The sequence below is a fragment of the Cupriavidus sp. P-10 genome (genome assembly GCF_003402535.2).
Classification (GTDB): Bacteria; Pseudomonadota; Gammaproteobacteria; order Burkholderiales; family Burkholderiaceae; genus Cupriavidus.
The window spans coordinates 1495775-1552317 of record NZ_AP025172.1 but is presented as its reverse complement, the minus strand read 5'-3'; the positions used below and the strand labels follow the sequence as shown (position 1 = coordinate 1552317).

53 protein-coding genes and 1 pseudogene (2 of these 54 running past the window's edge) are annotated in these 56543 nt (G+C 62.8%); 38 read left to right on the top strand and 16 right to left on the bottom strand.

Annotation, left to right across the window (positions count from 1 at the left end):
* Both CTP10_RS37155 and CTP10_RS37150 read right to left on the bottom strand, forming a co-directional pair.
* Positions 1–423: the 5' portion of an FAD binding domain-containing protein gene (locus CTP10_RS37155; protein ID WP_116318304.1), read on the bottom strand. The gene continues 393 nt to the left of window position 1, outside the view; the window shows 423 of its 816 coding nt (coding positions 1–423); the start codon lies at positions 421–423; its stop codon lies beyond the left edge, outside the window.
* The gene (locus tag CTP10_RS37150) at positions 420–3455 is read right to left on the bottom strand and encodes a xanthine dehydrogenase family protein molybdopterin-binding subunit (protein ID WP_116318303.1); all 3036 of its coding nucleotides are present in this window, start codon (positions 3453–3455) and stop codon (positions 420–422) included. The genes CTP10_RS37155 and CTP10_RS37150 overlap by 4 nt, the downstream gene beginning before the upstream one ends.
* A gap of 270 nt (positions 3456–3725) precedes the next feature.
* Here CTP10_RS37150 and CTP10_RS37145 point away from each other — a divergent pair, with 270 nt between their 5' ends.
* Positions 3726–4658, top strand: coding sequence for a LysR family transcriptional regulator (locus tag CTP10_RS37145; protein WP_116318302.1), 933 nt, complete (start codon positions 3726–3728; stop codon positions 4656–4658).
* A gap of 80 nt (positions 4659–4738) precedes the next feature.
* Here the strand turns inward: CTP10_RS37145 and CTP10_RS37140 are convergent, their stop codons facing one another.
* On the bottom strand, positions 4739–6040 hold the full coding sequence (locus tag CTP10_RS37140; protein ID WP_442875253.1) for a hypothetical protein: 1302 nt from the start codon (positions 6038–6040) through the stop codon (positions 4739–4741).
* Between the two features lie 157 nt (positions 6041–6197).
* On the opposite strand from CTP10_RS37140, the gene CTP10_RS37135 reads away from it, so the two are divergent.
* From CTP10_RS37135 to CTP10_RS37115, 5 genes are all read left to right on the top strand, one after another.
* A complete protein-coding gene (locus tag CTP10_RS37135; protein ID WP_334223331.1) occupies positions 6198–7043 on the top strand; it encodes an RNA polymerase sigma factor in 846 nt (281 codons plus the stop codon).
* 365 nt (positions 7044–7408) lie between these two features.
* A complete protein-coding gene (rraA, locus tag CTP10_RS37130) occupies positions 7409–7909 on the top strand; it encodes a ribonuclease E activity regulator RraA (RefSeq protein ID WP_116318299.1) in 501 nt (166 codons plus the stop codon).
* A 370-nt stretch (positions 7910–8279) separates the two neighbouring features.
* The gene (locus CTP10_RS37125; protein ID WP_116318298.1) at positions 8280–9257 is read left to right on the top strand and encodes a Bug family tripartite tricarboxylate transporter substrate binding protein; all 978 of its coding nucleotides are present in this window, start codon (positions 8280–8282) and stop codon (positions 9255–9257) included.
* 18 nt (positions 9258–9275) lie between these two features.
* Positions 9276–10076: an enoyl-CoA hydratase/isomerase family protein gene (locus CTP10_RS37120; protein WP_116318297.1), complete on the top strand. Its 801-nt coding sequence runs from the start codon at positions 9276–9278 to the stop codon at positions 10074–10076.
* A gap of 92 nt (positions 10077–10168) precedes the next feature.
* The gene (locus CTP10_RS37115; protein WP_233527994.1) at positions 10169–11362 is read left to right on the top strand and encodes a CaiB/BaiF CoA transferase family protein; all 1194 of its coding nucleotides are present in this window, start codon (positions 10169–10171) and stop codon (positions 11360–11362) included.
* Here the strand turns inward: CTP10_RS37115 and CTP10_RS37110 are convergent.
* Positions 11343–12263, bottom strand: coding sequence for a LysR substrate-binding domain-containing protein (locus tag CTP10_RS37110; protein ID WP_116318295.1), 921 nt, complete (start codon positions 12261–12263; stop codon positions 11343–11345). The genes CTP10_RS37115 and CTP10_RS37110 overlap by 20 nt on opposite strands.
* Positions 12264–12369: 106 nt before the next feature.
* Positions 12370–13101 (bottom strand): GntR family transcriptional regulator, encoded by a 732-nt coding sequence (locus tag CTP10_RS37105; protein WP_116318294.1) that lies wholly within the window; start codon positions 13099–13101, stop codon positions 12370–12372.
* A 351-nt stretch (positions 13102–13452) separates the two neighbouring features.
* Here CTP10_RS37105 and CTP10_RS37100 point away from each other — a divergent pair, with 351 nt between their 5' ends.
* The 11 genes from CTP10_RS37100 to CTP10_RS37050 all read left to right on the top strand — a co-directional run bounded on the left by CTP10_RS37100 (position 13453) and on the right by CTP10_RS37050 (position 26132).
* Entirely contained in the window at positions 13453–14769 is a 1317-nt protein-coding gene (locus tag CTP10_RS37100; RefSeq protein WP_116318293.1) for an NAD(P)/FAD-dependent oxidoreductase, read from the top strand.
* A gap of 137 nt (positions 14770–14906) precedes the next feature.
* A complete protein-coding gene (locus CTP10_RS37095; RefSeq protein ID WP_116318292.1) occupies positions 14907–16235 on the top strand; it encodes an MFS transporter in 1329 nt (442 codons plus the stop codon).
* A gap of 43 nt (positions 16236–16278) precedes the next feature.
* Positions 16279–17187 carry a dihydrodipicolinate synthase family protein gene (locus CTP10_RS37090; RefSeq protein ID WP_116318291.1) on the top strand — a complete coding sequence of 303 codons (909 nt, stop codon included), beginning with the start codon at positions 16279–16281 and terminating at the stop codon, positions 17185–17187.
* Complete coding sequence (locus tag CTP10_RS37085) at positions 17187–18680, top strand: aldehyde dehydrogenase (protein WP_116318290.1); 1494 nt, start codon at positions 17187–17189, stop codon at positions 18678–18680. Before CTP10_RS37090 ends, CTP10_RS37085 begins: the two co-directional genes overlap by 1 nt.
* Before the next feature lie 175 nt (positions 18681–18855).
* Positions 18856–19800 (top strand): aromatic amino acid DMT transporter YddG, encoded by a 945-nt coding sequence (yddG, locus tag CTP10_RS37080; RefSeq protein ID WP_116318289.1) that lies wholly within the window; start codon positions 18856–18858, stop codon positions 19798–19800.
* 136 nt (positions 19801–19936) lie between these two features.
* The gene (locus CTP10_RS37075; protein WP_116318288.1) at positions 19937–21082 is read left to right on the top strand and encodes a porin; all 1146 of its coding nucleotides are present in this window, start codon (positions 19937–19939) and stop codon (positions 21080–21082) included.
* 366 nt (positions 21083–21448) lie between these two features.
* The gene (locus CTP10_RS37070; protein ID WP_116318287.1) at positions 21449–22207 is read left to right on the top strand and encodes an SDR family NAD(P)-dependent oxidoreductase; all 759 of its coding nucleotides are present in this window, start codon (positions 21449–21451) and stop codon (positions 22205–22207) included.
* A gap of 69 nt (positions 22208–22276) precedes the next feature.
* Positions 22277–23413, top strand: coding sequence for an aromatic ring-hydroxylating dioxygenase subunit alpha (locus tag CTP10_RS37065; protein ID WP_116318286.1), 1137 nt, complete (start codon positions 22277–22279; stop codon positions 23411–23413).
* A gap of 47 nt (positions 23414–23460) precedes the next feature.
* On the top strand, positions 23461–24423 hold the full coding sequence (locus CTP10_RS37060; RefSeq protein WP_116318285.1) for a PDR/VanB family oxidoreductase: 963 nt from the start codon (positions 23461–23463) through the stop codon (positions 24421–24423).
* An 18-nt stretch (positions 24424–24441) separates the two neighbouring features.
* The gene (locus CTP10_RS37055) at positions 24442–25284 is read left to right on the top strand and encodes an alpha/beta fold hydrolase (protein ID WP_116318284.1); all 843 of its coding nucleotides are present in this window, start codon (positions 24442–24444) and stop codon (positions 25282–25284) included.
* 305 nt (positions 25285–25589) lie between these two features.
* The gene (locus CTP10_RS37050) at positions 25590–26132 is read left to right on the top strand and encodes a MarR family winged helix-turn-helix transcriptional regulator (RefSeq protein ID WP_116318283.1); all 543 of its coding nucleotides are present in this window, start codon (positions 25590–25592) and stop codon (positions 26130–26132) included.
* Positions 26133–26378: 246 nt separating this feature from the next.
* Here CTP10_RS37050 and CTP10_RS37045 read toward each other — a convergent pair whose 3' ends face one another.
* The 5 genes from CTP10_RS37045 to CTP10_RS37025 all read right to left on the bottom strand — a co-directional run bounded on the left by CTP10_RS37045 (position 26379) and on the right by CTP10_RS37025 (position 30963).
* On the bottom strand, positions 26379–27068 hold the full coding sequence (locus CTP10_RS37045) for a DUF2848 domain-containing protein (protein WP_116318282.1): 690 nt from the start codon (positions 27066–27068) through the stop codon (positions 26379–26381).
* A gap of 72 nt (positions 27069–27140) precedes the next feature.
* Positions 27141–28484 carry an amidase gene (locus CTP10_RS37040; RefSeq protein WP_116318281.1) on the bottom strand — a complete coding sequence of 448 codons (1344 nt, stop codon included), beginning with the start codon at positions 28482–28484 and terminating at the stop codon, positions 27141–27143.
* A gap of 2 nt (positions 28485–28486) precedes the next feature.
* Positions 28487–28867, bottom strand: a complete 381-nt coding sequence (locus tag CTP10_RS37035; RefSeq protein ID WP_271816018.1) for a cupin — start codon at positions 28865–28867, stop codon at positions 28487–28489.
* Between the two features lie 44 nt (positions 28868–28911).
* The gene (locus CTP10_RS37030; protein ID WP_271816017.1) at positions 28912–30396 is read right to left on the bottom strand and encodes a 4-hydroxyphenylacetate 3-hydroxylase family protein; all 1485 of its coding nucleotides are present in this window, start codon (positions 30394–30396) and stop codon (positions 28912–28914) included.
* A 36-nt stretch (positions 30397–30432) separates the two neighbouring features.
* Positions 30433–30963 (bottom strand): flavin reductase family protein, encoded by a 531-nt coding sequence (locus tag CTP10_RS37025; RefSeq protein WP_116321622.1) that lies wholly within the window; start codon positions 30961–30963, stop codon positions 30433–30435.
* A gap of 466 nt (positions 30964–31429) precedes the next feature.
* Here CTP10_RS37025 and CTP10_RS37020 point away from each other — a divergent pair, with 466 nt between their 5' ends.
* Positions 31430–32812, top strand: a complete 1383-nt coding sequence (locus CTP10_RS37020; RefSeq protein ID WP_116321621.1) for an MFS transporter — start codon at positions 31430–31432, stop codon at positions 32810–32812.
* A 138-nt stretch (positions 32813–32950) separates the two neighbouring features.
* Here the strand turns inward: CTP10_RS37020 and CTP10_RS37015 are convergent, their stop codons facing one another.
* Positions 32951–33493 (bottom strand): MarR family winged helix-turn-helix transcriptional regulator, encoded by a 543-nt coding sequence (locus CTP10_RS37015; protein WP_116321620.1) that lies wholly within the window; start codon positions 33491–33493, stop codon positions 32951–32953.
* 243 nt (positions 33494–33736) lie between these two features.
* Between CTP10_RS37015 and CTP10_RS37010 the strand changes: the two genes are divergently transcribed.
* Positions 33737–35131 carry a PhoPQ-activated protein PqaA family protein gene (locus CTP10_RS37010; RefSeq protein WP_233528248.1) on the top strand — a complete coding sequence of 465 codons (1395 nt, stop codon included), beginning with the start codon at positions 33737–33739 and terminating at the stop codon, positions 35129–35131.
* A gap of 67 nt (positions 35132–35198) precedes the next feature.
* Here CTP10_RS37010 and CTP10_RS37005 read toward each other — a convergent pair whose 3' ends face one another.
* On the bottom strand, positions 35199–35969 hold the full coding sequence (locus tag CTP10_RS37005; protein ID WP_116321618.1) for an IclR family transcriptional regulator: 771 nt from the start codon (positions 35967–35969) through the stop codon (positions 35199–35201).
* A 96-nt stretch (positions 35970–36065) separates the two neighbouring features.
* Here CTP10_RS37005 and CTP10_RS37000 point away from each other — a divergent pair, with 96 nt between their 5' ends.
* The 9 genes from CTP10_RS37000 to CTP10_RS36960 all read left to right on the top strand — a co-directional run bounded on the left by CTP10_RS37000 (position 36066) and on the right by CTP10_RS36960 (position 44746).
* Positions 36066–37043, top strand: coding sequence for a Bug family tripartite tricarboxylate transporter substrate binding protein (locus CTP10_RS37000; RefSeq protein WP_116321617.1), 978 nt, complete (start codon positions 36066–36068; stop codon positions 37041–37043).
* 50 nt (positions 37044–37093) lie between these two features.
* Positions 37094–37777, top strand: a complete 684-nt coding sequence (locus CTP10_RS36995) for an RraA family protein (RefSeq protein ID WP_116321616.1) — start codon at positions 37094–37096, stop codon at positions 37775–37777.
* The gene (locus CTP10_RS36990) at positions 37774–38709 is read left to right on the top strand and encodes a hydroxyacid dehydrogenase (RefSeq protein WP_116321615.1); all 936 of its coding nucleotides are present in this window, start codon (positions 37774–37776) and stop codon (positions 38707–38709) included. Before CTP10_RS36995 ends, CTP10_RS36990 begins: the two co-directional genes overlap by 4 nt.
* 92 nt (positions 38710–38801) lie before the next feature.
* Positions 38802–39773 carry a Bug family tripartite tricarboxylate transporter substrate binding protein gene (locus CTP10_RS36985; RefSeq protein ID WP_116321614.1) on the top strand — a complete coding sequence of 324 codons (972 nt, stop codon included), beginning with the start codon at positions 38802–38804 and terminating at the stop codon, positions 39771–39773.
* Between the two features lie 14 nt (positions 39774–39787).
* The gene (locus tag CTP10_RS36980; protein WP_116321633.1) at positions 39788–40711 is read left to right on the top strand and encodes an SMP-30/gluconolactonase/LRE family protein; all 924 of its coding nucleotides are present in this window, start codon (positions 39788–39790) and stop codon (positions 40709–40711) included.
* 48 nt (positions 40712–40759) lie between these two features.
* On the top strand, positions 40760–40999 hold the full coding sequence (locus tag CTP10_RS41480; protein ID WP_116321613.1) for an amidohydrolase family protein: 240 nt from the start codon (positions 40760–40762) through the stop codon (positions 40997–40999).
* A 389-nt stretch (positions 41000–41388) separates the two neighbouring features.
* On the top strand, positions 41389–42537 hold the full coding sequence (locus CTP10_RS36970; protein WP_116321612.1) for a CaiB/BaiF CoA transferase family protein: 1149 nt from the start codon (positions 41389–41391) through the stop codon (positions 42535–42537).
* A 94-nt stretch (positions 42538–42631) separates the two neighbouring features.
* Positions 42632–43885 carry a CaiB/BaiF CoA transferase family protein gene (locus CTP10_RS36965; RefSeq protein ID WP_116321611.1) on the top strand — a complete coding sequence of 418 codons (1254 nt, stop codon included), beginning with the start codon at positions 42632–42634 and terminating at the stop codon, positions 43883–43885.
* A 60-nt stretch (positions 43886–43945) separates the two neighbouring features.
* Complete coding sequence (locus CTP10_RS36960; RefSeq protein ID WP_116321610.1) at positions 43946–44746, top strand: SDR family NAD(P)-dependent oxidoreductase; 801 nt, start codon at positions 43946–43948, stop codon at positions 44744–44746.
* Positions 44747–44812: 66 nt separating this feature from the next.
* On the opposite strand, the gene CTP10_RS36955 is transcribed toward CTP10_RS36960, so the two are convergent.
* On the bottom strand, positions 44813–45292 hold the full coding sequence (locus CTP10_RS36955; protein WP_271816014.1) for a YybH family protein: 480 nt from the start codon (positions 45290–45292) through the stop codon (positions 44813–44815).
* 682 nt (positions 45293–45974) lie between these two features.
* Here CTP10_RS36955 and CTP10_RS36950 point away from each other — a divergent pair.
* The 9 genes from CTP10_RS36950 to CTP10_RS36910 all read left to right on the top strand — a co-directional run bounded on the left by CTP10_RS36950 (position 45975) and on the right by CTP10_RS36910 (position 54396).
* Positions 45975–46769 (top strand): IclR family transcriptional regulator, encoded by a 795-nt coding sequence (locus CTP10_RS36950; protein WP_233528246.1) that lies wholly within the window; start codon positions 45975–45977, stop codon positions 46767–46769.
* The gene (locus tag CTP10_RS36945; RefSeq protein WP_116321608.1) at positions 46766–47707 is read left to right on the top strand and encodes a LysR family transcriptional regulator; all 942 of its coding nucleotides are present in this window, start codon (positions 46766–46768) and stop codon (positions 47705–47707) included. The genes CTP10_RS36950 and CTP10_RS36945 overlap by 4 nt, the downstream gene beginning before the upstream one ends.
* A 282-nt stretch (positions 47708–47989) precedes the next feature.
* Positions 47990–49078 carry an acyl-CoA dehydrogenase family protein gene (locus CTP10_RS36940; RefSeq protein ID WP_271816246.1) on the top strand — a complete coding sequence of 363 codons (1089 nt, stop codon included), beginning with the start codon at positions 47990–47992 and terminating at the stop codon, positions 49076–49078.
* 29 nt (positions 49079–49107) lie between these two features.
* Positions 49108–49623 (top strand): MaoC family dehydratase, encoded by a 516-nt coding sequence (locus tag CTP10_RS36935; RefSeq protein WP_116321606.1) that lies wholly within the window; start codon positions 49108–49110, stop codon positions 49621–49623.
* A gap of 13 nt (positions 49624–49636) precedes the next feature.
* Positions 49637–50848 (top strand): thiolase family protein, encoded by a 1212-nt coding sequence (locus tag CTP10_RS36930; protein ID WP_199414646.1) that lies wholly within the window; start codon positions 49637–49639, stop codon positions 50846–50848.
* 18 nt (positions 50849–50866) lie between these two features.
* The gene (locus CTP10_RS36925) at positions 50867–51274 is read left to right on the top strand and encodes a Zn-ribbon domain-containing OB-fold protein (protein ID WP_116321604.1); all 408 of its coding nucleotides are present in this window, start codon (positions 50867–50869) and stop codon (positions 51272–51274) included.
* 37 nt (positions 51275–51311) lie between these two features.
* Complete coding sequence (locus tag CTP10_RS36920; RefSeq protein ID WP_116321603.1) at positions 51312–52328, top strand: Bug family tripartite tricarboxylate transporter substrate binding protein; 1017 nt, start codon at positions 51312–51314, stop codon at positions 52326–52328.
* Between the two features lie 93 nt (positions 52329–52421).
* Entirely contained in the window at positions 52422–53579 is a 1158-nt protein-coding gene (locus CTP10_RS36915) for a CaiB/BaiF CoA transferase family protein (protein WP_116321602.1), read from the top strand.
* Between the two features lie 37 nt (positions 53580–53616).
* Complete coding sequence (locus tag CTP10_RS36910; RefSeq protein ID WP_116321601.1) at positions 53617–54396, top strand: IclR family transcriptional regulator; 780 nt, start codon at positions 53617–53619, stop codon at positions 54394–54396.
* Between the two features lie 28 nt (positions 54397–54424).
* On the opposite strand, the gene CTP10_RS36905 is transcribed toward CTP10_RS36910, so the two are convergent.
* Positions 54425–54628 carry an MFS transporter gene (locus CTP10_RS36905; RefSeq protein ID WP_233528249.1) on the bottom strand — a complete coding sequence of 68 codons (204 nt, stop codon included), beginning with the start codon at positions 54626–54628 and terminating at the stop codon, positions 54425–54427.
* Positions 54629–54914: 286 nt separating this feature from the next.
* Here CTP10_RS36905 and CTP10_RS36900 point away from each other — a divergent pair, with 286 nt between their 5' ends.
* Positions 54915–56084 carry a hypothetical protein gene (locus tag CTP10_RS36900; RefSeq protein WP_116321599.1) on the top strand — a complete coding sequence of 390 codons (1170 nt, stop codon included), beginning with the start codon at positions 54915–54917 and terminating at the stop codon, positions 56082–56084.
* A gap of 125 nt (positions 56085–56209) precedes the next feature.
* Here CTP10_RS36900 and CTP10_RS36895 read toward each other — a convergent pair.
* Both CTP10_RS36895 and CTP10_RS36890 read right to left on the bottom strand, forming a co-directional pair.
* Positions 56210–56530 (bottom strand): annotated as a pseudogene (locus CTP10_RS36895) (aminotransferase class V-fold PLP-dependent enzyme); the annotation flags it as partial.
* 11 nt (positions 56531–56541) lie between these two features.
* On the bottom strand, positions 56542–56543 hold a 2-nt sliver of the coding sequence (locus tag CTP10_RS36890; RefSeq protein WP_116321598.1) for an SDR family oxidoreductase. 799 nt of this gene lie beyond the right edge of the window; only 2 of the gene's 801 nt are visible here; its start codon lies off the right edge, out of view — the gene reads right to left on this strand; only part of the stop codon is in view: it crosses the right edge, with 2 bases visible at positions 56542–56543.

The window sequence follows — 56543 nt, the reverse complement described above, 5'->3', positions numbered from 1 at the left end:
CAGCGAGCGCAGCACCACCTCGCCGCTGAGCGCGGTCAGCACCAGCGGCAGTTCGGCGCTGGGGTCGGCGTGGGCGATGGAGCCGCACACGGTGCCGCGGTTGCGGATCTGGAAATGCGAGATGTGCGGGAAGGCGAGCGCGAGCAGCGGTACCTCGTGGGCCAATGACGGGCGCCATTCCACACTGCCCTGGGTGGCAGCGGCGGCCACCACCAGATGGCCGTCCTCGATGCGCACGGTATCCAGGTCACGGGTGCGCGAGATGTCGACCAGCAATTGCGGCTGTGCGAGCCGCATGTTCAGCACGGCCATCAGCGACTGGCCGCCGGCCAGCACGCGGGCACCCTCGCCGGCACGGGCCAGCGCTTCCAGCGCATGCTGCGCGGATTCGGCGCGCAGGTAGTCAAAGGCGGCGGGTTTCATCGACGGACTCCCAGCAACGCCAGCAGGCGCGCGATCCAGCCCGGCTTGCGCACGGGCTTGCCCCCGGCCTGCCGGCCGAGCGATTCAAACAACTGGCGCAACACCACCTTGGCCGCGCCTTCGAGCATGCGGCCGCCGACCGCGGCGACCTTGCCGGACACCTCGGCCTCGTAGTCGTACGTGAGACGGGTGCCGGCGCCGTGCGGGGCCAGCTCGACCAGGCCCGCGCCCCGCGCGCTGCCAAGCGACGACAGGCCGGCGCCCGCCAGCCGCAGCCGGTGCGGCGGCTCCAGGTCGGACAGCGCAATCTCGGCTTCGTAGCGGGCCTTGATCATGCCCACGCCCACGGTCACGTCGGCGCGGTAGCGGTTGTCGCCGATGGGCACGAGCGCGTGGCAGCCCGGCACGACATTGGCCAGCGCCTGCGGGTCGAGCAGGACGGCGAAGACGGCCTCGGGCGTGGCGTCCAGGTCGACCGTGCCACGCGCGCTCAGGGCCTTGCCGCTCTTGCCGCCACCCCTGCCGCTCGCCGAGGCTGCACTTGCTGCCTCGGCCAGTTCGGGACGCGACGGCGGCGGGTCGTCGAAGCCGATCATCGCCATTACCCTGGCGGGCGTGAGCGGCAGGCGGATGTCACGCACGCCGAGCGCATCGGCCACCGCGTTGGCGACGCATGGCGGCGTGCTCATGTTGTTGCCCTCGCCCAGCCCCTTGGCGCCGAGCGGCGTGAACGGGCTCGGCGTCTCCAGATGGACGATGAGCGGGTCGGGCACCTCGCACGTCGTCGGGATCAGGTAGTCCGCCAGCGTGCCGGACTGGAAGCTGCCGTCCGGGCCGTAGCGGAATTCCTCCATCAGCGCCGCGCCCAGTCCCTGCGCGAAGGCGCCGCGGATCTGGCCGTCGGCAAGCGCCGGGTTGAGCAGCTTGCCGGCATCGTGCGCGGTCACGTAGCGGTCGATGCGCACGCGGCCGGTAGCGCGGTCGATCTCAACGCCGCACAGGTCGAAGGCAAAGCCGTAGCAGGCGGAGGTGTTGACGCGGTCCTGTTCGTCCGGGGCGTCGAGGTTGGGGGGCGACCAGAACACGGTTTCGCGCAGGCCGGGTTCCTCGCCGGCCGGCAGCAGCTGCGGCGACCAGTGCGGCGCATTGCTGGCCGCGCGTGCAAAGGGCACGGCGGTATCGGGCGCGCCCCGGCGCTGGATGCGGCCATCCGCGAAGGCCAGTTCGGCGGGGTCGCAGCCCACGTGCGAGGCCACGATGCGCGCCAGCTTGTCGCGTACGCGGGTGGCCGCCAGGTGCACGGTGCCGGCCACGGCCCCCGCGAAGCGGCTGGAATAGTTGCCGGCGGCCACGGACCACGCATCCTTGTGCGTGTCGAATTCGACGTTGACCACGACGTCGGCCGGATCGATGCCGAGCACGTCGGCTACGACCTGCGCCGACACGGTCATGTGTCCCTGTCCCGCCGGCGTGGAAGCGATGGTCACCACCACGCCACCGAGCAGGTCCACGCTGACCGTGGCGCTGGCGATGGCGCCGTTCTTCGGACCCGCCTTGCGGCGCGCGTCGGCCGGCGTGGCGGTAGTGATATAGCCCATGTTTGACACCGAGGGCTCGACGATGGCCGCAAAGCCGATGCCGTACAGCCTGCCCTCGGCACGCGCGGCGTCGCGGCGGCGCTTCAGCTCGCCGTAGCCACCCGCGTCCAGCGCACGCGACATTGCCAGCTGGTAGTTGCCGGAGTCGAGTAGCGCGCCCGCCGCGGCGCGATAAGGAAAGGCATCGGCGGGAACGAAGTTGCGCCGGTAGACGTCGAGGGGATCCAGGCCCAGCTCCGCCGCGATCCGTTGCACCAGCCGCTCCAGCGCGAAGTACACCTGCGGACCGCCGAAACCGCGCACGAGCCCGGTAGGCGTCTTGTTGGTCAGCACCACGCGGTTGCGCACCAGCAGGTTGGGAATCGCGTAGGCACCGGTCAGCAGGCCATGCATGCGGTAGAAGGTGGCGGGCTCCGGGGCGCGAAGATAGCCGCCGCAGTCCTCAAGCTGGTCGTACGAGAGCGCGACGATCCGACCGTCCGCCTCGACCGCGGCTTCCAGGGTGGAAAGCCGCGCGGTAGCAGAAGTGGCGGCGCTCAGGTGCTCGAGCCGGTCTTCCACCCACTTCACCGGCGCGCCCGCCTTGCGCGAGGCGAGGCACATCAGCACCACGTAGGGGAACACCGCCTGCTTGACGCCGAAGCTGCCGCCCGAGTCGCGCGGCGCGACATGGCGCAGGCGGTTGGCCGGGACCTGCAGCGCCATTGCCATGACGGCGTGCAGCGAAAACGGCCCCATGAAGTTGGAAGTGACCTGGTAGCCCTCATTGGCCGGCAAGTGTTCGGCAATCACCACGCCGCACTCGATCGGCGTGCAAGTGTTGCGCGGGTAATGGGCGGTCAGCGCCACGCGGTGCGGCGCGGTGGCAAAGGCGGCCTCGGGGTCGCCGTAGCGGAAATGGCGGTCGCTGGCCACGTTGCTGCCGAGGCCGGGATGCAGCACGCTCGCGTCGTTGGCGACGGCGGCCTCGATCGATACCACCGGCGGCAACACGCGGTACTCCACCCGCACGAGGTCGAGCGCATCCTCCGCCAGCGCGCGGCTCTCGGCTATCAGCACGGCCACCGGCTCGCCCACATAGCGCACGCGCTCCATGGCCAGTGCCCACTGCTCCATCGGCGCCTTCACGCCCACCACGAAGGGCCTCGACCAGCCGGGCAGGTCGGCCCCGGTCAGCACGGCATGCACGCCCGGCGCCTTCAACGCGGCGGCGCAGTCGATGGCGCCAAGTTCGGCGTGCGCGTGCGGCGAGCGCAGGATGGCGGCGTGCAGGGTACCGGGCCTCACGCCCAGGTCGTCGGCATAGCGTCCACGGCCGGTCAGGATGGCGGCGTCCTCGACGCGCTGCATCGGGCGCCCAACGTGCGGCGCACGCCGGATCTCCTGTGTCTCCTGAACCGTGCCGGTCGTTTCGCCAGCATCGAATCTCTTCATTTGCGACTCCGTGTTGCGAGACGGTCTCGGGCCGGGCGGCCAGCGGAACCGTTCAACGTCAAACGGAGATTAGGGAGATTCCGATATAACGACTAATATTGTTTTTTGATCCGCGCAATCAAATATTATGATGTGGCGATAGCCAGGCTTGCGCTGCCTTGGTGACACCGGCTGCAAGAAAACAAGTTGTTTTGTAGGGGCGCCAGCATTTGCGGGCGCCATCATGGAAATTGATGCCGATGCTGTACTTCTATTGATATCTGCCCGCACATGGACCTCAAGCAAATCCAATACTTCATCGCGCTGTTCGAGGACGGCTCCGTCACGCGTGCGGCCAAGCGGCTGAACATCGTGCAGCCGGCGCTCAGCATGCAGATCGCACGGCTGGAAGAGGAATTCGGTCAGAAGCTGTTCGAGCGCATTCCGCACGGCATGGTGCCGACGGCTGCGGGTCGCATGATGTACCGTCTGTTCCTGCCCATCGTGCGTGACATCTCCGGCGCCCGGCAGCAGATGATGCAGCGAGAAGAGCAGATGGCCGGCCGCATCACGCTTGGCATGGTGGCGTCCGAGACGGAGAGCGTGCTGGTGGATTCGCTGGCGCGTTTCAACGCGCGCTATCCGAACGTAGAGGTATCGGTCGCGGACGGCTTCAGTACCGCTCTGATCGATCTGGTTTCCGCCGGCCAGCTCGACGCGGCGGTGGTCCATCGCCAGCGCGGCCGCCTGGCGCTGCAGGTGCAGCCGATGCACGACGAGGAAATGGTGCTGGTGACCAGCGCAGAGCACGGGCCGGACCTGCCGGAATCCGTGGAGATGGCAAAGCTACCGGCACTGGAGTTGGTGCTGCCGACCAAGCGCCATGGCCTGCGCGTCGTGCTGGACACGGCCACGCAGGCGCAGGACGTCACGCTTGCGCCGAAGTTCGAGATCGACATCCTCGGCACCATCGTGCGGTTCGTGCAAGCCACGCGCTTTGTCACGGTGCTGCCGCGCATCGTGGTGCAGCGCGCAGTGGAAGATGGCCGGCTGCGCATGCATACCATCGTCGCGCCGCGTATCGTCCGGCATCTGGTCTGCGTGAGCCATCCGCAACGGCCGTTAAGCACAGCCACTGAGGCGTTTATCGCCATCGTGACCGAGGAAATCAGGCGGGTTTCCGGGATGGAGCAGGCTCCGATCGAAGGCGGTAGCCTGACCTAGCGCCCCGTTCCCAAGCCGATCCGGTGCCGCTCCACTGGCGGCACCCTGCGCGGAAAACGCGTCATTCACAGCAGCCGCGCCTACAACGACTTCAGATACTCCGCCAGATCCGCAATCTGCTCAGCGGTCAACCCCAGCCCTTGCCTGGTGTTATAGGTCTGAGCAACGTCCTCCAGCGTTGCAGCCGACCCGTCATGGAAGTAGGGCGGATGCTGCCACACACCCCTGAGCGGACTGGTTCGATACTGCTTGCTTGCCGAACGTGAGGCATAGCTGGGCGATTCCGGTTCGACCATCGAGTCGCCTGGCGGGTGCAGGCGCGCATTGGCGTCGGTAAACAGTGCGCCGCTATGGCAGGTGGCGCAGCGGCCGGCGCCTTCGAATACCAGCCTGCCTCGCTGGGCCGCCACGGCGTCGAAGCTGCCGGCGGGCGGCGCCGGTGCTTTCAGGGACAGCTGGTAGGCTTGCAGGGCCGGCAGCTTGCTGGTGACCAGATCTTCCGTGCCATGCGTGATCGACAGGTTCAGCCGGGGCTCGGTGAAGGTGCCGAGGCCGCCCATTTCGACCACGGCGACATAGCGGTTCCAGTAGGCGATCTCTTCGCCGTCGCCGGTGACGGTAATGCGATGGATGCCGTCCAGGCCGTAGGCGGGCGGAATCACCACGGGCTTGCTGAGTCCGTCGACATTGTTCCTCGGATCGAACTTGCCTGCGCCCCAGGCATTGAGCACGGCTTTGTTGGCAGCATCGACGGCAGGCGACAACGCGATGATGGCGCCCGGATTGAGGTCGCGATTGGGCCATCCGTCCAGGCGCTTGCCGATGCCCGGTGCGAACGAATTGTCGACGGTGGAATGACACAGCGCGCAGGTAATGCCGACGCGAACCAGCTTGTCGACTCCATTCACCGTTTGCACCGTGCCCTGGACGCCGACGACCGCGTTCAGCTTCAGCAGCGCCACCGTGGTGGCCGGGCTGTTCAGGTCGACCGTGCCGTTGGCGATGCCGTCTGCGACCGCTGCCGGCAAGGCTTCGGCATCCACCTTCAACCCGACGGACAGCGCGGTCACGGGGTCGACCATGGTGCTGATGACCTCATGCATCTTCAGCGTATCGGTCCAATGCGCTTCATCGCCGAACGTATCGAAGCGGAAAATCTGCTTGCCCTGCTCGACGAGTGCCGCCTGCCTCGCCGCGTCATTGCTGGCCGGGGCGGAATCGCCGGAGGAGCCGCCGCACCCAGTGATTGCAGTGATCGCGGCGCCTGTTGCCAGGACGGTCAGCAGTTGCCAGTATCGGGATGCCCCGCGCATCCGTTGAATAGGGCGCCCGGTCGCCGTTGCCGCCGCGCGAGGCGCGGGGCTGGACGGATGCGGCTTCATTTTCATGACTCCTCCCGGTGGTTGGGTCTCGCAGCGCCGGACAGCCGGGCAGCGGCTCACTGTCATTAGACGCAGGAGCCAGCGCGAAGGTGACAAGCCGCACCGGGCGAGCGTGTCGAAAGGCAGGCAGCGGACTATTGTCAAAGACAGGGTGGCCTTGCCTGTCACCTTTGCGCGGCTCCATGCGTCTAATGGACGCGGAACGTATGCGAAGCGGACAGGGAAGCGGCGCAATAGCCACGACAAGAAGGAACGGGAAGGGAGGAGGAACCCCACGATGCCAAATGACCGGATCGACCTGCGTCCCCCGCCGCTAATGGCCGATCCCCGGCCCGATGCCGACCTGGTGGCAAGTGCGCGGGCGGGAAGCGCCGACGCGTTCGCGGTCATCATGCGCCTCAACAATCGCCTTCTGTTCCGTGCGGCGCGCGGCGTGGTGGCGGACGACGCCGAAGCCCAGGACATCGTCCAGGAGACCTACCTGCGGGCATTCACCAGCCTGGACACGTTTCGGGGCGACGCCGCTTTGAGCACCTGGCTGGTGCGCATCGCCATCAACACGGCGTTGAGCGCTCAGCGCACCAGGGGGCGTTTCGTGCCGATGAAACAGAGTGAAGAAGAAGGCGCGGATTCCTGGCAGGAGACACTGATGGCAATGGGCAGCGCAGACAGCGAACGACCCGACGCGATGGCAGAACGCGGCCAGATGCGCGACATCCTGCAAGCCGCGATCGAGCGGCTGCCAGCGATGTACCGCAGTGTATTCATGCTGCGCGCGGTCGAGGACATGAGCGTCGACGAAGCGGCATTCTGCCTTGGCGTGAGCGGCGACGTGGTGAAGACCCGCTTCCTGCGCGCGCGCATGATGCTGCGCGCCATCCTTGCCGAGCAGGCGGCGCCCTACCTGCACGGGACCTTCCAGTTCGCAGGGTCTCGCTGCGATGCCGTGGTCAGCCACGTGCTTGGGCAACTCGACGTGCGCGGACTGCTCACGCCGCATTGACGACGGACCTCGGTCGTCGAATGGCTCGACGCGGGCAAACTAACGCTGTCAGTCTTCAAAACGCAGAGGCGAGCCTCGCAGTATAGATATCGGAGCGCACACTATTCCGAATGCGCACGTCGCGCGCATACTGAAGCTGCATTTGCGTCTGCTCGTTCTGAAGTCGGTCATGATCCGGCACTTTTCTTGTGCCCCATAAAGCGGCCGCGGCTGGGTGTGATTTCCACGGTTATCGAGGCGCTTCGCACACCACCTGGGGACGATATGCCAGAGTGAGATAGCCGATCCGTCGATTTAGCACTCTTCGATCGACCAGAGGGGGCACTACACTCCGTCGCATAGCCTTCGACAAGCCCTACCCAACCATGAAGCAAGTCAGCTCATCATTCACAAGCGACATGGCGGACCAGTATCCGGACCTCGTATGCGGCTTCGAGAGTCCCTTCTCAAGCTATGGAGGGAGGGCCGGATTCTACGGAAGAATCGAAACCCTCCAGTGCTTCGAGGATGCCAAGCTGCTTCGGTCTCGCCTCGCGGAGCCGGGCCACGGCAAGGTGCTCGTGGTTGACGCGGGCGGCTCTCGCAGGGTTGCGGTCCTGGGCGACAAGATGGCCCAACTGGGACTGAACAATGGATGGACCGGCGTCATAGTCAATGGCGCGATCCGGGATTGTGAAGCACTCGCGGGTATGGATTTCGGTGTCCTGGCAATGGGCGCCGTCCCGATCCGGGGGGGCTTTCAGGGCGGCGGACAGTGCAACATCGCCCTCACTATTGCCGGAATCGTTTTCACGCCGGGCTTCTACGCCTATTGCGACGCCGACGGCATTCTCCTGTCGAAGACTGAAATCGACCCAGGCTTCTAGTTCCAGGACGTAACCGGTCTGAACCGATCGCCTTCAGACCGAGGTCTGGCACGCGTTCCAGCCACGCGCACCAAGCGGCGCCCCGCTCAGCTGCTCATTCCCCCCCGAAGGCCCGACCTTTCCCGGCATTTGCTACCTGCATACGGGCGTGCGTTCGCCTCGGGTGGGCGAGGCTGTGATCGGGACGCTGAATCAATCCCTGGACGCTCGTCTGCTGAATTCGACGAAGCGTGGCGGGCCAGGACCGCCCTGATCTGAAGCCATGAGTTTTCGAGATACCGGCAGCTTGAATCGCTAATTGTGGAAAACGTGCGGCATTCATAGAGTAGTCACTCATCGGGCCGTTAGAGCCAGATAGTCAGGAGACAACATGCACCGTACTCGATTCTGCCGGAGCCTCGCCTCCACGATCACCAGCATCCTGCTGGCGACAACTATGCATGGGGCACGTGCGGATGCGCATGACACGCCAATGAAGCTGGTGGTGATCGTTGCACCGGGGGGTAGTGGGGATGCCGTTGCCAGGTTGGTGGCGGCAAAGCTGACCGGACAATTGGGACGGCCAGTGATCGTAGAGAACAAGCCTGGAGCGGGAGGGAATCTCGCAACGCAAACCATTGCGCGCTCTGCTCCTGACGGTGCGTCGCTGCTGGTTTCGTCGAACAATCATACGATAAACCCGACCCTCTATGCGGATGCCGGCTACAAGATCGATGATCTGAAGCCGGTGGCCATCCTCATGCGCGGGCCCTCCGTGATCGTAGTCCCAGCGAACTCTCCCTACACTTCGCTGCAAGCGCTCATTGACGCCGCAAAGGCTCGCCCGGACACGATAGCGTACGGCAGCGCAGGCATTGGAACGCCAAGCCATATCGCAGGCGAGCTGTTTGCGCGTGCGGCGGGAATCAGGCTCGTTCACGCGCCTTACCGAGGATCCGGGCCTTCATTGAGCGATGTCGCCGGAGGCCAGATTCCGGTCGCGGTCGCCACGCTGGTTGCAGCCAGACCCCTCATCAAGGCGGGCAAGGTCAGAGCGCTCGCGGTGACATCAAAGCACCGTTGGCCAGGCGCGGAAAGCATTCCGGCTGCATCGGAGACAGGGATGCCGGAGTACGAGCATCTGACCTGGCTGGCACTGTTTGCCCCCAAGGGCACGTCACCCGAGGTGGTCAACCGTCTCAACAAGGCAACCAGTGAGGCCCTCGCCGACAGGGAAGTCAAGCGCAAGATTACGGAGCTCGGCGGGGAGGTTGATCCCATCGAAACGACAGCCGTGAAAGCCTTCATCGATGCGGACTACGCCGTATCGACTCAACTTGTTCGCAGTGCAGGACTGCGGGCAAACTAAACCAGGAAGGGGATAGTGATGTCGAATGCTAGTGCCATGGCCGTTGAGGCGAACGTTGAGTCGACTGGTAGCCTGCCGTCGTTGGAGATTCTCGGGCCCAGGGCGGAGATTTGCTTTCGCCGCCCGGACGTCCACAACCGAGTCCAGCCGGAAGACATTGTCGAGTTGAATCGACACTTTGACCGCATCGAAGCGGATCCGGCGGTACGAGTTGTGGTGTTCTCCGGCTCCGAAAAGGCCTTCAGCTCAGGGTTTCATCTCGGCGTGCTGCGTGGCTCCGGCGATGGAGCGCGACAGTTCGAGGCACTCACGGATCGACTGGAGAGCCTTCGCCCGATCACTATCGCAAAGGTGAATGGGCCCGTCTACGGCGGAGCTACAGACCTCGTTATGTCCTGCGATTTCCGCTATGGCAGGATTGGCGTCCAGATGTTCATGCCAGCAGCCAAGCTGGGACTTCACTACTATCCGCATGGCCTTCGTCGTTGGGTAAGCCGACTCGGGCTCGGCGCTGCCAAGAAGCTATTTCTGACCTCGAGCACCATCAGCCATGCCGAAATGCTGGCAATCGGCTACCTCGACGAGGTACATGAAAGTGCCCGGCTGGATCACGCGGTGAACACACTCGTCGACAAGATTCTCGCCCAGGCTCCTACGGTATCTGCGCGTATGAAGCAGGTACTCAATGCAGTGGCGCGCCAGGAGTATGACGACGAGTTTGCCCGCGGAGGCTTTGAGCTAAGCCTCGGGAGCCAGGATCTGCGCGAGGGGCTTGCTTCCTGGGCCGAGAAGCGCATTCCCAACTTCAAGGGTGCATGATGGATCAACTTCACTTGACAGCGCAGCGTCCACTCGAGGGCGTTCGGGTTCTCGAGTTATCCCAGATTATGGCTGGCCCAATCTGCGGCCTGATGCTGGCCGATCTGGGTGCGGAAGTCATCAAGATCGAAAAGATCTCGGGTGGCGATGACGCTCGGGCCTTCAATAACTCCGGCACGCCCAACGAAATGCCGGCGTCCTTTCAGATGATCAACCGCGGCAAGAAATCCGTCGCGATCGACATCCGTACCGAAGAGGGGCGGATGCTCTTGCTCAGGCTGGTGAAGGACGCCGACATCCTGACGGAAAATTTCCGCCCTGGCACGCTTCAACGTCTTGGTTTGGGGCCGGATGTCTTGCGCAAGGAAAATCCACGGCTTATCTGTGTATCGGTGAGCGGGTACGGGCCCAAAGGACCCATGGCGGATCATGGAGGGTTCGACCTCGTGCTGCAGGCGTTTTCTGGCCTGATCAGTGTCACGGGGGAGGCGGATCGGCCGCCAGTTAAGCCAGGCGTGCCCATCGCGGACATCAATGCCGGCGTCATGGCGGCCCTCGGCGCGCTCGCTGCGTATGTTCACCGACTAAGGACAGGGGAGGGTCAATGGGTTCAGACGTCGCTCCTGCAGGTATCCGTGCAACAACTGTATTGGTACGCTGCCCTGTTTTTCTCGGCGGGGAAACTACCGGAGCGATTGGGCACGGCGCATCCGATCATTGCTCCCTACCAAACCTATCGGTGCGCCGATGGCGACCTGGCCATAGGCGGAGGCAACGACACGAACTGGAGGAAGATTTGCAAGGTTCTGGAGAGGCCGGAATGGGAAAATGACGTCCGCTTTGCGACGCCGAAGTCCCGCCTGGAGAATCGGGCCGCATTGGAGAGCGCGCTCAACAGCGTCCTTGCCATGCGTACCCGTGCGGCGTGGGAGCATGCATTCATAGTCGCTGGTGTTCCGGTTGGCCCCGTGCAGACGGTCGACGAAGCTTTGAACCATGCACAAACACGAGCGGTTGGCATGGTGATTGACGTCGATAACGCCAATGGCGGTACCGCACAGGCGATTGGCCTGCCGCTGCATTTCAATGGGGAGAATAAACCTGCGCGCACCGCCGCGCCGTTCCTTGGCGAACACACCAGGGAGTTGCTGAGCACAATCGGAGTAGGGCCAGAAGACTATACATCCCTATGCTCCGCAGGCGTGTGCCTGGGCTATGAGGGCTCTTCGGCGCTGCCAGATCAGGCGAGCGGCGGCGCTGAGGCATTTACGGTGCAAATCGCCTGACCCCGGGCCAGTCGCCACGCGCAACGAGGTTATCTATTACCTCGACTACCAGGTCGCGGATGGCAAGTTGCAGCGGTTCCTGAGGTACGTCCACTGCTCTGCAGAGGGCGAGCTTTCGGCACAGGGGAGGATCGATATGAATTGCCGGTGTGCATTCGATGTCGGTTGGCAACAGGGCCGACAGCGGGAGCACCGTGCCTCCCACTCCGGCCCTCACCAGTCTCAGCAATGTCTGTGGATTGGAACCCTCGGCGACAATATTCGGGCGGATGCCTGCGGCACGGCAAGCGTCCTCCACGATTGTCCTGACATTATTCGGTAGCGCTGGCATGACCATCGGGTGATCCTGGATGAGTGTGAGGGCCTGTGCCTCGCTCGGATCCTCCACTGGGATACCAACCAGGTAGAAGTCCTCGATCAAAAGCGGAATCGCCTCAATGCCTCGAGCCAGGTCCTCCATGAAGAGGAGTGCCTGGTCCAGGCGATGGTTAACCAAAAGCTCAGCCAGGTACGAGCTTGGGTATTCAAATATGCAGGGGGTGACAGCCGGGTATAGCGCCTTGACGCGCTTGATGAACTCGACCGAAATCGCTTGCGCGACACTTGCGGGCAGGCCAATGGTCACGGTGCCTCGCAGTCCGGTGGCGCTTTGCGGCGCCTTCTCTTTCATTTGACTGATCTGCTGCAGCACTGCGCGCGCGCGCCGGCAGAATTCTATTCCGGCTTCGGTGGGGAGCACCCCGCGAGAACTACGGCTCAAGAGTTGTGTGTCAAGTTCGTCCTCCAGTCTTGCGATCTGGAGACTCAATGCCGACTGCGAGATATGAACTGCGTCTGCGGCTTTGGACAAGCTTCCCAACTCTACGACGGCGACGAAATAGCGCAATTGCCTGAGTTCCATTCTCGCTCACGATTGTGTTTCGCCGAATATAGCTTGTGTTCGTGAAGGGGCGCCACTTTCATGTGCCAGTTGGAACCATCGGAATTTGCCGCGCACTACTTCTGAGCTAGGCCGTCAACGGTACGTCCATGGCGGGCGGTGCGACATATTCAGTCATTCGTCGGCGCGACAAATCCATATGAGCCCGCACGATTTCCCCCGCAGCGCCGGCATCATGTCGCTCGATGGCGCTGATGATTTCGTCATGCTGGTCCGCCGCCTTGTTCATCTCCGGGTGCAGGTCTGCCGAAGTTGGATGCCGGTAGAAGAGCTTTCCCAGCCGGGCGTGGTCTATCAGAACGCGGCGCAGGCTGGGCATCAGATAGGGGTTGTGCGCCATTTTCCCGATCTGCAGGTGAAACTGGTCGTTGAATAAGACGCGATTGTCGACATCGTTGTTCTCGATCGCTTCACGGAACTTGGCCTGGATAGCTTTCAGCTCATCGATTTCCTTGGCCGTGGCATTTGAGGCCGCAAGCTGCGTTGTCGCAACGTATATCAGCGGTGCAGCGAGAAAGAAATTCCGCAGCGACTGATGGTTCATCGAGGACACGCGAGCAGCCCGATTGGCTTCTAGTTCGATGTATCCCTCGGCCGCCATCTGCCTCATGAGTTCGCGTACCGGCGGCCTGGATAGCCCGAATTCTTCGCTTAGTGCCAGTTCGTCCACAACGGCGCCGGGAGCCAGCTCCATGCTGACAATGCGTCGCCGCAGCGTTTCGCTCAGAAGCGTCTTACGGTCAACAGAGCCATCCGCCGTTTGCGGGTCGGCTTCTGCGCGTTCTCGGGTCTTGGGCATTCGCGGTCCAATGTCTATCAATCGTAGACAGTATATTAAAAATTCAGGGATCGTTCCGTGGGGGCCCAACTCCTGGCTCACGTTCGAAGCGACTACTCATACGCCGCTTTTGCCTCCCAAGCCGCGGCGACGGCTGCGCTTGCGCCCGTTCCTGTCCATCTGCCTCCCCACGTATTCCCCAGCAATCCGTCTATTTAGTAGCTAATGCAGCACTATTTGACGCGAGATAACGCGCGTAAACCCGGATAGGAGCTAGCCTATCGTTGAACTATTCTCTGTCTACAAATGATAGACACATCGCCGACAGGATGTCTTACGAGCATCGAGGCGATCCGAGCGAGACGATAGACCATGCGAGTTACAGCCCTTCCAGCCGACGATTCGACCTGCGGCTGGTTTCATTTGAGCCCTCCGCGCAAGCCCATGCCGTCCCATACCGGGACGACCAAGGCACGATGGGTGGTGGTCGGCGCAGGGTTCACGGGACTCGCGTCGGCCCGGCAACTGGCCCTCAACTTCCCGCACGACGAAATCGTGCTGGTGGAAGCGCAAGAAGTCGGGTATGGCGCGTCCGGACGAAACGCAGGATTTGCGATTGACCTGCCCCACGACATCGGGGCTGATGACTACATCGGCGATATCGCAACTGCGCAGAAGTGCCTGAGCCTCAATCTGACTGGGCAGAAGATCCTGAAGTCGCTGGTTGAGGAATTCCAGATCGATTGCCATCTCCGGCCGTCCGGCAAGTACCAGGCAGCGGTCGAAGACAGGGGTATCGCGGTATTGGACGCGTATCGCCGGGGCCTGGACAAGCTGGGTCAGCCCTACGAAATGATCGAGGGCGCAGGCTTGCCCGACCACATCGGGATCTCGTTCTACAAGAAAGCCTTGTTCACGCCGGGAACGGCGCTCGTCCAGCCGTCAGCGCTGGTTAAAGGACTGGCGAACTGCCTGCCTCCGAATGTCAGCCTGTACGAACACACGCCCATCACGGACGTGGAGTACGGCGACAAGATCGTTCTGTCCCATGCGAATGGCCGCATCATCGCTGACACCCTGGTGCTCGCAAACAATGCTTTTGGCCAGCGCTTCGGCTTCCTGCAGGGCACGATGCTGCCCATCTTTACCTACGCCAGCCTCACCCGTCCGCTGACGACGGCCGAGCAGGAGCGCCTGGGGGGGAAGGAATTCTGGGGGCTGATTCCTGCCGATCCGTTCGGCACGACGCTGCGCCGCACCCACGACAACCGCATCCTGGTCCGCAACAGCTTCAGCTTCAATCGCGACGGGCGCAGCAAACAGGAGTATCTGGACCGGTTTGTCCAATGCCATCGGACTTCATTTGAACGGCGCTTTCCGATGCTGCCGGATGTCGCATTCGAGTACACGTGGGGCGGTTCGCTGGCGATGTCGCGCAATCACATGGGCCACTTTGGCCAGCTAGCCCCGAATGTCTATGGCGCGCTCTGCTGCAACGGTCTGGGGGTCACCCGCGGAACCGTAACGGGCAAGCTGCTGGCTGACCATCTGGCCGGGAAGCGAGACCCGCTGATCGACTTCCTGCTTGCCTCACCGAAACCTAACAAGAACCCTCCCGAGCCGCTCCTGTCCCTGGGGGTGAACGCCAATCTTTGGCTCGGCCAGCATCGAGCGGGGAGGGAGGTCTAGCACCAGGCTTGCCAGGACCAGGCCTGAAATCAAGCCGCATAGCAGTCGGTTCACGGAAACCGGATAACCAGTTATTTCATTGACGAGACTCGGAATCGCGCGCAACGCGATTTCCGGGCACTAGCAGGAGACAAAGCGTGGCGAATCATCAGTCGGTCGAGGACGTTCCTCTCAATGCTTTTCATCAGTTGCTCTGCGTGCGCTCAGGCGGTGGCTGGGTCCTGGATGGCTACGTGCTGAGCATCATTGGTGTCGCCATGGTGCCGCTGGCTGCCGCCCTGGAGCTGACAAGCTTCTGGCAGGGCATGATTGCGGCGTCGGCGCTCATCGGCATCTTCTTCGGTGGCTTTCTCGGCGGGCTTCTGACCGGTCGCCTTGGACGCCAGAAGCTGTATTTCTTCGGGCCGGCAATTTTCGTCCTGTGCTCGCTGGCGCAGTTCTGGGCGAGTTCCGGCATCGAGCTTTTCGCGCTCCGGTTCCTGATTGGGATTGGCGTCGGATTCGAATATCCCGTCGCCGGCTCCCTGCTGGTGGAGTTCATGCCGAAGAAGTATCGGGGTCCTCGGCTGGCCATGCTGACTATCCTGTGGTTCGCAGGGGCGGCATTGGCTTACGTTGTCGGTAATGCGCTTCTCGATACCGGTCGCACCGACGCCTGGCGTCTGGTGCTCGCCAGTCCGGCGGTCATTGGGGTAGTGCTGCTCCTGCTGCGTCTCGGTACACCCGAGTCGCCGCGCTGGCTCATCAGCAAGGGCCGGACCGCGGAGGCCGAACGGGTCATCAAGAAGGTCTATGGGCCGGCGTTCTCGCTGAAGAACCTTCCCGAGCAGCCCGCCGAGACGAAAGTATCTCTTCTCAGTCTGCTGCATTCCGGATACGGCAAACGCATGCTCTTCGTTTCAGTTTTCTGGAGCTGCTCCGTGATTCCGGTGTTTGCGGTGTATGCATTCGCACCGACGGTGCTGGCAGCACTGAATCTCAAAGGTGCATGGGCTTCCTACGGATCTGTCGCCATCACCATGCTCTTCGTTGTCGGCTGCTATATCGCTACGAAGCTAATCAACGTCATCGGCCGGCGCAGCATGCTGATCCACAGCTTCCTGTGGTCGGGTCTGGCACTGCTGGGGCTCGGCGCTTTCTCCGATGGCACGGAAATGCTCGTGCTGGTCCTGTTCGGTGCCTACGCCGTCATCATTGGTGGAGCGCAGGTGCTGCAACTGGTCTATCCCAACGAACTCTTCCCCACTGAAATCCGTTCTGCCGCCGTAGGTTTGGGGGCATCGCTGTCCCGGATCGGCGCCGCCATCGGGACCTGGTTGGTACCCATCGCGCTGCAGAGCTACGGCATCGGCTTCACGATGTACGCCGCTGCAGGCGTCACGCTGGTTGGCTTGCTCGTGTCCGTGGCACTTGCTCCCGAGACCCGCTCGCTGAGTCTTCAGGAAGCGGCATCTCTGAGCCGCTAGTCCGAACATCCCATCACACTATTTCCCGTTTTACGGAGCAACCATGAAATTTCAAGGCATTTACACCCCGGCTATCGCGCCGCTGACTTCGGAAGGCAATATCGACCATACAGCCTACGCGGAAGTGCTGGAATCGCTGATCGAGGCAGGCGTGCACGGCATCATCGTCGCCGGCTCGACTGGCGAGTACTATGCGCACACGACGGAAGAGCGCCTGGCACTCGCCGCGCACGCCAAAGAGGTCATCGGTTCGCGGGCCCAACTTATCGTCGGGACCGGTGCTGTGCGTACGGAAGAGTCGATTCAATACGCCACCGCAGCCAGGGCCATCAAGGCCGACGCCATTCTCGTTGGCTCGCCGCCCTATGCGCTGCCTACCGAAGCGGAGAATGCCGCCCACGCACTCGCTATCGACAAAGCCGCGGGTTTGCCCATCATGCTCTACAACTACCCCGGGAGAATGGGCGTGTCGATGGGGCGCGAGTACTTCCGTACCGTTACGTCGGCGTCGAAGAACTTTGTGGCCATCAAGGAAAGCTCCGGCCAGGCGTCGCAACTGCACATGCTCGCCACCGAGTTCCATGACATCGGCATTTCGTGCGGCTGGGACGACCAGGCTCTGGAGTTCTTTGCCTGGGGCGCGCAAAGCTGGGTTTGCGCAGGGTCGAACTTCATCCCTCGCGAACATATCGCGCTGTACGAAGCATGCGTGATTGAAAAGAACTTCGACAAGGGGCGCCGCATCATGTCTGCCCTGATGCCGTTGATGGACTTCCTGGAAGGTGGAAAGTTTGTGCAGTCTATCAAGCATGGCTGCGCGCTGGCAGGCCTGCGCCCGGGCGGGGTGAGGGCGCCGCTGCAGGACCTCGATGACGCCGAGAAGCGCCGGCTGCAGGCAATCGTCGTCGAACTCAAGCGGCAAGTCGCCGCGATCGTCGGGGAGAAGGTCTGATGGCACAACTTCTCACTGCTGCCGAATACGCCGCGCTGGCCGGAAAGTTGAAACTGCCGACGCAGGCATTTGTCGACGGAGCCTTTGTCCGTTCGGTGTCTGGCAAAACGTTCCAGACCACCAATCCGGCAACCGGAGAAGTCCTCACGGAAATCTCCGCCTGCGATGCGCGCGACGTCGATATCGCCGTGGCGAAGGCCAAGGCCGCGTTCGAGGATGGCCGCTGGCATCGTCGCTCGCCAGGCGAGCGCAAGAGCGTGCTGCTCCGGTTCGCCGACCTGCTCGAGGCGCACGCGCACGAACTGGCGGTCATGGAAAGCCTGGACAGCGGCAAGCCGATCCGGGAGTGCCAGAACACCGACGTCCCGGAGACCATCCATACCATCCGGTGGCATGCCGAACTCATCGACAAGATCTATGACAGCACCGCGCCTGTCGGCTCGAATGCGCTATCACTGGTCGTGCGCGAACCTATTGGCGTGGTCGGTCTCGTTCTGCCGTGGAATTTTCCGCTGCTGATGCTCGCCTGGAAGATTGGTCCGTCCCTGGCGGCCGGATGCTCCGTTGTTGTCAAACCGGCCAAGGAAACCACGTTGACGGCCCTTCGGGTGGCAGAGCTTGCCCATGAAGCCGGCGTCCCGGCCGGGGTCTTTAACGTCCTGCCAGGCGGTGGCAAGGAAGTAGGCGAGCCGCTGGGCATGCACATGGACGTCTCCATGGTCAGCTTTACGGGTTCGACGGCCACCGGGCGGCTCTTCCTCAAGTACGCCGCGGAATCGAACCTGAAGCGCATTGTCCTCGAATGCGGGGGGAAGAATCCCGCGGTCGTGATGAAGGACATCGAGGACATCGATGCCGTGGCACAGCATGTCGTCAACGGTGCGTTCTGGAACATGGGCGAAAACTGCTCGGCTTCCTCGCGTCTGATCGTTCATGCCGATATCAAGGACGAACTGTTGACCCGAATTGGCGTTCATATGCGCGAATGGAAGATGGGCAACCCGATCGATCCGGAATTCCGCGTTGGTTCGCTGGTAAGTGAAGCGCACTTCGAGAAGGTTCGCTCCTACATCGAACAGGCTGCAGACGAAAAACTGTCCGTAGCATTTGGCGGAAGTACGCAAGCAGGTAACTTCGTCGAGCCGACGGTGGTGGACGGCGTGGGCAAGGATAGTCGCCTGTTCAGGGAGGAAATCTTCGGGCCGATCCTGTCCGTGACGACGTTTGACAGCACTGAAGAAGCCATTGCGCTGGCGAATGATTCGGTCTATGGCCTGGCTGCCTCGGTCTACACGAGCAACCTGAACAGTGCCATTCGACTGTCGCGGGAAATCCGCGCCGGCGTTGTAACGGTAAACTGTTTTGGGGAAGGCGATATCACCACGCCTTTTGGCGGCTACAAGGAGTCGGGATTCGGCGGGCGGGACAAGTCGATTTGGGCTCATGACCAGTACACCGAGATGAAAACCATCTGGATCGACGTGCCGGCATAGCAGGTAGCGGCCGTCGGGGGAGGGCGCCATGGACGAATGCCATGGCGCTGCCCTCGACGCCACGCTGGGCAACCAGGGCGCAATACTGGTCGAAACTCGTTAATCAGTCGTCAACTATCCTCGTCGATCAAGCAGCTGCTCCGCTCTCGTTCGATGACCAACCGTAAGTGCTGTCATGCAAGGCAAGAGAAAAGCAACGCTGATTGGGCTGATCGCAGTTCTGCTATGGAGCTCGATTGTCGGCTTGATTCGTGGCGTGAGTGAAAGCTTCGGCGCTACCGGCGGTGCCGCTCTCATTTATACGGTCGGCGCCATATTGCTGTCTTTCACGGTCGGACTCACAAAGGTCCGGCAATTCACCGGGCGCTATCTGTTCTGGGGCAGCATCCTTTTCGTTGCGTACGAGCTTTGCCTGTCGCTGTCTATCGGCTATGCAAACAGCGGCCGGCAAGCCATCGAGGTCGGAATGGTCAACTATCTCTGGCCGAGCTTCACGATGCTGGCTGCCATTGCGTTCAATAAACAGAAGTCCAACTGGCTGATCGTGCCAGGCTTCGCTGTAGCGATTATCGGCATCTGCCTGGTACTGGGCGGAGACCAGGGCCTGGACGTTGCTGGCATGGTCGAGAACATCAAGACCAATCCCCTCAGCTATGGGCTGGCATTTTCAGGTGCGCTGATCTGGGCGGCCTATTGCACCGTGACCACCAGGATGGCTAATGGCAAGAATGGCATCACGCTGTTCTTCGCGCTGACGGCGCTGGCGTTGTGGCTGAAGTACTTCACGACAGAAAGCGGCGGGATAGAAGTTACCTATCACGGGATCGTCTACCTCGCGTTGGCGGCGGCAGCCATGGGATTTGGCTACGCCGCCTGGAATGTCGGCATTCTGCACGGGAACGTGACGATCCTTGCGGGCGCCTCGTACTTCATTCCCGTGTTGTCCGCAGCCTTGGCGGCTGCGCTTCTCCAGGCACCGCTCTCGTTTGCCTTCTGGAAGGGGGCTGCCATGGTTTGCGCAGGCTCCATTCTTTGCTGGTTTGCTACACGAGGGCAGGGCACGAGACCATCGCCATCGTCGAAACAGTCCCATCCGGACGAGCGCTTGCAAAGTCAGTAGGCATCACCGGCGCTGCCCGCGGCAGCGCCCCAATTTCAATACTAAAAAAAGTCACCCTGGCCAGATTCGACTGGCCAGCTGGCACGCGCTCGCCTTCTTGCCACGGTCGAGCGTGACAAGGATTCAGGAGAGAGACATGAAAGTTCGCTTATCGCTGGTGGCTGCCCTCGTGGCGATGTCCGGTACCGCGTCCGCACAGGGCACGGTGACGCTGTATGGCGTGCTTGATGAGGGTATCAACTACACCAGCAACGTTGGCGGGCACCGGCAAGTCGAGATGGCGAGTGGCTTTCCACACGGTAGCCGTTGGGGGCTGAAGGGTACGGAGGACCTCGGCGGCGGTGTCAAGGCCTTGTTCCAGTTGGAGAACGGCTTCGACGTGGATACGGGCCGAGCGTTTCAAGGCGGGCTGCTGTTCGGACGTCAGGCGTATATTGGCCTCTCGGACCAGGCATTGGGCTCGATTACGCTGGGCCGCCAGTATGACGCGGTGGTTGATTTCCTGGCGCAGACGTCGGTCGGGGGGACATGGGGTGGCTATGCGTTTGCTCACCCGTACGACAATGACAACCTGATCAACACTTTCCGCGTCAACAACACCGTGAAATACACGAGTCCCGCGCTGGGCGGCTTCAAAGTCGGCGGGACGTACAGCTTCAGCGACGATACGAACTTTGCGAAGAATCGGCAGTTCAGCTTCGGCGCGCAGTACAAGGCCGGTAGCATCCTCGTTTCGACGGGCTACCTGCAGGCCGACAATCCATCGTCGACGTCGTATGGCGCCATCAACAACAGTGGTGACCAGAACCTCCTGGGCAGCAAGCTGCGAATCTTTGGCGCGGGGGTCATTTACGAAGCGGGTGTGGTGGATGTGGGATTTACTTACTCGAACACCAACGTCAATGATCCGCAGAGTTCAGGCTACGTAGGGCCGATTGTGCCGCCGACCGGTACGCTATCGTCTCTCCGGTTCCAGAACTTCGAGGTCAACGGAAAGTACAAGTTCACCTCGGCATTCTGGCTTGGTGCCATGTACACCTACACGCGCGGTCGCTTCGACTCAACGGCAGGCAAGCAGCATCCTGTGTACCACTCGTTCGGGATGATGGCTGATTATGCCTTTTCCAAGAGGACTGATATCTACATTCAGACCATCTACCAACGCGTCGGCGGGGATTCCACCGGTTCGGTGCTTGACGTTGCATATGTCCCCGGGGCGGCCAATGTCTCGTCGAATGGGAACCAACTCCTTATCCGGGCAGCGATTCGCCACTTCTTCTGATTGCACCTGCGCGAAGGCACCCCCGAGAGGGCGGCCAACTGAGAGGTGAGCATCGCTTCCGCCTGGCGAAGAGCCGTTCCGTGTTGGTACCCATGCCTCGGTACGAGGCACGCCTGCACAGCACTAGTGCTGTACTCGTGCACACAAGCTGCCTGGCAGCCAACCACAGATAGTTAGGGTTTCTCCCATGGACAGTGGCCGAGGCACTAGCTATATTTTTACGTAAGTTACCAAGCTATTTTTATTAAGTATATCTTGGTGATACGTAAGAAGCACTACGACCGTCACTGTTCAAAGCCGTCAGGAACATGGTGTCACTTCAGCGACGGCACGGAAGAAATCAGACTTCGACTAAGGAGGTTGGACATGAGCAATGCGAATCTTTTGGACGGTCGTACCGTCATTGTCACCGGCGCGGCGACGGGTATCGGGCAGGCCTTTGCCTATGGCCTCGCTTCGCAAGGGGCAAATGTTGTGGTTGCAGACATGGGCGCCGCGGATGAAACCATGGAGGGCCTCAAAGGCATGAATTGCGACGCGCTCTACGTTCGGACAGACGTAAGCGACGAGCAGTCAGTGCGGGATATGGCCAAAGCGGCACTGGAGAAGTTCGGCGCCATCGATGGACTGGTCAACAACGCCGCCTACTTCCGCGAAGTCAAACTCACCAGCTTCGAAGAGATTGATCCTGCTCAGTGGGACCGCATCTTTGCCGTGAACGTGAAAGGCGTCTGGCAATGCTGCAAGGCTGTGCTGCCCGCTATGCGCGAGCAGCGCCGGGGCGCCATTGTGAACATCGCCTCCGTGGTCGCCATCGCCGGTCAGCCGGGTTATCTGCAGTACGTGTCGAGCAAGGGCGCCGTATTGGCGATGACCAAGGGGCTGGCCAAGGAAGTCGGGCAGCATGGTGTGCGGGTGAACTGTATTGCACCGGGCTTCGTGCTGACCGACGCTACCAAGGATCGACCGGCAGAGTGGCAGCAATCTTTCCTCAAGGCTCGTGCGCTGTCGCGTGAGCAGCGTCCTGACGATCTGGTCGGGACGGCAATCTATCTGGTTTCGGATCTCTCGGGATTCGTGTCGGGGCAGACCATCGTCGTTGACGGCGGACACATCATGTACTGAGGCAGGCGCTCGCCGGGACATCGGTTCTGGCGTTCCCCAATCCACTGAAGATTGATTCGGAGCTTTGAGATGACCGCAGTGATTACGCAAGTGAAGGGCCCCGCCGCGATGAAGCAAGGTGCGGATCGGTTTCCGCGCAACGCATGGTACGTAGGTCTTTGGGCCCACGAACTGCCGGAGGGCAAGCTTGTACCGCAGACTATTCTGTGCGAGCCCGTGGTTTTCTTCCGCAAAGAGGATGGCACGGCTGCAGCGATCCTTGACCGTTGTTCGCACCGTTTCGCGCCGCTGTCCATGGGCAAGCTCTTGCCAGGCGACCGTGTCCAGTGTCCCTACCATGGGCTCGAATTTGGCGCGACTGGCGCATGTGTCAAAAATCCGCATGGCAACTGCACCATCCCGAATGCGGCGCATCTACGGTCATTTCCCGTCGTCGAGAAGCATGGCTTCATCTGGATCTGGATGGGTGACCGTGTCGCAGATCCCGCCGCGATTCCGGACTATGGCTGCCTCGACACGAGTCCCGAAGAGCACGTCACGAATCCGGGTTACCTGAAGATCGCAGCGCATTTCGAGCTCATCGTCGACAACCTTTTGGATCTTTCGCATACCACTTACGTGCACGAAGGCATCCTGGGCACCGCCGGAACGGTCGTCGCCAACATCGCCGTCGAGCAGAGCGGCGATGTGGTGGTCGTGAGCCGCCCGTCCAAGGATGCGGAGACGCCGGGCATGCTGAAAATGCTGAGCGGCTTCGAGCGCGGCGACCAGTGGAGCACGATCTCCTGGTATGCCCCGTCCAACCTCATTCTGGAATACGGGGTCAGCAAGGTGGGCGAGCCGAAGGAGAAAGGAACGGGCTATTTCGCCCTGCATCTGCTGACTCCGGAAACGGAGCGTTCGACGCACTATCGCTACAGCGCTGTGCGGTGGAACGTGATCACGGAAGGGAAGGAGTCGAACGAGGAAATCCGGGAAAAAATCGGCAAACTCCGGACCTTCGCATTCGCCGAGCAGGATGCCCCCATCATCGAAGCGCAGCAGCGCCGCATGGATGAATCGCCAACCCCTCTGAACCCGACCCTGCTCGCGATCGACGCAGGTCCGATGCGGTATCGCCGCGTCCTGGATCGCTTGTTGCAGCAAGAGCGTGAAGCCAATGAGGCAAGTCAGGAACTGGTCGGGGATACGAGGAAGGCGTCGTGAAGAGAGTGGTTCGTTTTGGCTAAGGGTAGAGAGCGCGAGGAGATACGATGACTACCAACAGTTTGCAGGTGTCCGTCATCGCCAGGGAGCGGGCAGCGAGCGATATCGTTCGTATTACGCTGGCGTCGCCGGACGGCGCACAGCTTCCCGAGTTTGTCGCTGGTTCCCACATCGACGTCCATGTCGACTCGGGCCTTGTCAGACAATATTCGTTGGTAAACCATCCTGGCGAGCGCGGTCACTATGTGATCGGCGTGTTGCTGGATGCAAAGTCCCGGGGCGGATCGAAAGCGATCCATGCAGACTTTCAGGTAGGGCGCTCGGTCCGCATTGGAGCCCCGCGCTGCAACTTCCCGCTGCTGACTTCGGCGAAGAGGTCGATCCTCTTCGCCGGAGGAATCGGCATCACCCCAATCTTGTCCATGGCGCGCGAACTGGCCGCCCTGGGGCAAGCGTTTTCGCTTCATTATTGCTGCAGAGGATTGGACAAGGCAGCTTTCCTGGACGAGATCAATGCGCTGAATCTTGGCAATGATTTCCATCTCCATTTGGATGACGGCACCCCAGACCAGCGATTCGTATTAGCGGATTGCCTGCCGGACGTGGATGCTGACACGCATCTCTATATTTGCGGGCCGGAGGGCTTTATCAATCACGTCGTGGACGGCGCGGAGGCTGCAGGGTGGGCGACGCCACAAGTGCATGTCGAGCGCTTTAGTGCCAACGTAGATGTCACGGGTGAGTCGTTTGTTGTGGTTGCGGCTCGGAGCCAGGCGGAGGTCGTCGTTTCTAAAGAGGAAACGATCGTCCAGGCCCTGGCGCGTGTTGGCGTTGTTGTTCCGATCTCCTGCGAGCAGGGCGTATGTGGCACTTGTCTGACCCGTGTCATTGAAGGGTCGCCCGACCATCGAGACATGTTTCAGACTGATGAAGAGAAGGGCGCAGCGAGCCAGTGCATCACGCCGTGCTGCTCGCGGTCTTTGAGCGGTCGACTGGTCCTTGATCTCTGAGTCCGAGACGGCAAAGCCATGAATTCACATACGCTGTTGGACGCGAACGCCGAGAGACCGTGGAACGTGACGGAAGCCTTGCGCGGTCGGTCCCGTTCGAGAACCGTTGTCGCCCGGGATCTGTCCTGGTCGGTGCTTGAAGCTGGCCAGGGCAGTGAGACGCTTGTCTTCTTGCCGGGAACTTTGGGGACCGTTGAGATCTTCTACAAGCAGTTGCTGAAGTTCTCGGAGCACTGTCGCGTCGTGATCCTTGGCTACCCAGGGGAGTGCGACCCGGAAGCAATGACTGCAAGCTTCCACGCGCTTCTCGGAGAGCTGGGTATCGATACCGCTCACTTTGTCGGATCCTCGCTCGGAGGATACTGGCTCCAGGTGCTTCTGCGCAACGACACGGCACGAGTGAAAAGCCTCATGCTTGGCAATACATTCATTGATCCATCGCGATTGCGCTTTCTGAGAATGTTCAGTCCTTCTTTCCTTGCCTCGCATGAACCTGATGGCGTCAAGGCGGAATGGCTTGATTTCGTGCAGGCGTTGCCTGACCTGGAGTTGAGAGATTTTCTGCTCGAAGCGGTTGGTAAGCGGCAATCCGCGGCGGAACTTGATGGTCGTTCGCGGACAATTTCGCTCGCCGAGCCCACGCGCGCACTGAACCTGCCGGCAGACCGAGTCACTATCCTATGGTGCGAAGACGACAAGGTCATCAGCGCGGAGACATGGCGGGAACTGGTTAGCGCCTATCCCGACGCGCGCCAGGTCCGGCTGCCCGCCGGCGGCCACTATCCGCACCTGCTGATGTCGGACGCCTACAACAACGAGATTGCGTACCGCGTGGGCTTGCGACACGCCCAGGCGATCTGATCGAGGCGAGCAATCCCGGGTTGCGGTCCTGCATCAATAGCGCATCCAGTCCGAACAAGCCCGTCTGCCCGGTAGCTTCCAGATGACGCGACGCGGGTTGGTCACCTTTAAGCCGCGCCGGTACCCGCCCGTCGCGGCTTTTTTTGCCCGCTAATCTGGCAACCCGGACGTGTCCGAGGCTGGATGGATGTTCCTGTGGGCGTGAGCAGCTCGATCCAGCTCAGAGCCGTCACTGGCCCGAATGCCTGCACGATTTCCCTACTTTGACCATGGTCTGCTAACGCGGCAAACTGAGGTGCCCCCCAATGGAAACAAAGACTGCAATCACACCTTGGACAGTAACGCATCCCGTCTGCCTGGTGGATGGCTCAGATCGAGAGTTCCGTCATCTGGTAAATGGTCTGCTGCCGTTTGCAGCCCGGCTGCTTTCGGTGCGGGATGGCTTTGGCAGCCTGATCAGCCTGACTGGCGCCCAGTATTCGATGATCCGCTCTATCTCGACGCTATCCGAACTGGGTGAGGTGACCGTGAACCAACTCGCCGACCATCTGCATCTCAGCGGGGCGTTTATCACCATCGAGACGGGAAAGCTGAAGAAGCTCGGACTCATCGACAAGACAGCTCACGCGGAAGATAGGCGCAAGATGTGCCTGACCGTTACGATTGCGGGAGATAGGCTCTTGAACGAGTTGTTGCCGGTTCAGCAACGGATCAATGATGTGCTGTTTTACGGCGTTTCCCTTTCTGAATTCAAGGTACTGTGTTCCGTCATAGACCGGCTCGTCGCCAATGGCGATCGCGCCGCGATCGACCTGGAGCATCTGCAGGCACGAAGGAACCATAACTAGCGGCGAGAATGGTTCTTCCTGACTTCGACGGCCGGCCTTGATGGTTTCCAGGAAGCAGTGGACGTGTGGCTCCGCTTATGCGCTGGTTGCAGTGCCTCAATACGGCAGCTTGCCAGGTGGGCAAGCTGACCTCGTATCAAACGGTGGTTCCGGATGGATTTGCCCGTGGGTTTGATCTCGAGGCCAGCTGGTGAAGCATGGTGTCGTTCGGTCGCAGCTATCGAAGGAATCGACCTCGCGGCGCGCTTACCCGGCAATGGGCAACGTTGCAACAGCGTACGTATGGCGCAGTGTGCGCTGCAGAACCGGGTCGTCCAGTTCGATGTCGAAGCGCTCGGCAGGACGAATTCCACCAATCGCGGGCAATGTGCCGCACAGCATGGCGGTGCCTTCGCCAAATGCACCGCCATGGCTGGCGAACCGCTCTAGCAGGTCAGCCGGCGAGCGCATGGCTGTCACGGGACCCTCTTGGTACAGCACCCGCTCGCCGTCGATGGTGGCATAGGATCGCAGGACCAACTGGTCCCAATGGTCCTCGACTTCAGATAAGCGCCACAGGGTCGACGCGCAGGGCTTCTCACACATTTGCTTGGAAACCGTGATGCCATAGGTTTCGGCTTCGCGGTCGGTATGGTCTGAGGCAATGCCGACGAGGATCTCGTGGCCGTCGCTCACCAGCAAGAACTCAGCTTCGCCACTGCTGGCCTCGCCGCTCACCTGGATTTCAGAGGCCGGGCCAAGTCGTTGTGCCGCGACGCGATAGAAGACTGGGGTGTAAGGGGGGCGCTTCACGCCCAGTTCTTCCAGCTCCTTGATGTGCGCTTCCATCGCGTTCACGTCGCGGCCAGTCCAGCCCGCCACGACAAGCTGGCTGATGGCCAGGGCGCGCTGCTGCTTTCCGTGGTTGCTTTCGATGTCAAAGATGAGTGTCTTCATGATTGTTCCTCTTGGTTGGTGATCGCGCCGGCTACGGGCGCCTGGTATCCAATGTCGGGCCTTGCTCGGTCCCTACCGACGTTCGCGCCGCAATACCGCCTCGATGCCCATCCCGATAGCCAACAGCCTCCGGTCGGACAGGTGTCGCCCAAACAGCATCAGGCCCACCGGTGCGTCGGCGAGGCGATGGCAGGGGAGCGACAGTGCACAGAGGTCCAGCATGTTGGCGATAGACGGGTTGCGCAGTAGCAATCGGTTTGTGGAAAAGAAAGATTCGTCGTCACCCAACGCTTCGATGCAAGGCGCCACGATTGGCACCGTAGGCAAAGCTACGGCATCGAAGGCTGCCAGCTCGACGTCGGCCTGCCGGCACAGCTCACGACGGCGTTGTTGCATGCGCAGGTAGTCAGCGGCACGTTGTTCGTCGGCCAGCCGGATGCGCGACAGCACGCGCGGGTCGTATCGATTCGCATGCTCGGCAAGCAGTTGTTGGTGCCAGGCGCTGGCCTCGGCAGCCACAAGCCCCCCGTTGGCGCCAAGTTCGGCCAACTGGTTCCAGCTCTCGAAGCTCACATCCTGCAGCAGCGCGCCTGCCGCCGACAGCCGGCGCAGCGTGCGGCTGAAGACCTCGGCCACTTCGTCCGACATGCCCTCCAGCACCAGGCCGGTGGGTACCGCCAGGCGGAGCCCGGCAAGCGGCAGGGGAGCCGTGGGCGGTGCCTCGCCGGCCATCACCGCATCCACTGCCGCACAGCATTCCACGGTGTTGGCCAGGCAGCCAATCGAGTCATAGCTGGGCGACAGCGGAACCGTGCCTTGCAGCGGCACCCGGCTGGCAGTGGGCTTGAAGCCGACGATGCCGCACAGCGCCGCCGGGATGCGGCAGGAGCCGCCGGTGTCCGAGCCGATCGCGGCCAGCGCCATGCCGTCGGTCACCGACACCGCAGCGCCGGACGACGAGCCGCCCGGAATGCGGCCGCCCTGCCGGTCGAACGGGTTGCGCGGCGTGCCATAGTGGGGGTTGATGCCAACCCCCGAGTAGGCAAACTCGGTCATGTTGGTGCGCCCCACAAAGACGGCGCCCGCGGCGCGCAGCCGCGCAATCGCCGGGGCATCGGCGCTGGCGGGGCGCTCGGGCAGCACCTTCGCGCCGGCGCGGGTCACGTCGCCCTGCACGTCGAACAGGTCCTTGACCGACACCGGTATCCCGGCCAGGACGCCGGCCACGCCCTGCTCACGTAGCATGTCGCTGGCCTGGGCCTGCATGTGGGCGGCCATGCTGACACCGTGAGGGAAGGCGCGCGCGCCTTCGCCGTCGGGATTGCGGATACGTTCGACACACGAGGCCAGCAGGGACAGCGCGTTGGCGCTGCCGTCGGCGAGCTGGCGCCTGGCGGCCGCAATAGTGGCTTCCATGGTCAGGCCGGGTCGTAGTAGTGAATTTCCAGCAGCATGCAGCCGCCGTTGGACCGGAACGGGCCGTGGAACGCGCCGGGCGGGCGGCAGGCGTAGGTGTTGGGCTCGAAGGCTTCGCCACCGTTGCCGTTGGCATCGTTGCCGACGGTCAGGTCGCCGCTGAGCAGGTACACCTCCTCCCAGTACTCGTGGACGAACGGGGCCTTGGTGAAGATGCCCGGGTCGAAGCGCAGCAGGCGGGTACGGCTGCCGCTTCGGCCGCCTTCGTCCAGCGCGCCGGACAGGATCTTCTGCTGGATGCCGGCGGGGTAGCCTTCGGGCACTTCCCAGCCGGAGGCCAGGTCCAGGGTATGGAACTCGTCGTGAAGCTTGTTGATTGCCATTGCTGATCTCCGTCTTCGAGGCAAGGGTGGGGACAATTGGAGCGTCAGGCCGCCTGCGGCAGGCGGGCCAGTTCGTCCTGCAGGGAATAGCTGCCGAGCATGTTGTCGACCAGGCCCGACGCGCGCTTCCAGTCATAGGTGCGGTAGGCGTGGCCCTTGGTGACGAAGGTGGCACCGGCGTAGAACATCTCGTACTGGTTGTGGCGCGAGGCAAACTCGGAACCCACGGCATCCCAGGCGAGCTTGAAGAACTTGACGCGCTCCTCCGGGCTGCAGACCGGCGACTTCTGCGTCTTGGCGATGATCTCGGCCAGCGTGGGATTGGCGAAATCCTCGATGCTGGAGGGCAGCATGATCATGCCGCCGCCGGCCAGCTCGCGCAGCGTGTTCAGGACCTTGGCGTAGAGCTGCTGCGTCACCACCTGCGAGCCGTACAGCATGCCGCGGTCGGGGATGAAATAGCCGTTGTGGTTGACCTGACCTTTGGCTTCCATGCCATAGACCCACGCCTCGACCATGCCCGCCTCGGCGGCGAGCTGGCCTAGCAGTTCCTTGACCTGCGGGAAGCCGGCAGTGCCGTTGATCTCGGTGATGCGGTGCGCCAGGCCGACCAGGAAGCGCAGCTTGACCATCAGCCGCACCTGGCACTGGTAGTTCTGGTACACATGCGCCGGCGTGGCATGGAACTGCTTTGCGCACATGCCGACGTCGCCCGCGACGAAGATCCGCTCCCACGGCACCTTGACGTCGTCGAAGTAGAGCACCGCATCGTTCTCGTCGAAGCGGCTGGCCAGCGGGTTGTCGAAGACCGAGGTGGCGCTGGCCTCGTAGGACTTGCGCGACATTACCTTCAGGCCCTTGGTGTTCATCGGCACCGCGAAGGACAGCGCGTACATCTCGTCGCCCTCGCGCAGCGGCTGGATGCAGCTGCAGAAGACCTCGTTGGCCATGATGCCGCTGGTGGCGAGCATCTTGGCGCCGCGCACGGTAATGCCTTCCGCGTCCTGGTCGACGATGCCCACCGCCAGGTACTTGTCTTCCTGCTCGTGCGCGGCCTTGGCCTGGTTGGCCTGCGGGTTGACGATCACATAGGTGAGGAACAGGTCGTTGTCGCGGGCATAGCGGTAGTAGTCGCGCAAGGCGCCGGCGCGTGCCGGGTCGGCCTGCTCGAACACTTCTATCCCCATGTACATGCCGGAGATGCAGGACGCGACATGATCAGGCGAGCGGCCCATGAAGCCGTAGTGCAGGGCGGTCCAGGCTTCCAGCATCTCGCGGCGCCCGACCAGTTCGTTGTAGCTGGTGGGAAGCTCCCAGATGCGGCTGACGCGCCGGTCGCCGCCTGCCGGCTGGAAGGTCATCTTGTCGACGTTCTCGGGCCGCGCCTGGAAGTCATAGAGATTGGCGTAGCTGCGGATCGAGTTGCGGAAGGCGGGGTGCGCCGTGACGTCGGTGACGCGCTTGCCATCGAGGTACACTTCGCGCCCATCGCGCAGCATGGCGATGTGCTGGTTGCCGTTCTTGATCATGTTTTGCTCCTGTCCTGTTTGCCAGTTGTTGTGGATCTAGGCCGCTACCCGGCTGTCTTCCAAAGCCCGGTACTTGCCGCCGAAGAAGATGAGAGGCCTGCCGTCATGGCGGGCTTGGTGACGCACCACCCGGCCGATGAAGATGACGTGGTCGCCCCCATCGTGCTGCGCATAGGGCTCGCACTCGAAGGTAGCCAGCGCATCCGGCAGCAGTACGTGGTCGCCGCCGTCGGAGGCGAAGTCGATTCCGTCCCACTTGCCGGTGTTGGCCTTGGCGAAGCGGTTCGAGATATCCCGCTGCGCCTCGGCGAGCACGTTGACGGCGTAGCGCCGCGCGCCGTGCAGGTCAGGAAGGCTCAGGCAACGCCGGTCCACCGAGAAGAGAACCAAGGGCGGATCCAGCGATACCGAATTAAACGACGCCACCGTGATGCCGACGGGCGCGCCTTCCGCCCGGGGCGCCGTAATCACTGCCACGCCCGTCGCGAACATTGCCAGCGCATTTCTGAAGCGGCGCTGCGCCTCGGCGTCTGATTCGACGCCGCGATCGACAGATGACTCAGCCATCACAACTCCTAAGTTTGTTCCACCCATGTGCTACTTTGAAGAATAGCTTTGTAAATTAGTTTTGATTGAACGTTAGATTTGCGCGGCGTTCAAGTTGGTGGAAACCCTGAAGAGAGCTTGCGCGGATGCGCTGCAGCGGCGTTGAACGGCCGCAAACAACGATTGGGAAGGCGGTCGGAGCGGCTACGCCGGCGCGGCGGCGTTCGGGGAATGGAGGGGGCGGTTGCCGCGTGCTGAATGCTCGGCAGAGTCCGTACACGCCCAACGGATGGACCCGGGGGGCTCTTAGGGTTTCTCCCCTATGTATCCATCTCAGTCGTGACCTATATTTTACGGAAGTTTAAAAGCTTTGAAAGTTACGTATTAAAACTAGTAAAAGCGCCCTGTGGTCATCATCAAAAGTACCTGCCGCAAGAAGCTAGGTAGGCATTCTTTATCTGTGCGGAACGCACCAAGGAGAGAAGCAATGCGTCACATTGACGTTCATAAGTTGGCCGACGAGGCCCGCTTCAACAGGTTTCATGGGCTAGTGCTGTTCTGGTGTGCGCTTATCATTATTTTCGATGGCTACGATCTAGCCGTCGCCGGCATTGCGCTGCCGTCCATCATGAAAGACATGGGTGTCGATTCAACAAGTGCCGGATTCATGGTCAGCTCGGCACTCTTCGGAATGATGATTGGTGCCATCTTCCTCGGCACGGTCGCGGATCGAATCAGCCGCCGCCGCGCCATCGCGATTTGCATCGCACTGTTTAGCATCTTCACCGCCGCGGCTGGTTTTACCAGCGATCCGGTACTCTTCAGCATTACCCGCTTCCTTGCCGGTTTGGGCATCGGTGGGGTCATGCCCAACGTGGTAGCGCAGATGACGGAGTATTCACCAAAGCGCATCCGCAGCACGATGGTCACCCTGATGTTCAGCGGCTACGCGGTCGGAGGCGTCCTGGCAGCGATCCTTGGCAAAGGCCTGATCGAAACCTACGGGTGGCAATCTGTCTTCGTCGCCGCTGGCCTGCCGGTGCTCTTGATCCCGTTTGTCCTCAAGTCGTTGCCTGAATCAATGCCGTTCCTGATCAAAGCAGGCCGGTTTGACGAACTGCGCAGCACGGTCGCGAGGATCGAACCCAGCTACCGGCCACAGGCAGATGATCGATTCGTGCTGCCGGCGCAAGACAAGGCAGACGAGGCACCGATTCGTCACCTGTTCCAGGAAGGGCGGGGCTTTAGTACCGCCATGTTCTGGACATCGTTTTTCATGTGCATGTTCATGGTCTATGCCCTCAGCTCCTGGCTTGCCAAGCTGATGGCCACCGCTGGGTACAGCCTGGGTTCTGCCCTGACCTTTGTCTTGGTGCTCAACTTCGGCGCAATCTTTGGAGCCATCGGTGGTGGTTGGTTGGCCGACCGCTTTCACATCAAGTATGTATTGATGGCCTTCTTTGCACTGGCTGCGGTGTCGATTTCGATGCTGGGCTACAAGGCGCCCATCGAGGTGGTCTATTTCCTGGTTGGTATGGCCGGCGCCACCACCATCGGCACGCAGATCCTGGCATATGCCTACGTCGGGCAGTTCTACCCGATGGCCGTACGCTCCACAGGGATCGGCTGGGCGTCGGGAGTCGGTCGCAGCGGTGCAATTCTTGCACCGATTGCGATTGGCACCCTGGTCGGGATGCATCTGCCGTTGCAGCAGAATTTCTTGGCAATCGCTCTGCCCGCCCTCGTAGCCATGATCAGCATCGCCTTGGTAGATCACGGGCGCTGCGCTTCGGGCAGTCCTGGAAGCAGGAAGGGCGAGGCTTTCCAAGGCGGCGTCGCCGGCAAGCAGACGACAATCTTGAGCCAGTAACCCCGTCGAACTCCCAGCGCCAGTGCCTTGCCGCGTCTTGGATTCGGCAGGGTACTGAACTGGCTCTGAGCAGAAATCCCTGCGCGTCCCGCACCCAATGACTTGCGGGCGGGCGTGCGGGATTGGTGAGTCGAGGGACTAGCTTTTTTGTCTACGGGCTTTCAAATGTTCCAGATCAAGCGCGGCGCGGTCGCCATTTTCGACGAGCCGGTCAACAACGGAGCAGAGCACCTTGAACTCGGACCGGGTGATGCCATCGAACAGCACGTCATTGATCTGCTGCTGCACGGGCAGCAATTCACCAAGTAGTTTTGATCCTGGCCCGGTCATGGTGAGCCGCATCTTGCGCTTGTCTTCCGGGTGTGCCTTCTTCTCGATCAGGCCAAGCTCCTTCAGCTTGTTGGTCTCGATAGTAACAAAGGGGCCGCTTAAATGAAGATGGTCGCCCAATTGGTTTACCGTCACCTCGCCTGCTTGAGACAGGTGGGATATCGACCGAAGGAGCGAGTACTGAACCCCCGTCAGGCCGATCAGACTGCCAAATCCGTCGCGCACCGACAGTAGACGCGCAGCAAACGGCAGCAGGCCATTCACAAGGTGCCGAAACGCGCGGTCTGAGCCATCGATCAGGCAGGCCGGTTTCGTGATCGTCAGTGTCTTGTTTCCGGATGTCGTCGCCATGAGCGGAGTTCTCACTTAGCTTTCACTGCAAGCTTCCAAGAAAAATTCTATCAAACTCCTTCCTTTGTTACCCATCTTGGTCGCCCGATCGCGGCCAGACCGAACGCCGGCACCGTGCCAGGGCGAATCGGGCGGTGCCGCTGTGGGTCATATCGATTCGTGATGGCCCCATGCAAACTGGCGAATTGCCGGTGATGGCGACGCTAACGACAATGCCTCTTCCCATCACAGGAAGGAGACATCGTGAGAACACGGATCATGGGCATTGCGCGGCAAGCGGCCTGGCTGCTTGCGTCGCTGCTGCTGCCCGGAATCGCCGGGGCGCAAGCGCAACCGGTCGGACCGTCGGCGTTCTTCGACATGCAGGCCGTACGTGACGAAAGCACGCTGGCACCGGTGATTTCCCGCGATGCCCTGGTGCCCAGCCGCGCGCGCCCCGGCAAGCGCGTGCGCGTGATCGAACTGCGCTTCACCAGCCAGGACTGGAAGGGCTTGCCATGGACGCACCCAGCGCGCATCTATGTGCCCGACGGCTACCAGGGCGGCGGCAATGCCGGCATCATCGGCACGGAGCGACAGTTCTTCGACGAGCCCGCCTGGCCGCGCCACACCATTCCCGGCACCGGCCTGGACACCGAAGCCGAATACGCCGAAGGCACCGCCATCGACCTGGGCATGCCCGTCATGCTGTTCTCCAACCCGGCCGAAGACTACTGGGGCATGAATGAATCCGACCTGACCGGCTATGCGCTGAAGAAGGTGATGGAGACCGGCGACCTGACCTGGAACGGCTATTACCCGATCGCAATGGCCTACCTGCGCGCGATCACCCTGATGCACAACCTGCCCGGCGTGCGCACCGAGCGCGCGGTGCTGATGGGCTGCTCCAAGCGCGGCTTCGCCGTCAGCATCGCCACCGGTGCCGATCCCGACCGCGTCGCGGGGGTGATGGCCACCTGCTACTACGGCGGCAACAGCCTGTACTTCCTCGCGCGCAAGTACGCCGAGTTCGGCCCTGGCGTCGGCGGCCCCGCGCAGCAGCGCACCGGGCCCGGCTTCCAGCCCGCCGACGCCGTGCTGCGCACGATCAACAACCCCACGGGATTTCGCATGCTGACGCACTTCGACCCGTACATGTGGCGCAAGCAGATGCGATCCAGCTTCCTGGTCGCGCTCGGCACCAACGACGAGTTCTTCGCGCTGGGCACGCCCAACAGCATGCTGGCCGAGATGTCCGGCGACAAGGCCTTCCTGGCGGTAGACAACCTGCCGCACTCCTGGGTCTCGGCCAAGCACCTGGCTGCATGGCGCATGTGGCTGGCGCATACGTTCCTGGGCCGGAAGCTGCCCGCGATCGAAACCAGCGGGGCGGCGCAGGGCGGGCAGTTCACCGTGCAGGCGCGAATCAGGGCCGCAACGGCGCCAGTCGGCGTGCGGCTCTTCTACGCCTACAACCCCGTGAGCGCAGACTGGCGCAAGGCCAAGTGGGAGTCGGTGCCGATGCGGCGAGACGCCGACGGCTATGCGGGCGGGGTGCCAATGAAGGATGGCTACCGGCTGGCGTACTACGTCGAGGTCGAGGACATGGGCAAGGGCGGGACCGGCTATGTCAGTTCGCTGGTGAACTTCGCCAACTGAGCCGGCCTGGATAACCACCCGGCGGCTTGGCCGCCATCGGTGCCCGGAGATCGCGCGGGCCGCAGGATCAAGGATGCCATGTTGCCGGCCTCTCGAATTGCGTCGCAGGCCGTTGACTTCCTGCCATGGCATACGAAAGCTTGTTGGCGGCGTCGACAACTGTCTGCGCCAACTCCAGCAAGCGCGCTTCGTTGAGCCGAGAGGTTGGCCCCGAAATACACATCGAGCCTAGCAGGCGCCAGTGCAATCCGAATACCGGCGCAGAGACGCTGGAGACTTCAGGTTCGCGCTCGCCTAGCGACAGATGAAATCCGCGGCGCCGGATCATTTCATAAGGCTCCCCTGGCTCTCCCGAGAACGCCAGGATGACCCGGCCAGGCGCGCCGCTGTCCAGCGGCAGGGCCGCGCCGATCCTGACGTGATGGCGGATGGCCTGCGGGCCTTCGACACGGACCAGGCAGGTTCGCTGTTGCCCTTCGCGGACGTAGAACGAAGCGCTCTCACCGGTCCGGATCGTCAGTTCCCGCAGGACCGGCTCCACCACTTCCTGCACGTTGAACGTTGCCTGGTAGCACGCGCCCAGCCATCCCGCCGCGCGACCCAGCCGCCAGCTGCCGTCCTCCTTCTGCACCAGGTAGTTGTCCGCCGCCAGCGTACGGGCCAGCCGCAGCACGGTGGTCTTGTGAATGCCGGTGCGCCGGCTCAGCTCGGCCAGTGACAGTTGCGGGTCATTGACGCCGAAGGCCTCCAGCACGCGCAACGCCCGCGTCACCGCTATCACGGCGCTTGCCCCCTCAGTGCCTGCAGAAGCGGCACCTGTATCACTTTTCTGGTTCATAAGGCGAAATCCGGTGCGCAGTATGAAACGGCATTGTATGTCGTGAAACGGTCGACCACAATCCAGTCACAACGAAACCAGATTCGGAGACACCCAATGAAGGCAATTTCCCCTCGCGGCGTCCTGGCCCTTGCAGGCCTCCTGATGGCAACCGCCGTTGCCCATGCCGCGCCGCAATATCCCAGCAAGCCCATCCGGGTCATCGTCCCGTTTCCCGCCGGTGGCGGCACCGACATCATCGCGCGGGAAGTGACCACTACCGTTGCCAAGTCGACCGGGTGGGTCTTTGTGGTGGAGAACAAGCCGGGTTCCGGTGGCAACCTGGGCGTGGACGCCACAGCGAAAGCGCCTGCCGATGGCTACACCATCGCCCTGGGGCAGACCAGCAACCTTGCCATTAATGCCTCGCTGTACGAACGGCTGCCGTATGACCCGCTGAAGGATCTTGCACCGATCAGCCTGGTCGCCTCCGCGCCGCTCGTGCTGGTGACGCACGTCAACTCGCCGTACAAGACGATCAAGGACGCGATCCAGTCCGCCAGGGCAAAGCCCGGATCGCTGAATTTCGCCTCGCCGGGCAATGGCACGGTTGCGCACCTGGGAGGCGAGCAATTGCAGAGCACCGCGAAAGTGAAGTTCACCCACGTGCCTTACAAGGGCGCGGCGCAGGCGGTCAACGACCTGATGGGCGGGCAGGTCGACCTTTACATGGCATCCGTGCCGACGCTGATCGGGCATATCAAGAACAACAAGCTGCGGCCGCTCGCGGTGACGTCATCGAAGCGCGTACAAGACCTGCCGCAGGTGCCGACCGTTGCCGAGTCGGGCTATCCCGGCTTCGAGACGGCGACCTGGTTCGGGTTTGTCGCACCTGCCGCGACGCCGAAGGAGATCGTCGTGCGCCTGAATGCCGAGTTCAACAAGGCGCTCCAGTCGCCGGCGCTCGCCAGGAAGCTGAATGAACAAGGGGCATCGGTGCTCGGCGGCACACCGGAAGCATTTACCGCGCTGATCAAGCAGGACATCGGACGCTGGGCAGCGGTCATCAAGGCCTCCGGCACGAAGCTGGATTGAGCGGCACCCGTATCCATCCAACCATTTCTCTCATATTGCTGGAGTTCACCATGACTTTGCCCAACATCATCAAATCGTTCGATCGCGTCCCTGCCGACATCGTCGAGCGTGCCGCGAGATTCCAACCGGCGATCCTGTCGGATGTCGGCGGACGCCGCGGCGCCTTGCATGGCCGGATCAAGGCCTTGCGCCCGACCATGAAAGTCGCCGGCCCGGCATTCACTGTCGAAGTCCGTCCGGGCGACAACCTGATGATCCATGCAGCCCTGGCGCTGGCGCAGCCCGGCGATGTGCTGGTCGTGGACGGCAAGGGCGACCAGACCTCGGCGCTGATGGGAACCATCATGATGCATGCCGCCCGCCAGCGTGGCCTTGCCGGTGTCGTCATCGATGGCGCCGTGCGGGACAGCCTGGAACTGGAAGACATGCGGTTCCCGGTCTTCTCGGTAGGCACGAATCCCAATGGCCCGACCAAGGAAGTCGGCGGCCGCATCGGACACCCCATTTCCGTCGGGGGCGTGACGGTGAACCCGGGCGACTATATCTGCGGCGACGCCGATGGCCTGGTGGTGGTGGAGCGCGAGAAGATCGAAGCCCTGCTCGATGCCGCCGCAAAGAAGGAAGAGGCGGAAGCCAGGCGCATTGCGCAGATCAAGGAGGGCAATACCACCGCGCCCTGGCTGCTGGCATCGCTGGTGACGGCTGGCGTCCTGAAGCAGGGAGAAGCACTGTGACAAACAAGGACGTCATTATTGTCACAGGTGCAGACCTGGCACCGGAAGCCCTCGCGCTGCTTGGCGACTATGAGGTCGTATTTGCGGGAAAGAAACCCCAGACCGCCGATCTGGTCGACCTGGCGCGGCAGCACAACCCTGTCGGCATTATTGTCCGCTATGGCAGCGTGACCGCCGAAGTCATGGATGCAGCACCGGCTCTGAAGGTGATCTCCAAGCATGGCAGCGGCATCGACGTCATCGACCAGAAGGCCGCCGCCGAGCGCGACATTGCCGTGAAGGCTGCGGTGGGCGCCAACGCCGCCGCCGTGGCCGAGCATGCATGGGCGCTGATCCTGGCCTGTGCCAAGGCCGTGCCGCAACTGAACGAGCGCATGCGTGCGGGCCATTGGGACAAATCGACCCATAAGACCATTGAACTTAATGGCCGCACCTTGGGCATCGTCGGCCTTGGCGAGATCGGCCGCCGCGCCGCGATGACCGGGGTGGCCTTGGGTATGCGCGTGATTGCCTTCGATCCTTATGCGAAGACACTGCCCGCAGGTGTCACGTTGGTCAGCGATCTGCCGCAGCTCTACAAGGAATCGGACGTGGTGTCGTTGCATTGCCCGTTGACCGACGAGAACCGCGGCATGCTGAACCGCGAGACGCTGGCCTTGTTCAAGGACGGCGCGATCCTGGTCAACACGGCGCGCGGCGGACTGATCGATGAGTCGGCGCTGGCCGAGGCGCTCAACGGCAAGCTCTACGCGGCTGGCCTGGACAGCTTCGCCGTCGAGCCGATGGCCGTGCCGCATCCGTTCCAGCAAATTCCGAACGTCATCCTGTCGCCGCATATCGGAGGCGTGAGCGATGTGGCTTACGTGAACATGGGTGTGGGTGCTGCGAAAAACGTTCTTGCGGTGCTGCAAGACACTGCCACTCCGGTTTGAGCGAAGCTTCGAAGCTTTACTGGTCAAAAAAATGCAGGTATCGCGGCCGGCTGACAGGAAGCCGGACCGGCCGCGACCGCCAGGAGACAATGATGGTTCATCGCACATTTGGTCTTTTTGCTGTCGTCGCGGCAATGGCCGCTGCCAGCGCGTCACCCGCGCTGGCGGCCTACCCGGACAAGCCCGTACGCATTGTCGTGCCGAATCCCCCCGGCGGCGCCGTGGATGTGGTGACCCGCAAGGTCGCGCAGAAGCTTACCGTGCAGACGGGTCAGAGTTTCGTAGTCGAGAACAAGCCGGGCGCTTCCGGCACCATCGGTACCACGCAGGTCGTCAATGCGCCGGCCGACGGCTATACGCTGCTGGCTAACGACAACTCCTACACCACGCTGCCCTATGTCTTCAAGAAGCTGAACTGGGACCACCAGACCGCGCTGGTGCCGATCGCCCCGTTCGCGTTTTCGCCGGTCGTGGTCGGGGTCAAGGCCGATTCGCGCTTTAAGGACCTGGCCTCGCTGATCAGCTACGCCAAGGCCCATCCAGGTGAAGTGACGTTCGGTACCGGTGGCCCGGGCAGTTCGCCGCACTTTTCCGCCGAGGCGTTTCAGCAGGCCGCCGGGATCAAGCTGATGCACGTGCCATACAAGGGCGCCGGCGAAGCAATGGTGGGCCTGCTGGGCGGCAGCGTCGATCTGCTGGTGGTCTCAACGCCGACCGCGCTGGCGCCGGTCAAGGGCAACCAGATGCGCCTGCTTGGCATCAGCGGCAAGAGCCGGGTCGATGTGTTCCCGAATGTGCCGACATTCACGGAAGCCGGACTGCCGACGTTCAGCCTGTTCAACTGGTCTGGCCTGGCCGCGCCAAAGGGAACGCCAAAAGAGGTGATCGCCCGCCTGCAGGCCGAGGTCCAGAAAGCCCTCCAGTCGCCTGACATGAAGCAGTTCCTGGCGCAAATGGGTTCGCAGCCGGGCAATCTGGACAGCACCGCGTTTGCGCAACTGATCCAGCGGGAAACTGCGCAATGGGCGCCCGTTGCACAGAAGGCCGTTATTGAAAAGCAGTAGCACGGAGAGCCATGATGCTGATGCTTCAGCCACCCACTTTCCGTGACGCCACGGTGCTTACCCGGCTGCCGGAATCGTTTCGCCGGCAGGATCAGAACAACGCCTGGTCGCTGGCCAATCGCGGCGGCGCGGTAACCGAGTCGTTTCTGGAAGGCCCCGTGTGGGCGGAAGGCCATCTGTGGGTGACCGATATTCCCTATGGCCGCGTGTTTCGCGTATCGCTGCAGGGCAACTGGGAACTGGTGGCCGAGTACCACGGCGAGCCGAACGGCATGAAGCGCCTGGCCAGTGGCGACTTCCTGATTACCGACTACCGCAACGGGCTGATGCGGCTGGACCCGAGGACCGGTGCGGTGACGCCATTCCTCGAACGCAGGAATTCAGAGCGCTTCCGCGGTGTCAACGACCTGACCTTCGATTCGGCCGGCAACCTGTACTTCACGGACCAGGGCCAGACCGGCATGCATGACCCCACTGGCCGCGTCTACCGCCTTTCGCCGGAGGGCAAGCTCGATGTGCTGCTGGACAATGCGCCGAGCCCGAATGGCCTGGTGCTGTCGCCCGACGAGAAAGTGCTGTATGTCGCCATGACGCGTGGTAACTGCGTGTGGCGTGTACCGCTGCAAAATGATGGCTCTGTCAGCAAGGTTGGGCAGTTCTTTACGTCATACGGGCCGAGCGGTCCTGACGGGCTGGCCATGCGTGCCGACGGATTCCTGCTGGTGGCCAATCCGGGTCTCGGCTATGTCTGGGTGCTGAACCATCGTGCCGAGCCGGTCGAAGTGATTCGCACGCCCATTGGTGCATCGTTGACCAACCTGTGCTTTGGGGGCACCGACGGCAAGACGCTGCTGATGACCGAATCCACCACGGGCACGATCCTGAGTGCCGAGGTGCCCGAAGGCGGCGCGCCTGTGCATGGCGGGCTTGTGGCATGACCGGCCAGCCGCGGCCCCTCATCGGCTTCACAGGCGCTTGCGATTGCCATGCACGTCTACCACAGCCGCTATCCGGTGGCGTCGGGGCGAAGCTGCGGCCGGCCGATGCCGTGGCCGCAGCTCGACTGTCAGGCGCCTACATGGATACCGCAACAGGCGCACCCCACGGAGAAGCAGAAGCCCGCTGACGCGGTGCTCTTCGACCTGCTGAAGCGATGGGCACCGGACGAGAAAGTCCGCAGGCAAATCCTGGTCGACAACCCAACGCGTCTGTACCAGTTTTCATGATTGCATCGTGATGTCAAAATGCAATTAATCGCCTATTTCGTGGCGCGACAATCTGGGTGGTCCGAGGAGCCCTTGTAGTCTGCGCTCGGTACTCAATGTACGGATTCATTGGGACCGTAGTCTGAAAGCGCCTATAAATTCACGTTTCTAAACGAACACGGTGGTCCGCTACTTTGGTCAGGCAACTACCTGAGGTGCGCGCGACAACGCTGCCGCGCCCAAGCCGTCGTAACGCGGTTGGGCCCGCGGCGCCCCCGTTTCGATCCCTCCGAATCGCCGCTTCGGAAAAGGCCAGTTGGCCAGACGTCGTCACGCCTCTACTCTTCCCGCATGCATCCGATCCAAGCAGATGCAACACAACGCATAACAATCGAAGGAGCGTATCAGCAATGCATGACTTGCCTCTCGACGGTGTGGTGGTGGTCGAGCTGAGCGACAGCGCTTCGGCGCCGTTCGCCGGCCAGATCCTGGCAGCGCTCGGCGCGGACGTGTGGAAGATCGAGCGGCCCGCGGGGGATTCGGCGCGGGGCTGGGGACCGAGCAAGTGGAAGGGCAGCGGCGCGGCCTTCCATGCCATCAACCGCGGCAAGCGCTTCATCAGCCTTGACATCAAGGACCCCGGCGAGCTGGCCCAGCTGCACCAGCTGATTGCGGAGCGCGCCGACGTTTTCTTCCACAACCTGCGGCCCGGTTCGGCGGCGCAGTACGGGCTCGATGCCGACAGCCTGCGCGTGACCAAGCCGGAGCTGATCTGCTGCGAAGTTGGCGCCTTCGGGCACCAGGGCCCGCTGAATACCGCGCCGGGCTATGACCCGCTGATGCAGGCGTTTGCGGGGATCATGAGCATCACGGGGGAAGAGGGCCAGTCGCCCGTACGCGCCGGGGTGTCCATTGTCGACTTTGGCACAGGTATGTGGGCTGTCATCGGCATCCTCGCTGCACTGTTTCGCCGGCAAGAGAAGCACGTCGGCGCGACCGTCAACAGCTCGCTGCTGGAAACCGCCATTGCCTGGATGTCGATCGGCGTCGCCAACTACAATGCCGACGGCGAGCCGGGCTCACGCCATGGGTCTGGCGTCGCCTTTATCGTGCCGCATCGCGCTTACCCGACTGCGGACGGTGACCTGATCATCAGTTGCGCGAACGACGCCCTGTTCGCGCGGCTTTGCGCGACGCTGGACCGGCCCGAGTTGGCCATCGACCAACGCTTCGCCACCAATGCGGCACGCCTGCGCCATCGCGCCCTGATTGACGGACTCATCGGCGATCGCCTGGCCGAGCATCCTCGCGCCTACTGGCAGGAGCGGCTTGGCGCCGCCGGGCTGCCGTGCGCCCCGATCCAGACGACCGAGGAACTGGTTCACCACGCGCAGACGGAGGCGCTGGGCATCATCGGCAAGCCGTCAGACGATGAGCTCGCTGTCGTCGGCTTGCCGCTGTCGTTCAACGGCAAGCGTCCGCCGCCATTGTCGGCGGCGCGGGTAGTCGGCCACGACAACGCGGACCTTGAGTGCCTGACCAAGCGGGCCAAGGCTTGACGACTACGACGACATATAGCAACGGAGAGAGACATGACCGGATTCCAGAAACGGTGAGTCTCTTCGCCGAGATGCATGACCAACCCGAGTAACCATGAGCACCAACGCGAATACTGCTACCGCAGCCACCACGAACAACCCCGATCGACCCCTGAGCGGCGTGCGAGTCCTGGCGGTCGAGAATTTTGTTGCCGGGCCGTTTGCCTCGATGTGGCTCGCCGATGCCGGTGCCGAAGTCGTCAAGGTGGAGTCGCGTGACGGCGGGGATTTTGCGCGCGGTACCACGCCGGTGAAGAGCGCCGAGGACGGCTCCGTGCAGAGCTTGTCCTTCCTGCGCAACAACCGGAACAAGAAAAGCGTCACGCTGGACCTCAAGCATCCCGAAGGCAAGCGGATATTCACGCAACTGGCATGCGAGGCGGACATCGTTCTTGAGAACCTGCGGCCCGGCGTGATGGACCGTCTCGGCATTGGCTATGGCGCGCTGCGCGAGCACAACCCGCGCCTCATCTACGTCGCGATCTCCGGTTTCGGGCATGAAGATGTGATGCCGAGCCCGTACACCGACTACCCGGCCTTCGACATCATCGGGCAGGCGCTGAGCGGGCTGATGTACCGGCCCGAACGCCAGGGAGACCGGCCGACTTACCTCGGATTCTCGATGACCGACCTGCAGGGCGGCATCCTTGCCGCACAGGGGGCGCTGCTGGCTCTTTACCAGCGCGAACGAACCGGGTTGGGCAAGAAGGTCGACATTTCGCTCTACGACGCCTCCCTGGTGCAGAACGAGATCTCGGTTGCGATGTACTCCGCATTCCATAAGCCCGCGCCGCCGGGGCTGCACGCCGTGACGGCGCCGTTCGGCACCTTCCGCGCCAGCGACGGGTATATCGTCATCGCCGTGCTGGGGGATCATATCTGGCAGCGCTTTTGCCACGTGATCGGCATGCCGGCCCTGCTGGAGGATGCGCGCTTCCAGGACGGTATGGCCCGCAGTGCCAACAGCGACGCGCTCAACCCGCATATCGACGCATGGCTGGCCACGCGCACCCGCGCCGAGGCCGTCGAAGCACTGCGTGAAGGCGGAGTTCCGGCCTCCGCGGTCAATGACATTGCCGATGTCTTCGAATGCCCGCACGTTGCCGCGCGGCAAATGCTGATGACCCTGCAGGACCCGGCATGGGGCGCCGTCCAGGTCGCGGGTAATCCGATCAAGATGTCGGATACTCCCGAGCCGGAGGCTGGCCTGCCACCCCGGCTAGGCCAGCACACCGATAGCGTGCTGGGCGACTGGCTGCATATGAATGCGCAGCAGCTCGACGCACTGCACTCGTCGGAGGTCACCTGACCAGCGCCTGGGCCTCTGGCTCGAAGCAATCAACGTCTCAATGCATAGAGGTTCTCCGCAATGACAAGTCTTGAAGGGAAGGTCGCCATCGTCACCGGCGGTACAGGCGGGATCGGGAAGGGGATCGCGCTACAGCTTGCCGCTCTCGGTGCCATCGTCGTCATCAGTGGCAGAACGGCAGCGAAGGCTGAAGCTGTGCTCGCCGAGATCCGCCAGGCTGGAGGTACCGGGGATTTCCTGTCAGGCGATGTCCGCTCGAAAGCGGACATGGATGCGCTGGCCACCGAGGCCGCCCGCCGCCATGGCGGTATCGACATTGTTGTCGCGAACGCCGGCGGCAACGACGACGAGGCACGCCGCCCCGACGTCAGGGGACCGTTCGGCTATATCGACCTGTCGCGTGTTTGCGCCGTGGTGGCAGAGAACACCGCTGCGAAGCTGCTCCCGGTACAGTCGGCGTTGCCCTTCATGCGCCAGCGCGGGGGCGGAAGCGTCGTATTTGTGACATCCGAGGGTGGCCGGGTGCCCACGCCCACCCAGACAGCGGTCGCGACCTTCGCTGGCGGCCTGATCAGTGCGAGCAAGGTGCTTGCCAGGGAGCTCGCCGGAGACCGGATCCGCGTGAACTGCGTGTGCGTGACGGTGGTGCGCGACAGCCCCTCCTGGCAGGCTGCGTTCGAGAAGGAAAGTGGGGTCTCGGAGCGCCACCGGAAGCAGTATGAAAAGATCATCGCGAGCAGCCCACTTGGCGTGGCGGCGCCGCAAGACATTGGCCAGGTGGTGGCATTCCTGGCTTCGGATGGCGCGCACTACCTCACGGGGGCGACGCTCAGTCCGACGGGTGGGTTGACCATTCACTGAGGCAACTGCGTCGTCAGATGCAGAAAGTCCCTCCAGCAGCGTGCTTCTCGATGAAGGGGGCGCCGGCTATTGGATAGGCGGTGCTTCCGGTGTCGGGGAAAAGTGGTGCTGCAGAATCTGCCACACGCCAAGGCGCCTGACCAGCACCCAGGTCGTCCGCAGTGCCGACGCGGTTTCGCGCCCGTCGGCGAGCACAAAGCGGAAGTTTGCGTGCCCCTGCGCCAGCAGCGTGTCCGCGCCAAGCTCAACCAGGGTCTGGTCGACCAGGGACATTGATGCCGAGCGCAGCGTCCCGGCGTAAGAGGCAAAGTACCCCAGGATCGCCGCCCGGCCCACGGCGTGGCCCGGGCGGCCCCCAAAAAACAGCGCTTCGGGCGCGTACAGCGCTGCCAGCGCGTCGGCGTTCCACGTCAGCGCGGCGGCGTTCCAGCGGCGCTCGACGTCTTGGAGGGCTGCCTGCACGCGCGAGGCGTTCGTGCTCGTGGCATGGTGTTCGCTCATGGTTGCCATGTCATTGCCTGGCGCGGCCCGGGCGTTCCCGGCCATGCCCTTCTTGTGGCGTTGCGGGCAATGCTACGACGATGACGCCCGCTAGCTCAACCGAAAAGACAGGGAGTTCCGTACCTTGGAATGCCACGGCCGGCGCCCGCAGTTGCAGGTCAGGATGCGACCGGCTCCAGCGGGCGCCCCACTGCGGCTGCAGCTCTGACGGGCGCGTGTTTGCCAGGATGTTTCAAAGTACGGGAGAGTTCGCGCATCGCCATTGGTTATCTGGCGCCGCTGCAGCATAGTGAAGCCGTGCATGCCGGAAACGGCATCTGTTGTCTCCATGCTCGCCTCCGAGCGAGCTTATGCCCCGACCGGCTTGCCGCGGGGCTTCTTTTTTTGTTCGCGCCGTTGGCGAGCCTCCTCCCATCCTCAAGCAAGGCTTGCGCGGGCGCCGTGCCTTGCACATAGCGCCCGCGGCGCGTGGTCGGCGCGCGCAAAAAAGGGGTTAACCCCCATGGAGCTCCATCGAACCGACCATCAAACTCTACCTAACGTTCGTCAGGTACGGGCGACGCTATGCGCCGCATGCTCGTGGGTATAGGGCGCAAGCACATCCACGGATACGGAGACGCCCATGTTGCAGCAGGCAGGCGCGAGGCCGCGAGGCCATCAACCCGGGATCGGCGCGATCTGGCCCACGCCAGGCCGGTCCGCTACAGCGGAATGCCAGGTGCGGGTAATGCCGCTGGCCCGCGGCCTGGCCGTGCTGGCCGCCTTCGGCCCGGAGCAGGCCTGGCTGGGCAACCAGGAAATCTCGCTGGAAACCGGCATCCCCGCGTCCACGGTCACGCGGTTGCTGCAGTCGCTGGTGGCACTGGGCTACCTGCACCACGACGAGGCGCGGCGCAAATACCGGCTCGCGGCCGCCTCGCTGGCGCTCGGCTATGCGGCGATCGCCGATCCTGCCGTGCAGCGCGAGGCCAGCATCGAAATGTGCAAGTTCGCCGAAGCGACCGATACCTACGTAGTGCTCGGCACGCGCGACCGGCTCGATGTGAGCGTGCTGGACAGCCGCGTCGGCAGCCAGGCGGTGCTGGACTTGCGCCTGACGCCAGGAAAGCGCCTGAATATCGCGTCATCGCTGATGGGATCGGCGCTGCTTGCAGCGATCCCGGAACTGGAGCGTTGCTACCTGCAGGGCAATGTGGAGCGCAGGGCGGGCCGCGACTGGCCCATGCTGCGGCGGCGCATGGCCGAAAAGATCTGGCAGGTTCATGAGCTCGGCTTCTGCATGTCGCTCGGTGAATGGGAGCCCGAGCTGGCCACCGTCGCCGTACCGGTCTGCGTGCCGGAGCAGCCGCCGCTGGTGCTGGCCTGCATCGGGCGCACCGCGCGCATGGCGCGCGCCCGCGTCGAACGCGAGCTGGGGCCGCGCCTGCTGGCAATGGCGCAGGTGCTGCAGGAACGGCTGGCATCGCGCGAATCAGGCGGGCAAAATAGGCTGGCGCCTCACCATCCCGCCAGCCTTCCATGACCGAATTCAACCGCCTGCACCTGATCCGGCAAGTCGACCTGTTTACGTTGCGCCTGTTCCTGTCCGCTGTCGAAGAGCAGCAGATCGGCCGCGCCGCGGTCCGCGAGAATATCGCTGCTTCGACGGCGACCAAGCGGATCCAGGACCTGGAGGATATCGCGGGCGTCAAGCTGCTCGAACGCGGGCCCAAGGGCGTCGTGCCCAGCCCCGCGGGCGCGGTGCTGGTGCGCTATGCGCGCCAGATCCTGGATAGCATCGAGAACCTGCGCTCCGAGATTTCCGCCTTCACCGAAGGCATGCGCGGCAAGGTAGTGGTGGCTTCGGCGCGGTCGATCATCGCACCATTTCTTGCCCGCGAGCTGGGCGACTACGCACGCGATTTCCCGCTGGTGGAACTGGTGGTGCGCGAAGTCGAGAACGCCGCGATCATCGAGGCTGTGTCGCGCGGCGACGCCGACGTAGGGGTGTTCGCCATGGCCCACGAGCTTGAGCTTGGGGGCGTTGACGTGACACCGTACCGCCGCGACCGGCTGGTCGCCGTGGTGCCCAACACGCACGCACTCAGTGCGCGCGAAACGGTCAGGTTCGAAGACCTGCTGCCGGAACGGCTGATCCCGGTGGAATCGATGCTGGGCATGTTCCGCGCCGCGGCAAAACGCCTGGGCGCCGAATTCGCCCCACCGTTCCACGTCGTCAGTGCCGGGGTGGCGATCAGCCTGGTACAGGCCGGGCTGGGCGTGACCGTGCTGCCCGAATGCCTGCTCAGCCACGATATGTTCGACCAGGTCACCAGCATTGCCATCGACGAGTCATGGGCCGTGCGCACCACCCATATCGCCACGGCTCGCGGCCGTGTCCTGAGTCCGCCTGCCGCCGCGCTGATGAAGCAGCTGCTCGACCGCCCACGCGGCGAGCCCGCAGTTTCAGGACAGGGCTGAGCGCCACTGCGCATTACCGCGCACCACGGCGCAACACTGCGCGCCTGCCCGTCCGGGCGCCTCCTCCGCCTCACTTCGATCTCACCGAATCGCCGCTTCGGAAAAGGCCAGTTGGCTTGCCGGCTGCACACCTCTACGCTTCCAGTACGCATCGCAGCAACGTATCGCAGCAACGCGCTGCCATGCAGGCAGATGCCAATGCAAACCAATGGAGGCAATACAGTGCAACCGAATTTCCTGGACGAATCGCAGGCCTTGTGGCTGGATACCGTGAACCGATTCATGGATAACGAAGTCACGGTCGAGTATGTGCGCAAGTGCGACCAGAACCGCGGCTATCCCTACGAGGCCTACGACAAGATCGCCAAGCAGGGTTGGCTCGGGCTGCTGTTCAGCGAGGAAGAGGGCGGTGCGGGTGGCGACATCTTCGATTACACCCTGATGGCCGAAGGCCTGGGCAAGTTCGGCTTCGACTTTGCTGCGGCGGTGCTGGTCCCGACCTTCACCGCGATGAACATTGCCAAGTACGGCACGGCCGCGCAGAAGGACAAGTACATCAAGCCGTTCATCGAGGGCAAGATCCGCTTCTCCGTGTCGATCTCCGAGCCCGACGCCGGCTCCGATGCATCCAACACGAAGACCCGCGCGCGCCGCGACGAGAACGGCGACTGGATCGTTTCCGGGCAGAAGCTGTGGTGCAGCGGTGCTGCGGCCAGGGATACGGTCATTGCCATGCTGGTGCGCACGGACGCCGACAACAAGCACGGCGGCCTGTCCGTCCTGCTGATCCCGAACACCACGCCCGGCCTGGTGATCAACAAGCTGCCGACCCTGTCGCGGCACGCGACCGGCACCACCGAGATCTTCCTGGACGAAGTGCGCGTGCCGGCCGATGCGATCCTCGGCGAAGAAGGCCAAGGCTGGGAAATCATCACCAAGCATCTGGAGCTTGAGCGCTGCGCGGTGGCCGCTGCTTATGTCGGCAACGCGCAGACGGCGGTGTCGAAGGCCACGCAGTACGCCCACGAGCGTATCCAGTTCGGCAAACAGTTGTGGGACTTCCAGGTGCTCAAGCATATGCTGGCCGACCGCCAGACCGAGGTGGATGCCGCGCGCCTGCTGTGCTACCGCGCCGCGCAAATGGCAGCCGCCGACGTGCCGTGCAGCCGTGAAGTGTCGATGGCCAAGCTGTATGGATCCGAGACGCTCAAGCAGTGCGCGCTGACCGGCATGCAGGTGCTGGGCGGCTACGCCAACCTGCCGGAAGCCGACATGGAGCGCTACCTGCGCGAATCTGTCCAGTCCACCATCGGCGGTGGTACCTCGCAGATCCAGAAGACCATCATCGCCAAGTCCATGCGCCTGGGCTGATCGCGCAACTTCATCAAGGAACCAGCAACATGACTGACACGACCAAGCGGATTATCAACAACCGCATCGACCAGACCTTTGACGAGCTGCAGGTGGGCCAGGTGTTCCGCTCGGGCGGGCGCACTGTCACCGAAGCGGACGTGGTTAACTACTGCGCACTGACCGGCAACTGGATCGAGATCCACTCCAACACGCACTACGCGTCGAAGACCCGCTTCGGCCAGCGCCTGGTGCAGGGTTCGCTGACCTATTCGATCGTCACCGGTCTGATCCAGTTTGGCCTGGGCATCCAGGCGAACTACGGCATCGACAACATGCGCTTCCGCAGCCCGGTGTATATCAACGACACCATCTACGCGGTGTGCGAGGTGATCGGCAAGAAGGAGAAGGACGACAAATACGGCGTGATCAAGTTCCGCATCAGCGCGATCAACCAGAACGGCGACCTGCTGCAGCAAGGCGAATGGAGCCTGCTGATGCTGCGCAAGCGCGAAGACCTCGATGCGCTGATCGCGTCGTCGCTGCCCGAACTGAAGGCGGCCTGAGGCAATGGCGGCCATGTCGACCAAGCCAGTAGCGGCCATTATCGGGATGGGCGACGCCTACGCATCCCGGGCGAACCGCAAGGACCCGCTGCAGCTCGCCGCCGAAGCCACGCGGCGTGCGCTGCAGGACGCGGGCATCACCAAGGACCAGGTTGATGCCGTCTACACGGGACGCTCGCCCTGGGCGGACAAGCGCTCGCAGTGGAGCAACATCTTCATCTCGCACATGCAGATGCCGGTGAAGCGCACCAGCGAGATCACCATGCACGGCGCCGGGCTCACTGCCACGCTGGCGGTGGCCTCGGAGATGATCGCCGCGGGCCATGCAGAGTACGTACTGTGCCTGCAGAGTGACGCCACCGAGCTCTTTGTCGATGCCGTGGCAATGGGCGCCGAGGCCGATGCCGATCCGCAGTTCGAGGTGCCGTATGGCCCGATCATCCCGGCGCTGTATGGCCAGGCCGCATGCCGCTACCTCCATGAGTTTGGCCTGACCGAAGCCGACCTCGCGGAGGTCGCGGTGGCCAACCAGCGCTGGGGCGTGCATCACCCGCATGCTGCCAAGGCGCGCTTTGGCGAGATTGACCGCGAAGCCGTGCTTGCGTCGCCCTATGTGGCCACGCCGCTACGGCGATGGATGTGCTCCACCTGGGGCGGCGGCACCGGGGGCGCGCTGGTGATCACCTCGCCGGAACGGGCAAAGGCGGCGCGCAACCCGGTCTACCTGATGGGCTACGGGTCAGCCACGACCCATGAGTACCTGGGCGATCGCATGAACATGCGCTCGTGCAAGTTCCCGGAGCTCGGGCCGATGCCGAACCTGACCTATACGGCGACGGCCGCGGCGGCGAGCCAGGCCTACGCCATGTCCGGACTGTCGCCGGCCGACATCGACATGGCGCAGATCTCGGTGAACTTCGCGCACATGGGACCGATCGTTATGGAAGACCTGGGCTTCGCGAAGAAGGGCCGGGGTATCGACATGTACCGCGAAGGACGCACCGGTGTGGACGGCGACCTGCCCACCGACACCAACGGCGGCTGGCTGTCGTTCGGCCAGCCGGGCATCTCCTGCAACATGGACAGCATGGTTGAGGCCATGCGCCAGTTGCGCGGCGAAGCGCTTGGGCTGGCGCCCGCGCGTCGGCCGAAGACAGTGCTGGTGCAGGGTGCCGGGGGCATGCTGGCCGCCGGCAGCGTGCTGTTGCTGTCTTCCTCCACCTGAACCTCATCGGAGCATGTGATGATCCAAACGCAAGACGGCTGGCCGCAGCCGTACCAGCTTCTCGATGCCAGGCCCTACTGGGAGGGCCTCGGCGCGGGACTGCTGAAATACCAGCGTTGCGGCGGATGCGGCCAGGCGGTCTGGCCGGCCCATTCCTTCTGTCCGCACTGCAGCGCCGACCAGCTCGCCTGGGAAGTCTCCACCGGCCGCGGCAAGCTGTATTCGTTCAGCACGGTGATGCGGGGGCCGACGCCGGCCTTTGCCGCGATCGCGCCGTACACGGTCGGCTTTGTCGAGATGGACGAAGGCTACTTCCTGTTCACGCAGATCGAAGGCCCGCCCGAGTCGATGCAGATCGGCAACCGCGTGCAAGCGCACATGATCGAACGCGGCGGGCAGGCGCTACCCGTGTTCACCCAGGCCTGACACAGCGCAAGACAAAACAGATAGAACGGAGAGAGACATGACAGTACGACTAGCAGCGCCCGGCCGCCGGCGCTGGCTACGGCTGGCGGGCGCCGCCGGCCTGGCCGCCTGCGCGGCGCTATCGCTGCCCAGGCCCGCCGCGGCCACGGAATGGCCGACCCGGCCCGTGAGGATCGTGATCGCGGTCGCGGCGGGCTCCACCGGCGATATCCTGGCCCGGAGCCTGGCGCAGCGTCTCGAAGGCATCTGGAAGCAGCCGGTGATCGTCGAGAACAAGCCGGGCGCGGGCGGCGTCATCGGCACGGAATATGTGGTCAATGCCACGGATGGCCATACGCTCCTGCTGGGCACGCAAAGTTCGATCCTGCCCAAGTTCACCACCAAGAACCTGAAGTTCGACCCGATGACCGACCTGGTGCCGGTGTACAAGGTCATCAACTACCAGCTCGTCATTGCGGTGAATGCCGAAACCGCCCCAAAGGCGAAGACGCTGCGCGAGCTGATCGACCTGAGCAAGGGCAGCCCCAACGGGCTGTTCTTCGCCGGAACGGGCCAGACTTCGGTCTTCAACCTGACCATGGCCTTGCTCAACAAGTCGCTGGGCATGAAGTACACGCCGCTGGACTTCAACAGCATCGGCACCATGAACCTGGCCGCCATGCGCAACGATGCGCAGTTCCTGGTCAATACGCCCAGCTCGATGAAGTCGCAGATCGACTCGGGCAAGCTCAAGCCGCTGGCTGCCATCAGCGCCGAGCGTTACGCCAGCTTCCCTGAGTTGCCCACACTGGCCGAGGCGGTGGGCTACAAGGGTTACTTGCCGCTGCTGTGGGCCGGCATCTTTGTCCCGAAGGGAACGCCGGCCGCAGTGGTGGACCGCATTTCGCACGACTTCAGCACGCTGCAAGCGGACAAGGCATTCCGGAACAGCGTCGAGTCGCGCCTGAGCGGGCGCATGGTGGCGTCTTCGCCATCGGCGTTCGCGAAGCAACTTGCTGAAGAGGCCAACGTCTGGAAGAACCTCTTTACTGACATGAACTACAAGCCGGAGTAGCGATGTCAGGACCACTCGAGGGCGTACGTACAAGACTTTCGCGCACTTCATCATGGGTGGAACAGGCCATTGAATTCCCAGGAGACCAACGCCATGGCGCAAAAACCCACCGGGCCCCTCGCGGGCATCAGGATCGTGGAACTGGGCGGCATCGGCCCGGGCCCGTTCTGCTGCATGTTGTTGTCAGACCTGGGCGCCGACATCGTCCGCATTGACCGTCCGTCGCCGTCCGACGGCGGCGCGCCGGTCGAGGCACGCTTCGACCTGCTCAATCGCGGCCGCCGCAGCGCCGCAATGGACCTGAAGCAGCCGGAGGCAGTCACGGCGGTGCTGCGCCTGGCCAGCCAGGCCGATGCCGTGATCGAGGGTTTCCGTCCCGGCGTGGCGGAACGGCTCGGGCTCGGTCCGGACGACTGCCACAAGGTCAACCCGCGACTGGTCTATGGCCGCATGACCGGCTGGGGGCAGGACGGGCCGCTCGCGCAGGAGCCCGGGCATGACATCAACTACATCGCGCTGACGGGCGTGCTGCATTCGGTTGGCAAGGCCGGCGAGGCACCGTCCATCCCGCTCAATCTCGCGGGCGATTTCGGCGGCGGCTCGCTTTACCTCGCGCTTGGCGTGGTCAGCGCCATCCTCGAGAGCCGAATGTCGGGGCGGGGCCAGGTGGTCGATGCGGCGATGGTCGACGGATCTGCATCGCTGATGACGCTGATCTACGGGCTGCGGGCAGCGGGGTACTGGACCGACGAGCGAGGCACCAACCGGCTCGATTCGGGCGCGCCTTGGTACAACGTGTACGAGACGAAGGACGGCAAGTATGTCGGTATTGGCGCCAATGAGACGCGCTTCTACCGCAATGCCGTGAAGCTGCTCGGACTCGACGTAGACAAGCTGCCGGGCCAGCACGACCGCGCCGGCTGGTCGGAGATGCGCGAGCAGTTTGCCTCTGCGTTCCGCACGCGCACCCGCGATGAGTGGGCAGCGTTGGCGGCCGGTGCCGAGACCTGCATCACGCCCATCCTGTCGATGGGGGAGGCGCCAGGCAGCACCCACCTGCAGGCGCGCAAGACCTTTGTCGAAATCGATGGCGTGGTGCAGCCCGCGCCGGCGCCACGCTTCAGCCGCACGCCGGGAAGCATCCAGCGGCCACCGGCCCGCCGCGGACAGCACACCGACGAGGTGCTGGGCGATTGGGGGTTCTCCGCGCAGGAGCTCGCGGCGCTGCGCGACGCGGGGGCGATCCGCTAGCGTCTGCTGCCCTTTCTGCAAGCTGTACGGAGTCGCAATGATCCCTTCCTCACCCGTCACCATGACGCTGGAGCGTGGCCTTCAGGTACTGCGTGCCTTTCGCGCGGAGCGCGTGCCCCTGACCAACGGCGAACTGGTGCGCCGCACGGGACTGTCCAAATCCACGGTGTCGCGCCTGACCATGACGCTCGTCAGCACGGGCTTCCTGCGCCGCGTGGCGGGGGGGCGGCAATTCGAGCTGGCCAGCGGCCCGCTCGGCATTGGCCACGCCTACCTGGAAACCAGCGCGGTCACGCGGCTGGCCCATCCGTTCCTGCAGCAACTGGCCGACCGGCTCAACGTTTCGGTGGCGCTGGCGGTGCCCGACCAGCTCGACATGCTCTATGTCGCGTATCGCACCAGCGTGCGCATCGCCACGCTGCGGCTGGGCGTAGGATCGCTGCTGCCGATGGGCCTGACGGCGATCGGACGGGCGTGGCTGTGGGGTTTGCCCGAGGACACACGGGACCGCTACATTGGCTCCGTGGTTGAGGCCGCGGGGCCGCAGGCCGAAGAGGTGCAGAAGAACATTGAGGCGGCGTTCGAGGACCTGCGCACGAGCGGCGTGTGCATGTCGTTCGGCGAATACCAGCGCAATGCCTATGGCATCGCGCTGCCGCTCAGAGTGGGGCGCGCGGACAGGCTGATGGCACTGAACTGTGGGGCGGTCGAGCTGCGCCCGGACGTCGACGCGATTCGGGCCCGCATCGTGCCGGAACTGAAGGCTGCCGCGGTGGAGCTGATGGTGCTGCTGCGCGATGTCGGCAGCGAGGCTTAGTGTGCCGGGTCGGGGCCCCGTTCCGTACTTAACGGGTCTTCGGGATCAGCGGCACGAACACGGCCGCCATCACCGCCGGGATAATGAACGCATAGAAATTCCAATGCATCCCCAGGTTCGAGCCGACGATCCACCCGCCGATCAGCGGACCAAGGACCGAGCCGAACCGGACGAGCGCCTGCGAAGCCCCGCGCGCCGAGCCCCGGCAGGAAGTGGGGAAGTGCGTAGCGATGTAGCCGTAGACCAGCGAGCTGGTGCTCTGACCTGAGACCGACGCAATCGGTTATCATTCCGTCTCGCTTGCAAATTACGACCCATTCGAGTCGTCAAGAGGTAGTTTCAGCACTCTGTGACGAATTCGCCTCGAAGTAGCGCTTTTTTCACTTTCCGCTAGCGCGTTATTACGCGCGACGCGAGACCGCTACCGCGGTCAAACCAGTCCGGCAACCCCAGCCTTTCAAAAAAATCTGCCCTCCGGGCGGAAGGGACATTATCGTTCCTATTAAATGAAATGTAGTATGAATGTAAAAGAAACCAAATGTTTCCGTGAGTGCTTCTCTTTCAAAAATCTGATATTGATGACAGCCCTCCCGGTGACGTTGGCTGCTTGTGGCGGTGGCGGGGAGGATTCATCCTCTGCGTTGTCCGGTAATAATTCAACGAATCGAACCGTTTCCTCGCAGAATACCTCGACGGTAGGATTTAATATCCTCGCCCACCTGGATGCGCTGAGGATTGCTACCGGCCCATTCGCCGGCGCTTATCAGGTTGGCGTCGGCAGCAACTCCCTGAACTGGTATTTCGCGAGCATTGGATTGTTCCCGTTCATCAAGGAACGACCCAGCGAGGTTCGGGATTATATGAACGTCTACATCCGGAACGTAGACAGGTCGAACTACACCATCAATGACGTAAAATTTGGCGGTGATACCAATTTGCCAATTGCGTGTCCGGCGGACTCTAATGATTCGTATGCCTCAAGCTTCCTTTCGCTGGCGTCCGAATATCTTAAGGTCACGGGTGATGTCGCATGGTTCCGCGATAACCTGCCGATCCTCAAGTCCATTGCTTACTCAAACCTCGCGGCGGTGCAAAAACCGAACGGGTTGATTCCGGTATTCCGGCAGGACTACGCACCACCCACCGATCCAAGCTATTGTCCGGTCTTCAAGCAGTCGGACATCGCATACACCGAAGACAATACCGAGAACTACCGCGGCCTGGTTGACTTTGCCCGTGCGCTAGACTCGATTGGCGATGGGGATTCCGGTTACTACAAACAAGTGGCCGCCTCGGTCTCGGCCGGCATGCAACAGTTGTCCAACGGTACAAATTTCTATGCCGCCGATGTTGAACAGACCGTCAGTCCGAGCTTCTATCCCGGCACTGTCACCCAGGTTTTTCCGCAGTTGTATGACGTTCCGCTGTCCGCGGATACCACGGCAACGCAAAGCCGGTATGACGTTGGTTATGCCTATTTGAACGAGCATGCGCCAACCTGGTCCACACAGATTGAACCAAGCGCCGGTTATCCATGGATGCTGCTGGGCTATGTGGCGGCGAAGCGGGGGGATAAAGCGCGGGCGCAGCAGCAGATGGCTTTGCTCAGGGCCAACACTGGAAAGGCCATCATCAATGAACTGGGCTTCTACAAGCGCATTCTCGATGCGGGCGTGAGCGAGAGCTGACGTAGAGGGGAGGTCTGTCCAGTGGTGAACTGAGAGTACGGTTTGCCGGTGGAGATTGCTCATGGAGGAAAAATTCCCGCCGGCAAGCCCGGCGGGCGAGGATGGTGACCCGACGGCAGCGCCAGTTAGCGCCGGCCCGCGAGACGGCGGATCACCGAAATGAAACGGTCCACTTCCTCGGTCGTATTGTAGAAAGCCAGCGACGGACGGACCGTGGCCTCGACGCCGAAGCGGCGCAGAATGGGCTGGGCGCAGTGATGGCCCGAGCGCACGGCAGTGCCCTCCTCATTGAGCGCGCGGCCGACTTCTTCCGTCTCATAGCCCTCGAGCACGAAGGAGAGCACGCTGGCCTTGTCTTGCGCAGTGCCGATCAGCCGGCCTCCCGCGACGGGCGCCAGCAACCGGGTGGCATATTCGAGCAGATCATGCTCGTAACGGGCAATATTGGCTGGCAGCCTC

Coding starts and splice junctions, on each gene's coding strand:
- CTP10_RS36925 (WP_116321604.1), top strand. CDS start 50,867: ATGATCCAAACGCAAGACGGCTGGCCGCAGCCGTACCAGCTTCTCGAT.
- CTP10_RS37110 (WP_116318295.1), bottom strand. CDS start 12,263: ATGGAACTCAGGCAATTGCGCTATTTCGTCGCCGTCGTAGAGTTGGGA.
- CTP10_RS36950 (WP_233528246.1), top strand. CDS start 45,975: ATGCCGCTGGCCCGCGGCCTGGCCGTGCTGGCCGCCTTCGGCCCGGAG.
- CTP10_RS36900 (WP_116321599.1), top strand. CDS start 54,915: ATGAATGTAAAAGAAACCAAATGTTTCCGTGAGTGCTTCTCTTTCAAA.
- CTP10_RS37065 (WP_116318286.1), top strand. CDS start 22,277: ATGACCGCAGTGATTACGCAAGTGAAGGGCCCCGCCGCGATGAAGCAA.
- CTP10_RS36930 (WP_199414646.1), top strand. CDS start 49,637: ATGTCGACCAAGCCAGTAGCGGCCATTATCGGGATGGGCGACGCCTAC.
- CTP10_RS37020 (WP_116321621.1), top strand. CDS start 31,430: ATGCGTCACATTGACGTTCATAAGTTGGCCGACGAGGCCCGCTTCAAC.
- CTP10_RS37025 (WP_116321622.1), bottom strand. CDS start 30,963: ATGGCTGAGTCATCTGTCGATCGCGGCGTCGAATCAGACGCCGAGGCG.
- CTP10_RS37085 (WP_116318290.1), top strand. CDS start 17,187: ATGGCACAACTTCTCACTGCTGCCGAATACGCCGCGCTGGCCGGAAAG.
- CTP10_RS37060 (WP_116318285.1), top strand. CDS start 23,461: ATGACTACCAACAGTTTGCAGGTGTCCGTCATCGCCAGGGAGCGGGCA.
- CTP10_RS36910 (WP_116321601.1), top strand. CDS start 53,617: ATGATCCCTTCCTCACCCGTCACCATGACGCTGGAGCGTGGCCTTCAG.
- CTP10_RS37015 (WP_116321620.1), bottom strand. CDS start 33,493: ATGGCGACGACATCCGGAAACAAGACACTGACGATCACGAAACCGGCC.
- CTP10_RS37005 (WP_116321618.1), bottom strand. CDS start 35,969: ATGAACCAGAAAAGTGATACAGGTGCCGCTTCTGCAGGCACTGAGGGG.
- CTP10_RS36955 (WP_271816014.1), bottom strand. CDS start 45,292: ATGGCCGGGAACGCCCGGGCCGCGCCAGGCAATGACATGGCAACCATG.
- CTP10_RS36995 (WP_116321616.1), top strand. CDS start 37,094: ATGACTTTGCCCAACATCATCAAATCGTTCGATCGCGTCCCTGCCGAC.
- CTP10_RS37115 (WP_233527994.1), top strand. CDS start 10,169: ATGCTGGCCGATCTGGGTGCGGAAGTCATCAAGATCGAAAAGATCTCG.
- CTP10_RS36985 (WP_116321614.1), top strand. CDS start 38,802: ATGGTTCATCGCACATTTGGTCTTTTTGCTGTCGTCGCGGCAATGGCC.
- CTP10_RS37145 (WP_116318302.1), top strand. CDS start 3,726: ATGGACCTCAAGCAAATCCAATACTTCATCGCGCTGTTCGAGGACGGC.
- CTP10_RS37030 (WP_271816017.1), bottom strand. CDS start 30,396: ATGATCAAGAACGGCAACCAGCACATCGCCATGCTGCGCGATGGGCGC.
- CTP10_RS37105 (WP_116318294.1), bottom strand. CDS start 13,101: ATGCCCAAGACCCGAGAACGCGCAGAAGCCGACCCGCAAACGGCGGAT.
- CTP10_RS37125 (WP_116318298.1), top strand. CDS start 8,280: ATGCACCGTACTCGATTCTGCCGGAGCCTCGCCTCCACGATCACCAGC.
- CTP10_RS37120 (WP_116318297.1), top strand. CDS start 9,276: ATGTCGAATGCTAGTGCCATGGCCGTTGAGGCGAACGTTGAGTCGACT.
- CTP10_RS36915 (WP_116321602.1), top strand. CDS start 52,422: ATGGCGCAAAAACCCACCGGGCCCCTCGCGGGCATCAGGATCGTGGAA.
- CTP10_RS41480 (WP_116321613.1), top strand. CDS start 40,760: ATGCACGTCTACCACAGCCGCTATCCGGTGGCGTCGGGGCGAAGCTGC.
- CTP10_RS36970 (WP_116321612.1), top strand. CDS start 41,389: ATGCATGACTTGCCTCTCGACGGTGTGGTGGTGGTCGAGCTGAGCGAC.
- CTP10_RS36980 (WP_116321633.1), top strand. CDS start 39,788: ATGCTGATGCTTCAGCCACCCACTTTCCGTGACGCCACGGTGCTTACC.
- CTP10_RS37055 (WP_116318284.1), top strand. CDS start 24,442: ATGAATTCACATACGCTGTTGGACGCGAACGCCGAGAGACCGTGGAAC.
- CTP10_RS37075 (WP_116318288.1), top strand. CDS start 19,937: ATGAAAGTTCGCTTATCGCTGGTGGCTGCCCTCGTGGCGATGTCCGGT.
- CTP10_RS36965 (WP_116321611.1), top strand. CDS start 42,632: ATGAGCACCAACGCGAATACTGCTACCGCAGCCACCACGAACAACCCC.
- CTP10_RS37035 (WP_271816018.1), bottom strand. CDS start 28,867: ATGGCAATCAACAAGCTTCACGACGAGTTCCATACCCTGGACCTGGCC.
- CTP10_RS37040 (WP_116318281.1), bottom strand. CDS start 28,484: ATGGAAGCCACTATTGCGGCCGCCAGGCGCCAGCTCGCCGACGGCAGC.
- CTP10_RS37070 (WP_116318287.1), top strand. CDS start 21,449: ATGAGCAATGCGAATCTTTTGGACGGTCGTACCGTCATTGTCACCGGC.
- CTP10_RS37090 (WP_116318291.1), top strand. CDS start 16,279: ATGAAATTTCAAGGCATTTACACCCCGGCTATCGCGCCGCTGACTTCG.
- CTP10_RS37150 (WP_116318303.1), bottom strand. CDS start 3,455: ATGAAGAGATTCGATGCTGGCGAAACGACCGGCACGGTTCAGGAGACA.
- CTP10_RS37100 (WP_116318293.1), top strand. CDS start 13,453: ATGCGAGTTACAGCCCTTCCAGCCGACGATTCGACCTGCGGCTGGTTT.
- rraA (WP_116318299.1), top strand. CDS start 7,409: ATGAAGCAAGTCAGCTCATCATTCACAAGCGACATGGCGGACCAGTAT.
- CTP10_RS37050 (WP_116318283.1), top strand. CDS start 25,590: ATGGAAACAAAGACTGCAATCACACCTTGGACAGTAACGCATCCCGTC.
- CTP10_RS37045 (WP_116318282.1), bottom strand. CDS start 27,068: ATGAAGACACTCATCTTTGACATCGAAAGCAACCACGGAAAGCAGCAG.
- CTP10_RS36940 (WP_271816246.1), top strand. CDS start 47,990: ATGGATAACGAAGTCACGGTCGAGTATGTGCGCAAGTGCGACCAGAAC.
- CTP10_RS37140 (WP_442875253.1), bottom strand. CDS start 6,040: ATGAAGCCGCATCCGTCCAGCCCCGCGCCTCGCGCGGCGGCAACGGCG.
- CTP10_RS36945 (WP_116321608.1), top strand. CDS start 46,766: ATGACCGAATTCAACCGCCTGCACCTGATCCGGCAAGTCGACCTGTTT.
- CTP10_RS36935 (WP_116321606.1), top strand. CDS start 49,108: ATGACTGACACGACCAAGCGGATTATCAACAACCGCATCGACCAGACC.
- CTP10_RS37000 (WP_116321617.1), top strand. CDS start 36,066: ATGAAGGCAATTTCCCCTCGCGGCGTCCTGGCCCTTGCAGGCCTCCTG.
- CTP10_RS36920 (WP_116321603.1), top strand. CDS start 51,312: ATGACAGTACGACTAGCAGCGCCCGGCCGCCGGCGCTGGCTACGGCTG.
- CTP10_RS36960 (WP_116321610.1), top strand. CDS start 43,946: ATGACAAGTCTTGAAGGGAAGGTCGCCATCGTCACCGGCGGTACAGGC.
- yddG (WP_116318289.1), top strand. CDS start 18,856: ATGCAAGGCAAGAGAAAAGCAACGCTGATTGGGCTGATCGCAGTTCTG.